Origin of the sequence: Legionella erythra (genome assembly GCF_001467615.1) — a bacterium.
In the GTDB taxonomy this organism is placed as follows: domain Bacteria; phylum Pseudomonadota; class Gammaproteobacteria; order Legionellales; family Legionellaceae; genus Legionella_C; species Legionella_C erythra.
This window is the reverse complement of the sequence record NZ_LNYA01000024.1, coordinates 131,389-181,388: the sequence shown is the minus strand read 5'-3', so window position 1 is coordinate 181,388 and position 50,000 is coordinate 131,389. Positions and strand designations below refer to the sequence as shown.

The window sequence follows — 50,000 nt, the reverse complement described above, 5'->3', positions numbered from 1 at the left end:
CAGCTGTTTTAATAATTGGGCAATGCTGATGGGCTCACTGATGGCCAGTTCCTGCTCCACCAAGTCTTCCGGTATCTCGCCTTTTTGAAACCGCTCAACAAAAGCCTGATGCGCCCGCTCAGCCGCCGCCAGATCATGGAAGCGGGCAATGATTTCTTTTGCCAGTTCAATTTTTACATCGCGGGGGTTGTAGCCTTCTGCAACCGACTTTTTAAGTATCTCTATATCTGAGATGGGTCTGAAACTTAATAAATCAAGGTATCGCCACATTAATTCATCACTGATGGACATGATTTTGCCAAACATGCTGTCCGCACTTTCTGCTATTCCAATGTAATTGTTCAATGATTTAGACATCTTCTTGACGCCATCCAATCCCTCAATCAGTGGCAGCATCATAATAACCTGCGGTTCATGGACGTAATGCTTTTGTAACTCCCGCCCCATGAGTAAGTTAAATTTCTGATCCGTTCCTCCTAATTCCACGTCCGCTTTTAATTCCACCGAGTCATAGCCCTGGATGAGCGGGTAGAGGAATTCATGAATGGCAATAGGCTGTCCGGATGTATAACGTTTATTGAAGTCATCACGCTCCAGCATTCTTGCAACGGTATGGGTCGCGGCCAGACGAATTAGATCCGCTGCGTTTAATTGACCCAGCCACTGCGAATTAAAGGCAATAGTGGTTTTTGCAGGATCGAGAATTTTAAAAACCTGATGCTGATAGGTTTCTGCATTAGCCAATACCTCTTCGCGGGTCAATGGCATACGGGTCACATTTTTACCGGTTGGATCGCCAATCATGGCGGTGAAATCACCAATAAGAAAAATGACTTCATGCCCCAGCTGCTGAAATTGACGCAGCTTATTCAGTAATACCGTATGGCCTAAATGCAAATCGGGTGCGGTCGGGTCAAAGCCCGCTTTAATACGCAAGGGGCGATTTTTGAGTAATTTTTTTTCAAGTTCCTGTTCCGGAAGAATTTCCTCACACCCTCTTTTTAACTCATTGTAGGCGGAATCTGCGATTATCATGCGTGTAAAACCTTTTTTAATGATTGACCTAACTTCTTGCAGCGAGTATCTTAGCCCGGTTATTCTGTTCTCGCTAGAGGACAGTACAAAGAATAAGCAAAAAAGCATGAACGCTTTAGGATGGTAATGACTAGTAACGGCTGATTCGTCAATCACTGGACACGATTGGGATACCTTATTACTTAAGCGGTCAGAGCCAAAGAAGACTGTAACAACGTTTATTTTAATTAACAGATTCTCCTGGGATGACAGTAGTAAAGGCGAAACATGGATCACAGACCCAATGTCTCATTAAATAGTCCGGAAAAACCATCTAAATTGCTGGCGCTGATTGCTTTGGTTATCGCGTTTGCCTTGCCGTTTATTCTGGTCAAGTCATTCCCTCATAAGCAGAAAACACGCTTTACGAATCGCAGTGTCGCACTTCCCCATGCCAAACAGGAAGCCCCTCATCAAACCGCTGTGATCAAGGCCGCTGGCCCCACGTCGGTTGGTACTGTTGCCGTCGCTGCTGCAAAGAAAGCACCTCAACCGGTAAAAACGGCAGCCCCGGTGGTGGCCAAAAAGAAAATAATCCATGGCAAGGAATGGAAAATCATCAAAGCGCGCCCCGGCGACTCGTTAGCCAGTGTGTTTAATCGGGTTGGATTAAGTGCCAAGACGCTAGGCATTATTATTAAAGACAATCCGCATGCCAAAGCATTGTCCAAACTTAAACCCAATGAGGAAATTCAATTTCTGGTCAACGAGCAAGTGCTGGAAAAGATGATCCTGCCGTTTACCAGTACCCAATACATGGTGGTCTACCGTGACGGGGCCCACTATAAAAGTAAAATCAATTCACGGAAAATGAACAGCCACAGCCATTTTCTGACTGCAACCGTCAAGGGGTCACTGTACAGTACGGCCAAACGCAACAACATCCCCTACAAGCTCATTCAACAAATGACAGATATTTTTACCTGGGATATCGATTTTGCTCGCGATGTGAGAGCGGGTGATCGCTTTACCATTATTTACAAAGCCTATTACATTGAAGATAAATTAGTCGGAACGGGTGATATTCTTGCCGTTTCTTACAAAAATGGCGGCCGCACCTTCCAGGCCATACGCCATACCAGCCGCGATGGGCGCACCGACTATTACACTCCCCAGGGCACCAGCCTTAAAAAGGCATTTAATCGCTACCCCATTCGCTTCAGCCATATCAGTTCAACCTTCAGTCTGTCGCGCTATCATCCCATCCTGCATTATCGTCGGGCTCATAAAGGGGTGGATCTGGCGGCACGTATTGGCACACCTATTCAAGCCACGGGTGATGGCCGTATTGAACTTATTGGTCGACAAAGCGGTTATGGGAACATGATTAAAATTAATCATAACAAGCTTTACAGTACCATTTACGGTCACATGCTCAAATTCCAGAAAGGCTTATCCCGCGGTGATTTTGTACGCCGGGGACAGGTTATTGGCTACGTGGGTCAAACCGGTTTAGCATCCGGCCCGCATTGTCATTATGAGTTTCATATCAACGGCCAGCCTAAAAACCCGACTACGGTCACACTCCCCAGAGGAGCGCCCATCTCAGGCCGTGAATTAGCGACATTTAAAGCCAATACCAACACGCTGCTTGCGCAATTGAAACTGTATGAGGAAGGCAATCTGGCCAGCAAGGCAAGAAAGCAGGGTAAAAAAGGCTAACCAACCCAAATGAAAATCAGGATAAAAACCGGACGCGCAGACGCTCGCCCGGTTTTTTTGTCATTAGGAATTAGCTAATTGGTTTTGAACGGCTTGTGCCTGTTTTAAATGCTGAGCCACATTGGCACGGGTCGCTTCCAGGTATTGACGTAATTGCGGATTAGTCGCTTGCGGAATCAAACGTTGATCCAGCAATTGCAGAGCAGCCGCGTGATCTTTTACCATGGCATTGATGTAGGCACGATCAAATGCATGATTTTGCAGACGGTTTAAAGCAGCCAATTCTTGTCGGCCTTTTCGTTGCAGCTGAGCTGCCGTTTGACCTTGTTTGGGAGCAACATCCAGTTTCTGGCTTAAGCGCTCTGCTTCCTGCAGGTTTCTGCTGTGAGCCTTGTTCATGATTTCAGCATAATTTCTAACCGCATGATTGGCTGATTTTTGTTGCGCAGTATTGGCGGCAGCAATTTCGTTTTTATTCAACACAATCAAGCTGCTTAAAATCTTGGCATCTGTTTGCTTTTGTTCAACTGAAACATGCGTCACAGGCTGATTGGTATCATTATAAAAATGAGGGTTGGTATTGCAACCGGAAGCGAACAACACGGCGCTGCAAACCAAAGAAAATAGAAGCTTTGAATTCATGACATTTCCTTATATTTTTGTTCATTAGTGACTTGATTACAGCATGAATAACAACCATGAACGGTCGATTTCCATTTAACATTACCATAGGTTTCGATAAAATGAATACCTGATAATTAAGGATTTTTAATTTTTAACCGCAGAAAACGCCACCGGATACTGATAATCGTCTGGTGAAAATTAACACCGACAGGTATAGGGCCAAAGAAAGGAATCTCATGCATGAATGGATAAACAGCCTACTCGCGATCAGTCTTGTAGCAGTTCTTTCGGGCTGCCAGTTCCCTGATGATCCCAATCAAACCTTAAATAAAATTCGCAAGACTCACCGCTTAAAAGCCGGGGTTTGTTTAAACCATACCGCATCATCAGACGAAATGGCCTTATTGAAGACATTAGCGAAACATTTGAACGCAGAAGTAATCTGGTTTTCAGACCCTCAGGATGTATTATACCGTCGGTTGCAGGACTATAAAATAGATATCGTTGCCTGTGCGATTCATCAGGATTCCCCTTGGTCTGAAATCCTCGCGTTTACTGTGCCTTATGATAAAAACGATCATGCTGCTTATGTGCTGGCGGTACCGCCCGGTGAGAATGCCTGGCTTAAACAGGTGAATGAATTCATTGAAAAGCAGAGGACAATTCAGCATGCTGCACGTGACTAAAACCCTGGAATTTCCAGCAAAATTACAACCCGTTTACGCGCAGGCAATCCGCTATGAATGGATTTCATTTTTTTACATGATTTCCACCAGTTTTTTTTCGTTTTTAGTCATGTCCAATTCGCAAACCATGAAAACAATCTGGCTTGAAGACATGCTCGGTATTATCCCGCCGCTTTCTTTTTTGATAGCCAGCCGCATTGTTAAATGGAAAGCCAATCGCAATTTCCCCTATGGTTTTCATCGCGTCACCACCATGTCTTTTTTTACCAGTTCCCTGGCCTTACTGATTTTAGGCATTTATCTATTGGTCGACGGGGTCATTGTGCTGCTGAAACACGAGCACCCCACCATCCCCAATGTGTTTTTCTTTGGGCATTCCATTTGGTTAGGATTCATCATGATTCCTGCTCTCTTATGGTCAGGCATCCCCTCAACCATTTTAGGCCATGTCAAACTCCCTCTTTCCCGAAAACTCTACGACAAAATACTATTTACTGATTCAAAAATGAACAAAGCCAGCTGGATGAGTGCCTTTGCCAGTATCATCGGCATTCTGGGCATTGGGTTGGGTTACTGGTGGGCGGATGCAGGGGTTGGCCTGTTGATTTCAATCAGTATCATCCACGATGGCTACAAGAATTTTAAACAATCTGTCTTCGATTTGGTGGATGAGATCCCTAAAATGATAGGCAATGAAAAAACCGATCCCCTGATTGCCGACGTCAAGGCCCTGATTAAAAAAGAAGATTGGGTTCAGTCGGTGACGACTCGTTTTCGTGACGAAGGCCATGTCTTTTTCGGCGACATCCTGATTGAACCCAAGGCAGATGATGTCTCTTTGATCAAACTTCATGCCTTGCGCCACAAGCTTGAACAATACAACTGGCGACTGCACGACATTGTCATCATGCCGGTATTACCCGCATCCCGGTTAAATGGGTCATCCACACCAGCGGCTGCGTCTACCACTACAAAAAAAGATAGCGGCAAACCATCACGCTCGCGATGATGCCGGCCAAATCCGCAAGCAGCCCAGCCGGGATGGCATGACGGGTTCGTTTAATCCCCACAGCGCCAAAATAAACCGCAATGACATAAAAGGTAGTCTCGGTACTGCCCATCATGGTGGCTGCTGTTTTTGAAATGAACGAATCCCCGCCGTTTTCATGGATCAATTCAGCCATCACACCCGTAGCAGCACTGCCTGAAAATGGCCTGATTAAAGCCAGGGGTAATAATTCCGGCGGCATGCCGAACCACGCCAGAACAGGAGCCAGGGCTGCATTTAATAATTCAAAAAACCCAGACGCTCTGAGCATACCAATCGCCACCATCATGGCTATCAGGTAAGGAACGATGCTGATACTGGTTTCAAACCCCTGTTTCGCTCCGGTGACGAAGGCGTCAAACACATTGATTTTTTTAAAGGATCCATAAAGCGGAATACCAACAACAAAAAGAAGCAGCACCCAATTGGAAATATAATTGGCAATTTCAATCATTTATCCCAACCTCTCTTAAGCGATAAGCGGGTAATTTGGCTAATTGTTTTACCGCCACGATCGCAACCAAAGTGGATACGCTGGTCGCTATCAGGGAGGTGAAAATCACTGAGCTGGGTTGATGAGCACCGTTTGCTGCCAGAAACGCGATGGCCGTCGCTGGAATTAATTGCACACTCGATGTATTAATAGCTAAAAAAGTACACATGGCATCGCTTGCCTGTTCAGCTTTGCCATTTAACCGTTGCAGCTCATTCATCGCCTTAAGGCCAAAGGGTGTTGCAGCATTAGCCAGACCAAGCATATTGGCGGCAATGTTCATGACCATCGCCCCCATGGCCGGATCATCCACCGGTACATCAGGAAACAATGGCCGCAAAACCGGCTTAAGCCAGCGCGCAAAACGGTTGACCAGGCCTGATTCCGATGCGATGGCCATAATACCCAACCACAAGGCCATGATGCCGCTTAAACCCAAAGCGATTTCAAAACCTAACTTGGCCGAGTCGGTCACGGCATGCACGACATTGTCGAGACGCCCTTCAATGGCCCCGACGACCACTGACAAAACAATCATCCCTAACCATATTGCATTCAGCATTCTTGTACCTCTGTTGCATCAAGGTTAAAATTCACCATCGAATTTGCCGAGAACACCATGAAAAAAAACTGCCAGCCCCTCTTATCCTGCATGCTGACGCTTTCTCTCGGCTTATCCGCTTTTTCAGCGGGCGCGGCGGTTACTGAAGAAAAGCAGGCAACCGCGACGTTAAAGGGACTATATCACAGCATGAATCACATACCGAATTTTGATATGACAGAGCGCCTTGATAAAATCAGCGGCTATTTCCTCGGAAGGCCTTATGTGCTCGGCGCACTGGGTGAAGGCAGTCGCGCACGCTTTGATCAATACCCGCGTTACCGCACGGATGCGTTTGACTGTGAAACCTATGTCACCACGATATTAGCCATTGCGCTGGCCAATAATGAACAAACCTTTAAACACTGCCTGAGAAACCTTCGCTACAGCCAGGGCAAATTGGGCTTTATCCATCGCAATCATTTTACCGGTTTAGACTGGAACCAAAATAATCAGCGTCAAGGTTATGTTAAAGACATCACCACCACCATTGTGGATAAAAACAAACAGCCCGTGTTTAAAACAGCCTCAGCCTTCATTGATAAGCCGTCCTGGTATGCGCATTTTGGCGACGATCATATCCGCTTACTCCATCAGGACCCACACCTGCGCCAGCAACGGCTTCAAGAGTTGCAAGTCCTGGGCAGCAAACTGCCGCGAACGGTATCTAATCTGCCATACCTGCCTTTTACGGCTTTGTTTGATACCAGGGGTAAGGCTAATCAATACCTGTTCAAGCAGATCCCTGAGGCCGCCATTGTTGAAATTGTCAGGCCCAACTGGAATTTACGTAAAGAAATTGGCACCAATCTTAATGTATCGCACTTGGGCTTTGTCTTCTGGAAAAATGGAACGCCTGTTTTCCGCCAGGCCTCTTCACAATACGGCAAAGTGGTTGATGTACCACTGATTGACTACTTGTCAGAAGCGCGTAGCAGCCCGACAATTAAAGGCATTAACATCCAAATTGTTCTTCCGTCCCAACCCTTGTCCAATGGTTGTCATGTCAGGAACCACTAAATCTGGAAATAAGTACCGATAGCCATGGTCCGGTTGTAGGGCAACTTATAGAATTCAATGTTGAGATTGACCGAGTAGTTACGCATCAGGAAGGCGAATAATTTTTCCTGCCAGTAAAAATTAAGCGAGCGCTTCTCTCGCGAGGCCATGATATTAGGGATTTCCACCAGGTAGGTTGCATTATCGACATTGAGTTTAAACGGCAAATCCCCTTTCTCATTTAACAGCATCAGGGCATCAGGGATGGAAATATCATCCATGAACCCATAGTTCAGGGTTAATTCGTAAATGGTGTCATCGAGTTTATTCACCTCAAAACGATGATTGATATAAATGTGCGGGCGATTGCGTACCACATAATTGACAATCAGAATGTTTTGTGGGACCGACAGGCTCAATTTTAAAAAGTGTAGAAAACTGCCGCCACTTCGATCATAGGTATCGGTAATAAATATAGCCGTTAACCCGGGAAGCTTGTTTAAGGTTTTGTAATGCAATTGTTTCACTATCTTGGAGATGTCTTCTTTAGCCATGTAGTAATTGGTTTTTAAGAACTGCAAACCGTTATTCCAGGTAAACATGACGGTGGCGACCAGCAAAGCAAAGCCAATCGGCACCCATCCGCCGGTAATAAATTTGTGCGAATTGGACGCCAGGAACAGTAAATCGACTGAGACAAATAACGAGAAAACCAAAAGCATTTTGACAATTGACCAATGCCAAACCTTCACGGACGCATAAGCCACCATCAGGGTGACCATCAGCATGGTCAAGTTAACAGCGATACCATAGGCATGAGCAAGATTGGCTGAGCTTTGGAAAATAATAATCAGCAACAACGTACCAATCATTAAGAAAAAATTAACCTGAGGGATGTAAATTTGCCCCGCATGCTCTTTGGATGTTTGAATAATCTGCAGCTTAGGATAAAACCCGAGCAAGACGGCTTGCCGCGTCAATGAAAACGTGGCAGTAATCAACGCCTGGGAAGCAATAATGGTGGCGATGGTTGAAATGATGAGCAAGGGAATAAAAAAGCCGTCTGGCGCCAGATTATAAAAGGGGTTGTCAATGTCTTCCGGGTGAGCCAACAGGTTGGCACATTGACCAAAATAATTCAATAACAGACAAGGCAAGGCAATCATAAACCAGCTGGCGCGAATAGGGTTTTTACCAAAATGGCCAATGTCAGCATACATGGCTTCACCACCAGTCACAACCAGGAATACGCCCCCCAGAAGGAAAAACCCTTTCATACCATTTTCGCGAAAAAATTCAAAGGCATAATAAGGATTCACCGCGATAAGCACCTCCGGATTATCCATGATCTTATTCACCCCGAGGACGGCAATGGTCACAAACCAAATCAACAGCAGAGGGCCAAAAGCAAAGCCTATTTTGGCCGTTCCTTTGTGTTGCATGGAAAACAGGGCAACTAAAATGAGGCAGGATAACGGCACGACCCATTTTTCCAGTTGCGGCGATACCGTTTTTAAACCCTCAATGGAACTGGTCACGGAAATCGCCGGTGTCAGCATGCCGTCGCCGATTAATAAACCCGCTCCGAAAATGGCGACTAAATAAAACAGGTGCTCATGCCGGGCACGCTTGCGTTTCAAAAGCGCGAGCAAGGCGAGAATCCCGCCCTCACCATCGTTGTCGGCACGCAGAACCACCGCCAGGTATTTTAAAGAGATGACAATGACAAGCGACCAGAAAACCAGCGACAAAACGCCCATCACGTCGAGCTCATTGATAGGCAGTCCCCACAGTGTCTCACGAATAGCATACAACGGGCTGGTTCCAATATCCCCAAATACTACCCCCAGTGCTGCCAGGGTTAATTTGAATGAAAATTTTTTCTCGGCCATGTGAAACATCCATTAAGACGGTCTTTCACTATAACGAATGATCATGGGCTTGCGTAGTCTGTTTAGCAGGTTTTTTTATCTAAGGCTTTAATTTACAATGAATTAGTCATTCAAACCTGAGCATCTCAGCCTTGTCAGCAGAAAATGAGGGCTTTGATTGCGAAATAGGCAGGGATGCTTAATAATGAGGGATTAGATCTGTAACAGGAGTAGGAATGTCACCCAAACACGCCGCCCGATACCTGGCTTTATCCAGCCTGCTGCTGCCCTTGTCTTTGAGCGGCTGCTATAAACCACCCTACAATAATTTCAAGCCCTATAACTCCATGCCCAAATACACAGCAAAAGGAGCAACGTATGGCCTTATCGCCGGGACCGTGGCCAGTGCAGCCAGTTCAGCCGCCATTCCCGGGGGCATTGTCGTGGGCGGTATTGCGGGAGCGGCCACCAGCCTTTATAAGGAAACCAAACAATCCATCGTTCATGATCTCAACGAACAGGACATTCAATTTGTCGAGTACGGCGATACAATGACCTTAATTGTCCCAACTGACCGGTATTATGTGTTCGATACGCCGGAATTAAATGATATTTGCTACCCCGCATTGGTCAATATTGTGCGGTTGCTTCGTTTATATCCAAATAGTACTATCTATGTAGCCGGATTTACCGATAACATTGGTTCAAGACGGCATAAACAAAAGCTGTCGCAAGCCCGAGCCGAGGCCATGTTGACCTTTTTATGGGCCAATGGCATTCAGGCTCAACGCCTCACGGCAGAAGGGTATGGCGATAAGCATGATGTCTCAGACAATAAAATCATTCACGGCAGCGCTCAGAATCGGCGGGGGGAAATACAATGGTTTAATGCGCCCATCGCGCATCCTGCGCCCATGCCAGCCGTGGCCATGACGAAATAACGGTTCACCGAAAACCCAAAGCCTCAGGGATGCGAAGCTTGTAAGTATTAAGGACAGGATTCTTCATTGGAGGTCATTATGAAATCCCGATTCATTGGCGGCATTCTTCTTGTGGTAGGCACATCCATTGGCGGCGGCATGCTGGCCCTGCCTGTCGCTAATGCCGCAACCGGTTTCTGGCAATCGACCTTTTTTCTTTTTATATGCTGGGCCATCATGACTCTGGGCGCTCTGTTTATTCTCGAAGCCAATCTCTATTTACCACGCGGCAAACACATGGTATCCATGGCAGAAGCCACCTTAGGAAAGGCCGGGTTATTGACCGCCTGGCTGAGTTATATTTTTCTCTTGTACACTCTGCTGTCCGCCTACATCTCAGGCGGTGCAGATATTTTTGCCAGTCTCTTTTCGCGTGTCGGACTCCACCTCAATGAATGGCAGGCCAGCTTACTGTTCACTTTAGCCTTTGGCGCGGTGGTTTATGCCGGTATCCGCAGCGTCGACTTGCTGAACCGCGGGTTGATGTTTGGCAAACTGGGCGTTTATCTTATCCTGGTTGTGCTTATTGCCCCCCATATCCAGTTAAATTATCTTGATGGTGGTGATTACCGCAACATCGCCAGCAGCATCATGCTGCTACTGACTTCATTTGGTTTCGCCATCATTGTACCCAATCTTCGCGAATACTTTAATGACGACATCAAAACCTTGCGGCGGGTAATTTTGATTGGCTCCTTTATTCCCCTGCTCTGCTACCTGGCGTGGGATGCGGTCATCATTGGCACCTTGCCATCAGAGGGCAACGACGGTTTAGCGGCTTTAATGCATAGCGATCGCACCAACAGTGAATTAGCCGCCATGCTGGCAAAGACCGTGCATAGTCCACTCATTACGTCATTGTTTAACTTTTTCACTTCCATTTGCATGCTCACGGCATTTCTGGGGGTTTCTCTCTGCCTCATCAGTTTTTTAGCTGATGGGCTTAAAGTGGAACAAAGAGGCAAGGAAGGCCTGGGTTTATTTCTGTTAACTTTTTTCCCGCCCCTGCTTCTGGTGCTTTATTACCCCGGCGCCTACATTTCTGCACTCAGCTATGCCGGTCTATTTTGTGTGATTTTATTGTTGCTTTTACCGGCGTTGATGGTCATGCTGGGGCGTAAGAAATTTAAAAGCGAATACCAGGTCCCAGGCGGCAGATTAACCCCTGTTTTTGTGATTATGTGTTCATTTTTATTGTTAATTCATGCAGTATTACAACTACTGCATGTGATTTAGCTTGCTTCTTCGTGAGGAGGCTATTGACTATGGGGAATATATTCTTTAATATATTGTATTAAATTTATACATAATGGACTTTAAATTGGCAAACTCTAAATTCATCGGCGGCATTCTTCTTATCGTAGGTACGTCCATTGGTGGCGGGATGCTGGCCTTACCCGTTTCGACAGCGGAAGTTGGTTTTACCAATTCCATTTTTTTCCTGATTTTATGCTGGTTCATCATGACCGTTGGCGCTTTATTGATACTGGAAGTGAATTTGCGCTTACCAGCAGGCAGCAACATGGTTTCGATGGCCAAGTCGACGCTGGGTTTACCCGGACAAATCATTGCCTGGATAACCTACCTTTTCTTGCTCTATACCCTCCTCGCGGCCTACATTTCAGGCGGCAGTGATGTGCTTGGCGGCATTTTGGGACGCGTCAATTTAAGTATGCCAACCTGGATTACCGCCCTGATTTTTACCGGCTTGTTCAGCTTGGTCGTTTATGCCGGCATCCGGGCAGTTGATTATGTCAACCGCGGCCTGATGTTTGGAAAACTCGGTATTTATTTATTACTGGTCGTCATTATCAGTCCCCATATCAATTTCAGCACCTTAAGCGGCGGTTCGATTAAGGCCATCACCGGCAGTTTGATGATATTAGTCACCTCCTTTGGTTTCGCATCCATTGTGCCAAGCCTGCGTGATTATTTTAATGATGATGTGGCTGCATTGCGCAAGGTTATTCTTTTTGGCTCGTTGATTCCCCTGACCTGTTATATAATCTGGGATGCGGTCATCATGGGTGTTATTTCACGTGATGGTGCGGAAGGGTTAATTGCCTTGGCGAGTAACGAACATACCACCAGCGGTTTGACCGATTCATTAAGCAATGCCGTTCATAGCCAATGGATCACCGGCTTTTTTGGCTTTTTCACATCCATCTGCATGGTCACTGCCTTTTTAGGTGTGTCCATTGGTTTATTTGATTTTCTGGCAGATGGTTTATCCCTTAAGAAATCAGGTTTACAGGGTAAATGGACATTGGCCCTGACATTCATCCCGCCTTTGGTGGTCGTTCTGGTTAATCCGGGTATCTACCTGCATGCGTTGGCTTACGCAGGCGTTTGTTGCATCATCCTTTTGCTGCTGCTCCCGGCCATCATGACCTGGCGCGCCCGCAGCGCCAATCCTAATGGGGGTATCGTCCTGGTGCCTGGTGGCAATCTATTATTGGGCACGGTTGCACTGACCGCCATTTTCCTTCTGACGCTGGCGATATAAGCCGATAGTAATACCATAAAGACTGCCAAGGGCAGTCTTTATGGTTTCCGAGTTATTGATAAAATGCTTCAGGCGGGTTATTTTCCAATTCTTGACGTAATTCCTCGCTGAGTAGCGTTTCAACGCGTAGGGGATCGACCCAATAGGTTTGCAAGACCAGCAGGGTTTTATAGGCCAGGTCGACATTTCGGGCAATCAATTCTTCCATCACTTTAAAGAGTTGCGCTTCCTGTGTATCAGGCACGAGGGTTGGCGGGTTAGCCAAGTCTTCAAGAAACTTGGCGAACATCTGGTTAAAATAACCCTGCACCATTTTCGGCACCGGAATGTTGCCATCAAAAATGCGATGATCGGCGCTGATGGACACCGGTAAAATATCCTGAGGCTCAAACGCCTGCGTTTCTTTATTCCACACGGGCTTACGATCGACTTCCAGTAGCGTAAATTTCATGGCTTCATTGCAGCGCAACGGCGATTTGGTTCGCACATAACCACAAAATCCGATATTGCTTAAGGATACCACGGCGTTCCCTGGCAAGGGGTAATCATAGCCATCCGTTGCCAGTTCATACAGCATTTTTTCCAGTTTAACGCTAAGATGCGGGTAGGTTTTTTCCAGGTATTCGCGCTTTTTAAAGCAATAAACCATCATTTTCATGATGTTGCGTACTCGCACAGCAATTTCCTGAAACGGCATGCGATGGCAATTTTCAAACACAATAGTGCCAATGTGATCGCCACAGTCAGGCAATTTAACAATTAACCCCATATAGGCTTCTTTGCTTTGAAACAATTGCCGGTAATTCAAGAACGAACGGAACGAGTCGGTTTCACTTAAGCCCTGACTCACTGCCTGCAGCATCAGGATTGTGACGGTCTCCGGCGGGAATTTTTTATTAAAAAAATCGATGCAACTGATATTGAGATTAAATTCACCGACCATGGTGGGATCAGACGGGTCGCTCCACTGCGTCATAAAGACCTTGCGAATCGGCGTCATCTCCACCGCGTAATGCAATTCAGACATCTGGCGAATTCTTGGGAAAAGTTCTTCACCCACTTTCATGAAAAATTGCCAGTTATCGCTGGGCTTGAGATTAATTTTCTCAAGCTGCTGGACATGCTTTTGATTGAGGGATTGCAGAAAATCAATGGTGCCATCCACACCCAGCAAGGAGCAGACGGAAAACATGTATTTATACTGCAGAAAAATATTGGTCAGCAACTGTTCTTCCAGAAAAGCCATTTTTTGGCGGACCTCATCCATATCCGGTAAGCCAATGTCTTTATACAGATCAGCTTCACACACATGGCGGTGTTCATCTTCAATGATAGTATCAAACACGCGGGGAGCCACACCCTGCTTCTTAAGGCTATAAAAAATTTCCTCAATCCAGCCTTCACCAATGAGATTCAGGAGCATCACCGCTACTTTAGGGCAATCTTCGTTGCGGATAAAATTGCACAATACCTCAATGTGTTCATTGTAGGCCGGCGGTAAAGCATGAGGGGCTGACAGCATGTACACAATTTTAGTAAACACCAGGCCATGGAAAATTTCATCCAGGAATTGAACCCGCATGCGGTGCCTGTGCTCCTCCGTAGACATCTTATCCTGAAATTTTAAAGGCACTTGAATGGCAAGGACTTCGAGTTGAGCGAGCAATGAAAAAGTAAAAACATACAATAACTTATGATTTTTTAATTCAAAAGGCAGCCCGTCTTTGAACAAATCATCCATCCGCTGGCGAATAAGATTTTTTTCCTCTTCTGTTATCTTGTTCCAGCCCTCTAAAATCCATTGTTCAGAACCCCAGGCTGTGCGGAGAAATTCATTAAGCTCACTCACTGTTTAAACCCTCTTTCATTGATGCAGAAGCATCATACCCACAGCGGAGTAATAGCGTCAACCTTAAAGCCCGGCCAGTTTTTTAAAGAAAAAGAAAATTTGCATTCAAGGAAAAACAGGATCACAATCCTGATTGGGCACACTGGGTCACATCCAGTGTTTACATGAAGCGGTTTACATCCTGTTAATCCAGTTATGAACAAAACCAAACCCTTTTTAAAATGGGCAGGCAACAAATTCCACTGCCTGGAATTCATTTTGAAATCCCTCCCTCCTGGCAAGCGCTTGATTGAGCCTTTCGCTGGTTCCGGAGCAGTATTTATCAATTCGGGTTATGCTTCCTACCTTTTGGCAGAGCGCAATCTTGACTTAATCACGCTTTATAATCACCTGCAACAGGAAGGAAGTGCGTTTATCGACTACTGTGAGCAATATTTTATTTCTTTAAACAACTCACCGGAACAATATTACCGCTTGCGTGATCAATTTAATCAAACACAACCCTCGCGTGAACGGGCCGCCCTGTTTCTTTATCTGAATCGCCATGGCTACAATGGCCTTTGCCGCTATAATCTCAAGGGATTTTATAATGTGCCTTTTGGCCGCTACCGCCGCCCTTACTTTCCCCGACGGGAAATGATGCTTTTTCATCACCGCAGTCAACCGGTGCAATTTATCCACGCCGATTTCCGTGAAACCTTCGCGCTGGCTGAAAAAGGAGACATTATCTACTGCGACCCGCCCTATGTTCCTCTGTCAGCCAGTGCCAGCTTCTCGTCCTACATTGACAAACGCTTCAGTGAGGAAGATCAAATTGAATTGGCCAAGCTAGCGATAGCTTCAGCAAATCAAGGAGTCACGGTGGTCATTTCTAACCATGATACGGCGTTTACGCGTCATCACTACCGTGATAGCGACATCATGTCCTTTCCAGTCAAACGCATGATCAGTTGTAAAGCGCATCAGCGGCTACCGGTTCAGGAACTGGTAGCCGTGTTTCGATGAGGAGGCTAGTGTTGAGTGGACGTGGCATCTTTCATGAAAAAAGCAAAGACAGCCACTAACAGTAACGAAATCGGCAACACAGAGAGCGCAACTTGATAATCCACCACTGTGTAAACGTGTTCGCCGTTGACCAGATGACTGTCGCCGAAGGTATCCAGTAATTTACCCACTAACGGTTGGAATATCACCCCGCCCAGCGTCACAATCATGTTTACAGCTGCAAAGACGGTTCCTGACAATTTGGCGCCGCTGTTTTCTTTACCCATGATAAACACAATAATTTCGGTAGCGCTGAACACCCCATAAAAGAATAACAGCACATTGAGCCAGAAATAGGACAAGCCGGGATAATAAAGCACCATACTGATGCAACCTAATCCCAGGATCGCACCCATCACCAGGAATAACACCCGCCGACCGGTTAAATCAGAAAAATAGCCGGCTAAAGGCGCACCGACTGCCCAGCCAAGAAACATGGCTGAAATCGAATGGGCTGCTTCAATTTTACTCAAATGATGCGCCTGCTCCAGGTAAGTCTTACCCCACAATTCGCCAAAAACCGAAAGCGAGGTGTACAGACAGGCCCCTACAAAACCAACGAGCCAGACCTGTGGCGACAACAGCACAAAACGGACATTTTGCCAGAACTCAGGTAAGGGAATCTGGCTGGCCGGCTTTCCTTCCGGGCCATCGCGCACAATCAGAAAAATGATTAACGTCAATACGCCGCCAATGGTCACCATTAAATTCAATACATGCAACCAGCCCATGGTTTCAGCAATATCCGTAATCTTGACTTCGCCATAGACCAAACCCAGCATCCCGAGTGTGGTAATCAAGCCTGCAACGAGAGAAAAATAGCGTCGCGGCAACCATTGCAGAGCCAGCGACAACACGCCGACAAATGCGAACGAGGAGCCGAATCCAACCAAGAACCGGCCGCTGCCGGCAATGATCATGGATGATGTGATGGTAAACATCCACGAGCCCAAAGTACAGCACAGGCAGGCAAAGGTAAGCAGGCGCCGGGGACCAAAACGATCCATCAACATGCCCACCGGCAACTGCATGGGTGAATAGGCAAAATAATAAAATGCCGATAATTCACCAAACGTTGTGGCCGATATATGACCAAATGCAGCACTCAATTCGCTTTGCAAGGCTCCCGGAAGAATGCGTAAGACGAATTCGTAGCAGTAGAAAAAAGCGCCTACTGCACAAATCAGGCTACCCAGGATAGCCTGTCTTTTACTAATTGACTTAATGGTTAGCGTCTGCATGAGTCTCATCTAAAAAGAAGGTTAATATAGCGGCAAGCACAATCCCCAAAGGAATAATGGATAGTGCGAATTGATAATCGCTGGCCGTGTAAAGCTGCGCCAGCTTATCGGTAGACAGGTTCTCCAGACCGGCGGCGTGCGTATGAACCGACAAACTGAAATCCAGTAACCGGCCAACCAGGGGCTGCAGGAACATAGCCCCCAGCATCACAATCATATTGGTCATGGCAATAGCGGTTCCTGCTGCTTCATTCGGGCTCAACTCACGGCCGACGGCAAAGACAATGCACTGCGCGCTGTAAAGCAAGCCTAAGACAAACATCAACACATCAAGCCCGACTTCCGTCAATCCCGGCATGTAAAGCACCATCATCATGACAATAGCCGCCCCCACCGCACCGATGATCATGGGCAGTTTACGCCGTTTTAATTTATCCGAGAGCAGCCCAAATAAAGGTGCACCAATTGTAAAACCTAAGAAAAGTAAGGAATTGGCTAAGTCAGCGGCTTCAAGAGACAATCCATGTGCATTTTTTAAATAGGGAATGCCCCATAGCTCAGCAAATACCGTGGCTGGTAGATAAACCAGGCAACCGTACATGCCATTGATCCAGATTTGTCTGTTACGGGCGATAATGCCTAAGTCAATCATGCTTTGACGAAAATTCTCCACCGTACCGCTTTGACGCTGGTAACGGTGCCGATCACGAATACCATACCACAGGACAAAAATTAAGCCGATACCAAAAATAGCCGTGTAGTTCACCGTTTCACGCCAGCCCAGCTTCATAACCATATATCCTAACAAATTATCGCCGACCATAGCACCAATGGTGCCTAAGGCGGAAGCCATACCGGATACCATCGCCAGTTTGTCTTCCGGTAACCAAATAGTGGCCAGTTTTAACACCCCAACGAATGCGAAAGCCGAGCCGAAACCAACCAGAAAACGACCAACTGCCGCTACCCAGAATACCTGGGTGCCGCAGAAAATGAATGTGCCAATCACACAGACGATACAGGCGAGTGTTAACAGCAAGCGGGGACCGTACCGATCCAGGAGGACGCCCACCGGGATTTGTAAGGGAACGTAAGCGTAATAATAAAAGGCGGATAATAAACCAAAACCCGTAGCAGACAGGTTGAAATGTTCCCTTAGTGCAGGCTCCATCACACTGGGGGATATTCGTAATAAATACTCATAGCTGTAATACAGAGCACCAAGACCACAGATTAACCAGGCCATGACCATGTATTTTTTTTCATTCATAGTACGCAAAACTGACTCCTTAACTTACTCACTGGTTAAGCACAAGAATGGATAAATGCTTCATTAATTCGGTGTGCGCTCAATCCGACTGACACCGCTTGCTATCGCAGCTTTGGCCACCGCCTGAGCGACTTTGTCTTTCAGGCGGGGATCAATCGGCTTGGGAATGATGTAGTGAGGTCCAAAATCCCAGTTATCTACACCGGGATAATTGTCCTTAACGACTTGAGGTACTGGTTCGAGAACCAATTGACGGATGGCTTCAACAGCAGCAATCTGCATTGACTGATTGATGCACGTAGCACGTACATCCAGCGCCCCCCTGAAGATGTATGGAAAACACAAAACATTGTTTACCTGATTGGGATAATCGCTACGCCCCGTGGCAATGATTAAATCATCGCGGTAACGGTGGGCTATCTCGGGCCTGATTTCCGGATCAGGATTGGACAGCGCGAAAATGACAGGATCAGGCGCCATTAATTTCAATAAATCCGCATTTAATAAATCCGGTTTGGCTACACCGATAAACACATCCGCATCAACAAGCGCATCCGCCAAGGTGCGGCGATCGGTTTTACGTGCGAAGGCAAATTTGTAAGAATTAAGATCCTCCCGGCCGGTATGGATGACGCCCTTACTGTCCAGTAACAGCATATTTTCCTTATCAGCGCCCAAGGCGACTAACAGACGCATGGATGCAATACCCGCCGCACCGGCACCAATGCAGACAATGCGGACATCTGACAGTTTTTTCTTTTTCAAATCCAGGGCATTCAGCAAACCGGCAGCAACCACGATCGCTGTACCATGCTGGTCATCATGAAAAACGGGGATATCGAGTTGTTCAATCAGTGCCTGCTCTATTTCAAAGCATTCGGGCGCTTTAATGTCTTCGAGATTAATGCCGCCGAATGTTGGGGCAATGCGTTTGGCCGTAGAAATAAACGCCTGGGGGTTATCGGCATCGATTTCAATGTCAAAGACATCGATGTCAGCGAACCGTTTAAAAAGAACAGCTTTTCCTTCCATAACCGGCTTACTGGCTAAAGGCCCTACGTTTCCAAGCCCGAGCACAGCGGTGCCATTGGTCATCACGGCAACTAAATTTCCTTTACCGGTGTAACGAAACGCATCATTGGGGTTCTCAGCAATAGCAAGCACGGGTTCAGCAACACCCGGAGTATAAGCCAGGGATAAATCATCCTGGGAATTCGTTGGCTTGGTTACATTGACGGCGAGTTTTCCTGCTTTAGGAAACTCATGGTAATGCAGGGCGCGTTGCTTTAACTCATCTTTATCCAAGGTGCTCACTCTCTTCTCACAAAATCCAGCGAAAAATCATATAGAAAAAAAATTAACATGAACAGTCATTTTGCAAAAAAAAGGCGCATTTTTACTGCGCCTCGAATTTTTTATCAATATTATCATGCCATTATAGCGTGGCTAAACAGCGAATTAATCTTTCTTTTTATAACGATCACGGAATTTCTGTACGCGTCCACCCGTATCAACCAGCTTTTGTTTACCCGTATAAAAAGGATGGCATTCAGCACAAACCTCGATAGCCAGATCATGAGCTAACGTTGAACCGGTTTCAAAGCTATGGCCGCAACTGCAGCTCACTTTAATTGTTTTATATTCTGGATGAATTGAAGGTTGCATAATACCACTCTCACTGTTTGTAGATGAATATCGCCATCTGGTCACCTGCCAGACACCATACTCTTTGTAAATGACGGGCAAGGTTACCAGAAATCGGCATTTAAATCAATTTTTTCTATCGGGTAATAACCGTCCTTCCTCAAAGAAGGTGACCTGACCGGTTTTAATATCATGGATACCAGCGACAACACCGACTTGCCCCTGATCAATCAACTCCTTAATAATAGGACTACGTTGGACAATTTGCTGAACAACCTTTAAGGCATTGTTTTTGGCAATGGCATCAATTAATGCAGGATCTGTGCAGCTGTCCAAATGGGTTTCTTTTTTAGTCGGCGAAACAAGCGGACTGATTTTATCCAGAACGCTGTCCAAATGGCCCAGGTGAACACCTTTACAAGCACCAACGACCGCCCCGCAGGAGGTATGGCCAAGCACGACGATCAAGCGAGAACCCACCGCCTTGGTCGCGAATTCCATGCTGCCCAGGATATCATCATTGAGAACATTACCAGCCACCCGCAGAATAAATAAATCAGCCAATCCCTGATCAAAGAACAATTCAGGAACACTGCGTGAATCCATGCAGTTCAATACAACCGCCCAGGGGTATTGACCATAGGAAGCCATCTTGGCTTGTGCCAGGTAATCCCTTTTTTGCAGGTTGCCGCTTAGGAAACGCTGATTTCCCTCTTTCAGTCGCAGCAAAGCTTGCCGAGGCGTAATGCGCATGAGTTTTGACGCGGTAGTCACCTTGGCGATAGGCAGTGAATCATCCACAGTAGCGGCTGTGTCATTGGCTGCGTAAGCAGACGTTGAAAGCAGCAGGGCCAGACTAATTCCTTTTATTATTTTCATTCTCTTTCCTTATGAATCTGGATCAGATATCAAGTTCAACCATTACCGGCGCGTGATCAGAAGGTCGTTCATGTTTACGCGGCTCCTTATCAATGGTAGAGCGAAGACAGCAAGCGGTCAATTCATTGCTTAAAAGCAAGTGGTCAATGCGTAACCCGCGGTTGCGCCGAAACCCCGCTGCGCGATAATCCCACCAGCTAAACAATTTTTCTTCCTGTTCAAATAAACGAAAGCTATCGGTCAGGCCCAGATTAATCATCTCAAAAAAGGCCTGCCGCTCCAGCGGACTGACCAGTACCGAGCCTACCCATTCGGCGGGATCATGCACATCCCTATCGTCCGGTGCAATATTAAAATCCCCTACTACAGCCAATTTGGGATGCAGGGCCAACTGTTGCTCAATATAGAGTTTAACCTTGGCCAACCAGGATAATTTATAATGGTATTTTTCAGAATCCACCATTGAACCATTGGGAATATAGAGATTGATTAAACGCATGCCGGCGACAGTCACCGCCAGAATGCGGCGCTGTGGGTCATCAAGTCCCGGGATATCCCGAGCTATCTCAGTCATGGTGTAACGGCTGATAATGGCCACGCCATTGTAACTTTTTTGACCGGAATACACGACTTCAAAGCCTCGCTCGGAAAAGCATTGGGCAGGAAACTGCTCATCAATGAGTTTGGTTTCCTGCAAAGCTAAAATATCGGTTTGTGTCGCATCAAGCCAGGCCAACACCTGATCCAGCCGAATTTTTAAGGAATTGACATTCCAACTCGCTAACTTAAGCACCAATCCCCCTTGTAATCGATAATTAACGGCGCATGATCGGACCAACGGCCTTCACGATGAATATACACAGTATCCACGCTCTCGGTTAATCCTGGAGTAATGACCTGATAATCGATTCTCCACCCTACATTCTTTTCCCAGGCACGGCTACGATAAGACCACCAGGTGTACTGCTCTTCCTCCTGATTGCGAACACGGAAGGCATCAACAAACCCCATGGCGCCAAATAATTGATCCATCCAGGCACGCTCATCCGGTAAGAAACCGGAGTTCTTCTGGTTGCTACGCCAGTTTTTTAAGTCGACTTTTTTATGAGCAATATTGTAATCGCCGCAAATAATTAATTCCCGCCCTTCCTCTTTGAGATGAAGCAGGTGTTCGGCGAACCGTTTCAGGAAATCGTATTTTACCTCCTGACGCCCGTCGCCACTGGTCCCCGAGGGCATATAGAGTGAAATGACACTTAATTTGGGGTAATCGAATTGAATATAACGCCCTTCCTTGTCGCAATAATCAAAACCCAATCCTTTCACTACGCGTTCTGGTTTGTGTTTGGAAAAAATGGCCACGCCGCTATAACCCTTTTTCTCTGCATCATAAAAATCACAATAATAATCCCGCGGGTAATAAAGTTCTTCCGGCAGTAATTGGTGCACCTGTGATTTGGTTTCCTGAAGACAGACAAAATCGGCATTCTGGGTCAGCAGCCACTCATAAAAACCATTCCTGGCGGCAGCACGAATACCATTAGCATTAAAACTGATAACTTTCACGGCATTTCCAATACTTAAAACAACTGACCTTACTGAGACTGAACACTAATTGCAAGATGTTCTGCTCTTATCAGGTAAATATTAGTACATACTAACCATCGCACTCTACCCATGGATACCGCGGTCAAGCCGTGGTACGTCGAGGGATGTTGGTAGAGGAGATGTTGTGGCACGTAGTCAAGGCTGGTCGGGCCTTGGCCGGCTTGCGATTGCTGTTGTGAAAACCTGGATACCGCGGTACGTCGAGGGGATATTACTCTACGCAGAGGAGATGCCGTTGCATGTCATTGAACTGCGCCTACGTTCCGCACCTTGTGCGCAAAATCCATGCGGTCGCATTCATTACAAAATGACTCACATCGCAGTGCGGTATGGGCCTGTTATCACACTGGCTTAGCATGGGTTCAGAGCGGCTTTGTCCCCACACTGATTTTCAAGGCAAGGCTTGCCAGCCGTTTGCCCAGGCGTTTCGCTAAAACCATTTCATCATCGCTAATGGGTTTATCATTTGCCACACCGGCCACATGGGTCACACCATAAGGGGTTCCCCCGGATTGAGTCGTGTTTAATTGCGGTTCGGTATAAGGAAGACCCACCATGATCATGCCATGGTGGATAAGCGGAATCATCATGCTGGTCAGGGTAGTTTCCTGGCCGCCGTGCATGGAGGCGGAAGAAGAGAACACGCAGGCCGGTTTATCCACCAGATCGCCAGTTAACCACAAGGGCGTGGTATTATCGATAAAATGTTTCAGGGGAGCTGCCATGTTGCCAAAACGGGTGGGACTTCCCAAGGCTAAACCGCTGCATCCCTTTAAATCATCCAGTGTCGCATAAGGAGCCCCTTTATCCGGTACTGGGTTGTCAATCGCCTCGCAAGTGGCCGAGACGGGCGGCACCGTGCGGAGGCGGGCCTCGATACCCTCGACGCTTTCAATGCCGCGGGCAATGTACTGTGCCAATTGCGCCGTTGCGCCACTGCGCGAATAATAAACCACCAATATATACGGTTTAATCATAACTTCATTTCCTTTGGATGGGCTTACAGGTGGACGGTGGACTTGTCTGCTTTTTTCATCGCCGGATGCGGCTGCCTGAAAAACCATAGCAGGGCCGCACTGACACTTAACCCACCAAAAGCCAGCATCATTGGCAACCCGGCTCCCACTTGCGCTATCAAGCCCGTGAATAAAGACGTTAAACCAAAGCAAAGCGCCATAATCGACCCGGTGACACCCATCACCCACCCTTGTTCATTGTCAGTGACCTGATTTGAAAAGATAGTCAGCAGGATAGAATAAGCGACCGATAAACTGATGCCGATGAAAAAGGTAGCGACCCAGGCGACCCATTGTTGCTGGCTGAACAGGACAAAAAGCACATTGACGGCCGTGATTAATAGTCCCGCTACCACGGTCTTGCCATAATCAAAACGGAGCGTACACCAATCAACAATGTAACCACAGCCAATGCTGAAGCCCAAGCCCATGACCGCCAGAAAAAAGGAATTCTGCATGGCCGTGTAATGGTACGTTTGCAGCAGGTAAAGAGGAATAAAGGAAAAATAATTACTCCAGCCAAAAATCATGACCAGCAGCACCAGCGAATAGCGGTTAATGGCCGGATGCTTGAACGCTGAGATAAAAATATGAATGGCATGATGCCAGCGGATGCGGATTTTATCATGTGCCCGGGTAAACGTTTCTTTAAACGTGAATTGCAGCAGGATAGCATTCAACAGGGAAATCAACGAGGCAAAATAAAGCGGGGTCGCAAAATTAAACCAACTGACCAGCCGCGTGTCAGACAGAATACCGCCAAAAACGGGGCCAAAGACAAAGCCCAAGGAAACTGACAGCAGGATAAGACCGATATTGCGGGCCTTGTGCTCTTCCGAACTGACATCGACAATGGCCGCCTGGGCAATCGGCTGGCTGCCAGCTGTAAAGCCGGCAATAATACGTCCGGCGAGCAAGGCCCAGTAGCTCTGAAAAACCACCGCAACAGCCGACAAAAGATAACCCAGAAACGCCCCAATCAGGCAAATCATCAATGATTTCTTGCGACCTACACTGTCCGATAAATCACCCAGGACTGCCGCACCAAAAAACCAGCAGATCATAAAAATGCCGATGGTTAAGCCATAATAAAAATCGCGCATGGCCTCACTGGTTCCCGCCGGTAAAAAACCAGCCGCGGGATCAATCAGTATGGAATTGAGAATAGGGAACAACAGCCCCAACCCCATCCCGTCAATAAAAAGCACCAGAAAAAGGGGCAACATGGAAACCAACGATTTTTCCTGATTCATTACTGCCTAAACTCCGTCAATTATACAGATTACCGCCCGCGCTACTGGCGAGGAAGCCTGAAATTCAGTCCCTGGCGGACCGGCTGCTTCGTACTGCGGTAAGGATTAATGTCCAAACCACCCCGCCGTGTGTAACGGCCATACACCGTCAGCTCGTCCGGCTGACACTGCCGCATAATATCAATGAAAATCCGCTCAATGCATTGTTCATGAAATTCATTGTGGTTGCGAAAAGAAACCAGGTATTTTAACAACCCTTCACGGTTTATTTTTTGCCCTTTGTAACTAATCTGCACGCTGCCCCAATCAGGCTGGTTAGTCACCAGGCAATTGGACTTTAACAAATCGGAGTAAAGGGTTTCTTCAACCGGTTCGCCTGTCGCCGTTAAAAACGACGGTTCGACCGTGTAGGTTGAGCACGCCACGTCGAGATGATCAATGCATTCACCATTAAACCGTTCATAAAGAGGTAGAATGACACCCGAGCCCAAGGGGTGGACAGCCACCCTCACGTCGCCCTGAACACGCTGTTCAAGATCGCTTTTTATGATATTGACTACGTCGGTGAGGGATTTAAACCGGGTATTGTTGAACGAATTAAAGTAAAGTTTCAGTGACTTGGATTCAATCAGCATCGGCGTGCGGCAATCATAATCGATTTCCGCCACAGCGACAATGGGCTTCCCTTTCTCATTCAGCCAGGACACTTCGTAATGATTCCACCCGTCGAAGCCGTAAAAAGGCAACTCGTGAGCAGGATTGATACCAATTTCCCGGCGCTTGCCGGCGCGTGGAATCGGGTAAAGCCTTTGCGGATTGTATGAGGCATCATACTCCGACTTTCTGCCTAACTCGGAATCATCCGCCTGATTATTATATTTATCTACTCCATTATTCATATTGCTTAACTCCAAAATTGCAATGATTTCTGCCGTACTTCGCCAGTTCACAGCCTGCTGCGCTTCCCGTTGTGATGCGATATAAGTCAGCAAAGCCGACGCCTCTTTCAGCTGCCGTGCTTTTTCGGCAAGCAGCCTGGCCTGAACGACCAGGGATTTCTGAATATCAAACTGCGGATCATTCAGCGTTTTCTTAATCTCATTGAGAGAAAAGCCTAAGTATTTCAGTGTGACGATTTGCTGCAATCGCAGTAAATCGGCATCCGAATACAGACGATAACCAGCATCCGAACGCTTGCTGGGCTTAAGCAAGCCCCTCTCATCGTAGTATTGCAAAGAACGCACTGACAATGAGGTAAGGCGGCTGATTTCTTTAATCTGATAATACCGCATGTTTGACTCCTCACGACGCATTGTAATGGATCACGTTACGTGAGGGTCAAGACGGATCATAACGGCATCAGTGACATTTGCTCCCGGTCGTCCTTTTTTGTAATCCGCGGGGAACCTGAGAATAATGAGTCATCATACAACGCTCTTGCGCTGTGCTTTCTTTCTGGCTCAATGCAGGCCTTTGCCGCGGTTTTCCGGGCACGAATGGTACGGACATCATCATCCATGGACGAGTAAATAAACGGTTTTGATGCCTCTTTAAAAAAGATAGGATCCTTGCTTGAGCCATTATTGCATCGAAAATAGTCTGGATTTTTTTTAATAAAGACACCAACGTCCATATCCAGCACGACATTATCACAATAATTATTCATAATCAGCAGTTGTTCTTCCGGCTTAAGATCCGAGAAACCCGGTACACTCTGAAAATAAGTTTTTGTACCCTTTGCATAAACGAAATACATAATGCTTGACAGGCAGGGGAAACGGTACGGGCTCAACAGGAGATACTGGGTGATAAACTCAGAAGCGGTAAACGCAAACGCCTGATTAGGAACGACACGAAACCGGCGTAACTTCTCGGGCAAGCGCTCACGCATCAGGTCAAACAGACAAGTGGCAAATTCTCCTTTTTTTACATCCTTAAGCGACCAGGCCTCCGCTTTCAATAAGTCAAGCGCGGTGATTTTGCCCACGCCCGCCTCGGCGGGCATGTCCAAATGGCCTCCCTCAAGCAATTTTGAATTTAAATATTCCTGCAGGGCATGACCAAAGGGGCCGTGCAGACGGCTAACCGTATGCGGAAATTCCGGCGGCTCTATAAAAATCTGGCCTCTTGACAAGACGGCGCTTGAGGACGCATCGGACACGATGCCAAAAAAGCGTAACCAGCCATCGCTTTCGAGAAAACGCTTCCGGCCCGGCACTCTGGAATGAAAATTAATGCGGTTTTTTTGCAGTTGCTCCAACAACGGAGTGGTTAAAATCGTTTGCGGGTAGTCAACGTCTAAAATTTCCTGTGAAATGACGGGATAGTAAAGGTGCTCCTCCAGCTCCTGCGTCCCCTGCGCATAGGGAAAGCGCTTGGTCTGATAATACCCAGGGCATAATTTCTTTTCCAGGAGGTGATCGACACTTAAGGAGCAGGCATGAAAATTGTCAGCACACGCCTGTTCCAGCTTATCCAGCAGGGAATCAATTAGGACCTTGTCACTGATTAAAAGCGTATAAATCTGAGCCTTAACATAGAGAATGGCTTCAAACCGTTTTTGGGATAGCCCGTTCGGCTTTTGTACCGCGTTGAGCAAGTCTTCAAAAATCACCTGTACGCAATCCAGTTTCTCCGCACGCATCAGGAAGGTGTCCGCTTTTAAGCGCTGGTACCGTTTTTTAAGCTCATCCAACGAGATCAAAGGGAAAATTTTTTCTAGCATGGTTATCAAGTCTTCGTTGCAGGGCCATTATTATATCACAGGATGTATTTTTTTTGAACAGTTACGATGAATTTGATTTCCATGCCCTTATAAATCGAATTGAGCCGTGCTTTTCCCCCCCATTTTGTGTAAACTGGCCTGCGATTTTTAACCCCTACTGGGTACACCATGTCCAAACCTTTGATTAATATTACCCGCAGGCAAGCACTCTGGTTTGCTGCCTTTCTGGTTCTTTACCAATTTCTAACTTACATTGCCAACGACATGATCATGCCCGGCATGATTCATGTGGTGTCCTCGTTCCATGCACCGGAGTCAGCGATTGCCACCTCATTGACGGCCTATATCCTTGGCGGTGCCAGCCTGCAATTGTTTCTCGGCCCTATTTCAGACAGCTACGGCCGCCGCTCCGTTATGCTGGTTGGCGTCGTCATCTTTACGGTGTTTACTTTTTTTATCGCCCACTCCGGCAGTATTGGCCAATTTTTACTGGCTCGTTATTTTGAAGGCCTGGGGCTTTGCTTTACGACGGTGATTGGTTACGCCACCCTGCAAGAAATTTTTGCGGAGATGGACGCTATCCGCATTACCTCGGTATTGACCAATATCGCCTCTTTGGCACCTTTACTCGGTCCTCTTGCAGGCGCGACGTTTATTCTTTATTTCAGTTGGCGAGCCATCTTCGTATTAATCGGTGCGCTGGCGCTGATTTCACTCTGGGGCATGTGGCGGTTTATGCCGGAGCCCATTGGGGCGGTGAAACGCGATGGACAAACCATTCCGCGTATTCCTTTCACCCCCAAAACCGTGTTTAAAAATTATGGCCAGCTCTTAAGCAACCCAACGTTCATGATGGGCGCGTTTGCTTCCGGCTTATTGGGCATTCCCTGCATTGCCTGGATTGCCATTTCACCCATTATTATCGTCACTGACGCGCATTTGACTGTCATTCATTATGCCTTGTGGCAATTGCCGATTTTCACAGCCGGCCTGTTTGGTAACTGGTATTTGCGTAAACTGACCAAACAACGCACTGTCAAGCAGATGATTCTACGCGGCTCCGCCATTACGGTGGCCGGCATGTTTCTGACCTGGCTGCTGCCGATGATGATTAACCCGCATTTTATTTATCTGATGCCCGGATTAACGCTGTATGGGTTCGGTATAGGCGTTGCCTGTGCCCCGCTTAGCCGTTTCATTCTTTTCTCAACGCCGGTTAGTAAAGGAACGGCTTATGCGGTGATCAGCATGATGTGCATGTGTGAGCAGGCCATTGGGGTCGAGGCGGCCAGTGCGGTTTATGCCAAACACAACAATAGCCATTTCGGTTTATATTGTGCGATAGTAGGGGTTATCTATCTCGTTGGTCTGGCTTGGACCTTCTCGCTCGCCCGTAAAAATCTGGCCATTGGGGAGTTGGACGCCGAGCCGGCTTGATACCAGGAATGGGTTCATTCATGGATTGGCTAAAAAATTTAACCCGACAACTTGTTTCCTTCATCCGCTTCGTCATCCTCAATTTTATTCATGACGATTGCACCTACCGCGCCTCGGCGCTGGCCTTTACCAGTCTTCTGGCCGTTGTCCCGCTGATGACCGTGGGACTGGCCATTTTTTCATCTTTTCCGGTTTTTCAGGGGCTTATCCAACCCACCCAGGACTTTATTTTTCAAAATTTTGTCCCAGCTACGGGTAAAATGATTCAAAATTACCTGCAGTTATTTACCGCTCAGGTGACGCGTTTACCCACCTGGGGCATTGTGTTTCTTATCGTCTCGGCTTTATTGGTGATGTTCACCATTGAACGGGCCATGAATAAAATCTGGCATGTCACCACCTCTCGCCATGGGGCGACAGCCTTTTTACTTTATTGGGCGATTTTATCCTTAGCCCCCATATTTTTAGGCTTAAGTCTCGCCGCGAGTTCCTACCTTATTTCCGTACCCTTTATCCGCGACAATTCAGCCCCTTCTTTATTGCTTAATTCAGCACCCTACCTGTTGTCATTAATAGGCTTTACTTTCCTTTACGTGGTTGTCCCTAACCATCCCGTTAAATTAAGTCATGGCTTAATTGGTGGCATGGTTGCCACCGTGCTTTTTGAATCAGCCAAATTAGCCTTCGCCTATTACCTGACCCAATTCAATACTTACCAGCTTCTGTACGGCGCCTTCGCCACCGTACCCATTTTTTTTATCTGGGTCTATTGGGTCTGGTTTATTACGCTTTTGGGCGCTGAAATCTGCTACGCGCTATCAGTGACCTATCGTCGGCGAGAAGGAGAAGCCTTGCGGGGATTTGTTCATGTTTTGCTCTGGCTTAAGCAATTATGGTTAGCGCAGCAACAGGGACAGGGGTTGTGTTTGCAGCACTTGATTGAAAGCAGCGCTCAACCCTATGCGGTGGATGCCGATGAAATCATCGAAGGCTTGATTGCCGCCCATTTAATCCATTGCACCGCCGATGATCAGTTCATGCTCAGCCGGGATCTGGGCAAGCTGTCTGTGTATGAGCTGTCCCAACTGATTCCTTACCCCCTGCCTACCGCCGATGACCTGCAAACCTTGGCCAAACCCTGGCGAGCAGTCTTTAAACAAGCTGATGACTCGCTTAAAGACCGTTTATCCCTTAACCTCGAGGAACTGTTTAGCTTTAAGGAGTAGCCCCCGTGCATTGGTGTAGTGCCTCGGCATAGCTTGCCTTGTTATTTTGCTCGCCAATTAATTGAATGATGCCCGCCTTTTTCAATTTCCCGTAAACGCGTTCATTGGCGCCTGCCAGCATGACACGCACACCGCGCTGATGAAGTTCAATGATCGCTTCTTCCAGGGTCCTGAGCGCCGTCATATCGACGAAAGGAACCCACCCCAGTCGAATAATGAGGACACGCGGATCCGTATGGGTATTAGCCAGCGCCAGCTGGAAATTTTCAACAGCTGCAAAAAAGAATGGTCCTTCCACCGCATAGACCAGCACATCATCCGGCAAATGAGCGACGCCATTTTCTTCGCAGTCATTGCGTAATTGGTCATGGGGGATTTGCTCAACTTCCACACTGGCAGCCATCCGCCTTAGGAAATGCAAGACGGCCAGGATAACGCCGATATTGACAGCGGCAACCAAGTCAACAAATACCGTTAACGAAAAGGTAACCAGCAGGATAACCACATCCGCACGCGGTGCTTTGCGAAGAATGGTTACAAAATGCTTCACCTCACTCATATTCCAGGCCACAATAAATAAAATAGCCGCCAATACAGCCAAAGGAATATGAACAGCCAGCGGCGCCAAGAAAATGAGGATGAGCATCAGGGTTATGACATGGATAATACCTGCTAACGGGCTGTTAGCGCCGTTACGGATATTGGTCGCCGTGCGGGCGATGGCGCCGGTGGCTGCAAACCCGCCAAACAAGGGGGCTGCGATATTGGCTAACCCCTGACCTATTAATTCCTGATTGGAATCATGGCAAGTCCCCGCCATGCCATCGGCCACCACGGCGGAGAGCAGGGATTCAATGGCTCCAAGCATGGCGATGGCGAAAGCTGGCCCTATCAACTCCAAAACCCGATCCAGACTGATATCGGGCCAATGAAATGCCGGCAAGCCTCGGGGGATCCCGCCAAATTGTGAACCAATCGTTGCCACCCCTTTAAAATGAAAAATCGCCTGCAGCAGGGTAATGATCAACAAAGCGACTAAAGGCCCCGGTACCCGCTTCAAACCTGGCAATTTATAGGAAAACATCACCAGCAGAAGGGCCAAGACTGAAAGGCCTGTGGTCGCCCCTTGCATCTGGGGCAAGACTTGAATCAAATGCCAGAATTTTTCATGGAAATGCCCACCGTTGACAGCCGGGAAGCCAAAAAAATCTTTCCACTGCCCTACCCAGATCACCACGGCAATCCCTGAGGTAAAACCGACGATGACTGGATCCGGAATAAACTTAATCACCGTGCCCAGGCGGCTAAAACCCATCAGCAACAGCATGCAACCGGCAATCATGGTGGCAATCTGCAACCCCTCAATACCGTATTTCGCCGTAATACCGACTAAAATGGCAATGAACGCCCCCGTAGGTCCTGCAATCTGCACACGGCTGCCGCCCAAAAGGGTTACAATCAAACCGGCCACAATGGCTGTGTAAAGACCTTGCTCAGGCTTCGCGCCTGAAGCAATGGCAAAGGCCATCGATAAAGGCAGGGCTACGACACCCACAACAATCCCTGCGATTATATTGGACAACCAATGCTTCCTATTTAACAATCCGGCATTGAAAGATTCAAGGATAGCAATCATAATGCACCCACGAGTCGATAAAAATTGTCTCATTATGTTCTTCGCTAACGCAAATGTAAACTTGCTTTACGCAGGATGCCGATTCCGTTCAATGACTTACCAAGAGGGTCTCAATGAAATTAACCACGATTTACCATAAACACACAGGAGCACGTGCCATTATTGACTTTTCAGAAGGCTCCTTTTTAGAGAAAGTGGAGTTTGTTTACGACGCGAAAACCCTGACGTTTACACTCTTCCATCAACGCGGTAAAACAGAAAAAGAGCAATCCATCAATAGCTTTTTTATGGAAGGGCTCATTAGTGTATTGCTCAAATGCGGCGGTCATTCCGATGGCAGTCAGTGCCCCCAATTTTCCTTTGCTCAGAAGTTGCCTCACGCGGAGGTGCTCGATGGCCATGTTTCGCTGTTTGGCGAAGATACTATCCATGCGCATGATCCCAATTTTTATCACAATATGAATGCGCATAATGAGTACCCCCATTTTCATATCGAATATGCTGGCATGGATGACCCCTACCCTGTGATCGAGAAGATTTTGCAACTGCTGGTCCATTTTGACTATCAGTTAAAAAATGCCCCTTCCGAAGCCGCTCTTTTTTGTCGATTTGGTTTTTATCTAGCCTTTGAAAAAATTATCGACCCGTCCTGCTCCCCTCTGGACATTGCCCAGCCACTGCCCACCTGTATAGCGAATTTTACCGCCAATGACACCGGCGCCTCCCAGAAAATGATTGAGAACGCTAAAAAGCAGGCCCCGGAGGTTTTCGCAACCATGACAAAAATTGCGAATCAACCGATGCTCGATATGGATAATATTCCGACCCTGGTCAACACCATGAAAAAGGACATATCAGAACTCATGATCCAGGAAAAAAACAAAGAGGAACACGAACGGAAACAGCAGTTGGAACAACAGAGACGAAACAGGAATTGTTCCCTTTTATTCTTTGGCACCGCCGCACTGACGGCAGCGGCGATTGCCGTGAAGTACATGGCCGACTCAAGCGATCCCTCGTCGACCTGTCAATTATAATTGAAAACGCTTCCGCATCACGCGGAAGCATTTATAAAATATAACGCGCCAAGTCATCATCGGCGACCAGTTTGCCGAGATGCTCATTGACATAAGCCAAATCGACATGTACCGATTCACCCGCTTTATCCGTCGCTTCGAAGGATACAACTTCCAGCAAACGTTCCATGACCGTGTAAAGACGGCGCGCACCAATGTTTTCCGTACGCTCGTTCACTTGCCAGGCCACTTCAGCAATGCGTTTAATGCCTGAGGTATCAAACGTTAAAGTCAGACCCTCCGTTGCCATAAGCGATGTGTATTGCTGCGTTAATGAACAACTGGGCTCCGTCAGAATGCGGACAAAATCATCAACACTGAGTGCAGCCAGTTCGACACGGATAGGCAAACGACCCTGTAACTCGGCAATTAAATCAGAGGGCTTGGCAACATGAAACGCACCGGAGGCAATAAACAGGATATGATCCGATTTAATCATGCCGTATTTTGTCGATACGGTTGTTCCTTCCACCAGCGGCAGTAAATCGCGCTGCACACCTTCGCGCGACACATCCCCGCCGCCACCATGTTCCGCGCGCCGGGCGACTTTATCCAGCTCATCGATGAACACAATACCGTGTTGTTCAACCTTTTCGATTGCACGTGTTTTAATGTCTTCTTCATTGATGAGTTTTGCCGCTTCTTCCTCACGAATGAGTTTCATCGCTTTGGCAATGGTCATTTTACGTGTTTTGGTGCGGCCGCTACCCACTTGCTGAAACATGGCTTGTAATTGGCTGGTCATTTCTTCCATGCCTGGAGGCGCCATAATTTCTACACCCACCGGCGAAGCAGCCACTTCAATTTCAATTTCATTGTCATTTAAAGTGCCTTCGCGCAATTGCTTGCGGAATATCTGGCGGGTTGAGCTTTCTTTTTCACTTGGCACCAAACTACCGCGGGCTGGCGGCAGCAGCGCATCGAGGACCCGCTCTTCCGCGGCCTCTTCGGCTAAATTTTCGACCTTTTTCATGGCCAATTCACGTTCTTGCTTGATGGCAATATCCGCCAAATCCCGAATGATGGAGTCCACATCGCGGCCAACGTACCCGACTTCAGTAAATTTGGTGGCTTCAACCTTGATAAAAGGCGCTTGCGCTAATTTGGCCAGACGGCGGGCAATTTCGGTTTTACCCACACCTGTCGGTCCTATCATTAAAATATTTTTCGGCATGATCTCATTGCGTAAGGCATCGTCTACAATTTGCATGCGCCGCCAGCGATTACGCAGGGCAATGGCCACCGCCCGTTTCGCCTGATCCTGCCCAATAATGTGCTTATCCAACTCTTGCACAATCTCCCGAGGAGTCATCATTGCATTATTCACTGTCGCTATCCAATTCTTCGATGGTTAAATTATGGTTGGTGTAGATACAAATATCACCGGCAATTGCCAGGGCTTTGCGCACAATGTCCACTGCCGGCAATTTGGTGTTTTCTATCAGTGCCCGTGCCGCTGATTGGGCAAAGGGGCCGCCGGAACCAATGGCAATCAAACCGCCTTCGGGTTCAATGACATCGCCATTACCGGTAATAATGAGCGAAGCCTTGCTGTCAGCCACCGCGAGCAGGGCTTCGAGACGCCGCAGGATTTTATCGGTACGCCAATCTTTAGCCAATTCCACAGCTGCACGCACCAAATGCCCCTGGTGCATTTCCAGTTTGCGTTCAAACCGCTCAAACAGGGTGAACGCATCCGCGGTACCGCCGGCAAAACCGGCAATGACTTTGTCTTTATAAAGGCGTCTGACCTTTTTGGCATTGCCTTTCATGACAGTATTGCCCATCGTGACCTGACCGTCTCCGCCAATCACGACCTGATTACCCCGCCTCACCGACAGGATGGTTGTTCCACGGTATTGTTCCAAAATAATTCCTCATGCATACTGAAAAAGCTTATGTGGGGGCATTAAGCTGGAAATTCAATAGGCGTGGGTGATTTTTTATACCTTTTTTGAACGCTGGGTTCGATGCTGTGCCTGGCATGATTCACACAGGCCCTTGATTTCAATGCTGCTTTCCTGCAAGGCAAACCGCTGCGTTTGGCCTAATTGTTTTATCAAGGCATGCAAATTCGAATCATACACCTCAACCACCGCATGGCAGTGATGGCATACCATGAGTAGCTCACAATGGTATTTTTTTTCATGCTCCTGGCACAAGGAGTAGGATTGAATGGATTCAATCTTGTGGACTAGCCCTAAAGCGACAAAATAATCCAGCACCCGGTACACGGCAGGCGGCTTGGCATTGGCGTTAAATTGCAACAATTGCTCCAGGATGTCATAGGCTTTAAGCGGTTTGTCGCTGCGCCATAAAATGTAGAGAACATTTTTACGTAACGACGTAGGCTTGTGTGCTACCGTCGCGCAGAAATCGAGAAAAGCAACCGGGTAGGCCATCAGAGAAAGGAAACGCCGTGAAGTAAGGGCTCGATGTCAAGGTATTGGGCAAGGCTCTGCCCTACATCCGCAAAACTGTCACGCCGTCCGATAAAACGGCTTGGCGTTTTAGGGCCAAACACGAGAACCGGGATATGTTCCCGGGTATGATCAGACCCTGGGAAAGTTGGATCACAGCCATGATCAGCGGCAATGACAATGACGTCGTCATCTTTAAGCAGGGCCTTTAATTCGGGCAGCCGGGCATCAAATTGCTCCAGCGCATGCGCATAACCCGCGGTGTCGCGGCGATGACCATAGGAGGAATCGAAATCGACAAAATTGGTAAACACCAAACTACCAGGCGATGCCGTTTGCATGGCCTCAAGGGTGGCGTCAAACAGAGCCATGTTACCATCCGCCTTAATGGTGTGCGTTATGCCCTGATGGGCAAATATATCAGCCGTTTTGCCGATGGCAATGACGTCCCGTCCCCGTTTTTTCAATTCATCAAGCAACGTGGGCGCGGGAGGTAAGGTAGCATAATCGCGGCGGTTGCCCGTACGGGAAAAATGCCCTGGTTGACCAATAAAAGGACGCGCAATCACCCGTCCGATTTGATAATCATCGACCAGACTTCGGGCAATTTCGCATAGCTCATACAAACGCTCAAGGCCAAAATGAGCTTCGTGGGCGGCAATCTGAAACACACTGTCTGCTGACGTGTAAACAATGGGCTTTCCTGTTTTGATGTGTTCTTCACCCAATTCATCAATAATGACCGTACCGGAAGCATGCTTCTGTCCTAACACACCCGGCAGTTTGGCTTCGCGGATAAAATCAGCAATAAGCTTTTCAGGAAAGCAAGGGAAGGTGTCGGGGAAATACCCCCATTCAAACGTGACCGGAACACCCGCCAGTTCCCAGTGACCACTGGGGGTGTCTTTGCCTAAACTTTGTTCCACCGCATAGCCGTAATAGCCTATGGGCTCGGCAAGGTTTTCAAGTGAGAAGCTCGTAGGGGCGGAACTGGCCATGGCGGCATGGTAAAGCCCCGCCGCGGTTAGATTAGGAAGCGTCAGCGGTCCCTGACGCATCCCGGGCTTGTCCGCCTGCCCCTGTTCACAGGCTTCGTGGATATGCGCAAAGGTATTGGCTCCCTCATCGCCGTAACGGTGAGCATCCAGGCTTGCGCCAATGCCTAAGGAATCCAATAAAAGTATACATACACGTCCTGGCATTCGGCTTATCCCTCCATGTGGCGGCCATGTGTTTCACGCAAACCGGTTAAAGCCAATAAGGCAATAATTAATCCGACTGGCAACATCAGGGCAGCGTATTGGTAATCACCCAACGAATATACAGGCACGCCCTGCACCATGTGCATTTCACCGTGATGGATGAGCAGTTGGCTAAAGACATTTTGATACACGATGTAGCCGCCCTGAGTCAGGATGGAAATAACACTCACCGCCGTCGCAGTCATGAGCGGCGAGCTGCTTTCTGCCACTAGGGCATAACTAATCACTTGAGCCGCAGTAAAAAAGCCAAGCAGGAAAAACAGCACCTTCATTAAGGGTAAAGACACCGGAGCAAACAAAATGGCTAATACCGTAACCAATGAGGCGAGGACGCCGATTTTCATTGGCATGATGCGAAGACCCAGTTTATCCGAGATCCAGCCTATCACCGGGCCACCGAAAATGGCCCCCAGAAACAGCATGGTGTTGACCAGCGAGGCATCTTCCTTACTGATATCGAGACGCTGCATCAGATACAACGAGCCCATCATGGCGCCAAAAACAGCAATGGCCATGTTCATGAGGCTGGTGTATAAGGCGGCACGCAGATTCTGGGCGTTAAGGTATGCTTTGCGGATGATGGTTTTAATCTCGATTTTTTTAGACTCGCCAGCCACCAACTGCTTTTTATCGACAATACCGAAACACATGACAATCAGCATCGCGGTACCAAGCCAACCCACCTGGGTTAAGGCGTCGCGCCAGCCGACTTGTGCAACCAGTTTGGTGAGCGGGTATTGCGCCAGCATGCCGCCCGTCATGGCCATAGTCACTACCGCACCAGTAATCATCGCCATGCGACGTGGAGGAAACCAGCGTGAGGCAATGCGGATGGGACCGAGAAAGCAGAACGCGCTGCCAATGCCGGTAATAAAACGGCAAAGCAGGGCTAAATAAAACGACTGGGCATGGGCCAAGATAAAGGTGCTGACCACACACAGAAACATGGCAAACAGGATGGTTTTTTTATTGGAGTATTTATCAAGGACCATTCCTGCAACAAAGAGAAACAGAACATTGGAAAGATAATAGATGCTGGAAAGATAAGCCATTTTATCAGCCTGAATCTGAAAATCGTGCATGATGTTGTCGGCAATGGAAGCAAACATATTGCCTTGAATAAATTCATAAAAGAAAAAAAGCGATGCGCTAAAACAAACCACCCAGGGCAACATGCCCAGCGACGCCCTGGTTTCTTCCCTATACTCACCGACCATCTGCATAAAAAGCTCCTCTGTCCTAACGTTTGCAGTAAGTTTCACGGATTAACAATACCGCTACCAGCGCGGCGACCACCGTCAAGGGGAACATCCACATTGCGAATTGAAAATCAGCCACTGTATACTGTTGTGCCGTGGTGCCGGCGTGGTGCTGCATTAACCAGCCAAACAATACCTGGCCTACACCGCCTCCCCCCATAATCAGGGTAGACGCGACACCCGTTGCCGACCCGGTATTGTCCGGGTCATTGCTTTCCGCAATCAGAGGATAGGTAATGACCTGCGTACTGGTGAACAAACCCAGGGCAAAAAACAGAAGGCCTAACTGGGTTTGCGAAAGCGTGACATCAAGGAACAAAGGAACGACTGTAATTAAGGTCGTTAATGCCCCAAAAATCATCAAGGGCTTACGGCGGCCCTGGCTGTCTGACAACCAGCCCACCAGAGGACAACCAATAATGCTGCCGATAAAAATCAGACTGACCACGTTACTCGCGGCCATTTCCGGCAGGTGATGGACAACCTGCAGGTAGCTTGCACCCCATAAGGCACACAACACCATGATAGGGAGATTTAAAAGGGAGGTGTATAAACCGGAAAGCCAGTTTTGGCGATTACGGAGGGCCTTAAGAAAGCCCGGAAGCACGGCCTGGGTTTGAATATTGCGCACAAGCCGCCTGGAATCAGGGCTGTCTTTCACAATCGCGTAAATCCAAACCAGCAACAAGGCGCCAGCCGCCCCATCAATGAGCAGTGAATTACGCCAGCCGTAAGTTTCATTGAGATGGGCAAATGGCGTATGGGCCATCATGCCACCAATAAAAGCCATGGTGACCAGACTACCGATAACCAGAGCCTGACGACGAGGCGGAAACCATTGCGACACCAGAACGACACAGGAAAGGAAACAGAACGCGTTGCCGATGCCCGATAAAAAATGAAAAAACGAGGCCAGTAAGAAAGAATCGGTCATGGCAAAACCAACCGTGCCAATCACACAAATGAACATGGCGGTCAGGATAACGCGGCGGATAGAATAACGATCAAGGATAATACCGGCTGGCAGCAGGAAAAGAATATCGGCCCAAAGGTAGGAGCTTGACATCCAGCTAAGCTCTGTCGCATCGAGATGAAAATCATCGCGCAACGGCTGATTAATGACATCAAAAATGTTGAGTTGAAAAAACTCATAAAAGAAAAACAAACCGGCTGACAGGCACACAAGCCAGGCCATCAGGCCACCACGAGGCAAAACGACCCCCGAATTCACCGTCGCTGAATCAGACAATGTTACTCCTTAATACGGCGCGCGAAAGTTGCGCGCTATTGTATCAAAAAATAAAGGGGAAAGGTATCTTTATTGAACAATTTTATGGCACAGATTGAATATCAGGGACCGTTTGCCGGCTTTTAAAGTGACGTCGACAGGTGGACACATAGCTTTCGTTGCCGCCGATAAACAACTGCTCGCCTTCCGCAACCACGTCACCCGCTGCATTAATGCGTCGATTCATTGTCGCTTTACGCCCGCAATGGCAGATGGTTTTTATTTCCACCAATTCATCGGCCCAGGCAAGCAGGTATTGGCTGCCTGTAAATAACTCGCCGCGAAAATCCGTACGTAAACCATAGGTCAGAACAGGAATAGCCAGGCCATCAGCAATCTCGGTCAGCTGATAGACCTGTTCCCGCGTTAAAAATTGCGCCTCGTCAATCAGCACGCAGGCATACGGCTTGTCTGCCAGGCTTTTAAGCACATGCTCATACAAATTGTCATCGGAATGAAACGCATAGGCCGGTTCGCTTAGGCCGATACGCGAGGTAATTGTCCCGTACTGGAACCGGTTATCAAGAGCTGGCATCATCAACAGGGTCTGCATACCCCGCTCCTGATAATTATGGCTTGACTGCAGTAGCACGGTGCTCTTGCCGGCGTTCATTGCCGAATAATAGAAATACAATTTTGCCATGAAATGCCCCTTCACTTACGTGGCGATATTAAACGTCTAAAGCCGGTATTAATCAATCGCCACGAACTTTCTCGAAAGGAATGCGACCCAATAAAAAATAACTGATTGATTAATCTATTTTTTTTAGGATTTGTCTATAATTAAAACATAGGAACTAATGGAGAATAACATGGAGAATCTCAATGGCCTTAAAGTGGCTATTCTGGTCGCCAATGGCTTTGAACAGGTTGAAATGGTTAAACCACGTCAGGCCCTTCGGGATGCCGGTGCGGAAACGTTTTTAATCTCGCCTGAAAAGGATGGCCTGCAAGGATTCAATCACCTGGAAAAAGGGGACACGTTTTCAGTCGATATTCCCTTAAATGAAGCCAGGGCAGACGAATTTGATGCCTTGTTGTTGCCAGGCGGCGTAGTTAATCCTGACAGGCTGCGTCTTTATCCTGAAGCGGCTTCTTTTGTCAGTGCCATGCACAAACAACATAAACCCATTGCCGCCATTTGCCACGGCCCCTGGTTATTGATTAATGCGGACGTAGTCAAAGGCCATCAAGTGACATCCTGGCCATCCATTAAAGCCGACTTGATCAATGCCGGAGCCCATTGGGTCGATAAGGCGGTGGTTTGTGACGACCAGATCCTGACCAGCAGGAAGCCAGATGATATTCCTCAATTTAATGAAGCCATGATTAAATTGTTCAATCATCGATAAGCCATCAAGAGGGGTTTTCTTCAAGGCAACGCTGATGAAAGGGCGGAATCTGTGCCAGGGCATACTCCGCCCCCCGAGTTTGTACGCCACTGCGGTTGCCTTCGAACTGTCGGGTTTGGGTATAGATAATCCTCGTCTTATTCACAATAAACCCCCAGGCAAAGCAAATGGTGCCTTCGGGAATGCCATCCATAGTGCCGGGACCCGCCACTCCGGTCGTGGCGACCACCACGTTTGCCGTACTTTTCTTTAATGCGCCCAAGGCCATCTCATGAGCGACCTCTTCGCTGGTTAAGCCGTAGCTGTCAATCGTCTTTTGTTTAACTGCCAATAACCGCTTTTTGGCTGCCACAGAATAAACCACATAGCCCACATCGAGGCATTCGCCGCTACCTGAAATGTTGGAAAGCAAATGAATGATTCTTCCCGCTGTACAGGATTCCGCTGTGGTTAAAACCAGGTCATGCTGTTTAAGATAGGCCAGGACATCCTTAATCAGGTTCATAACGACCTATCCCTGTAAAATAATGGCTGAATGATTAAGATCATTTTAGCTTCGTTACGATGAAAAGCCAGTCAATGAAAAATCTGGTGGTTTTTATAAATGTTTGACAAGGAAAAAATTTCAGAAATGTATCCTTCAAGGTGTTTTTCTGATCTAATTAACGCGAATATTAAGGAATTGCCAGGGATCGCTTTGATCTATTTTTTCAGCATACAGCTGTTGTCGGTCTTTCAGCGGATTCCAGTTGGTGTAATAGCCGGATACTATGCCAAGATAAGGCAGCGCGATTTTTAAAATGTATTGGTAGTCGAGATCATCTGGCTCGACAATGCCGCAGACCGGGTTCTCCATCGCCCACAACATGGCCGAGAGCACGCCGGCGGCCACTTGCAGACTGGTGGCATTATTAAAGGGAACCTGTTTTCTGGCATCGTGGATGGATAATTGCGATCCAAACCAGTAAGCCCCTTTTTTATTTCCCATCAACAATACACCTAATTCATCCATCCCATCAATGATGTCGTCGACTATCAAACGACTATTATCCTCGTCGTTCATGCCATTCTGCCACTCCATACCATTGTATTCATGCAATGACAAGGTGGCATCAGGGCAGGGGAAATAGGCATAATGAACCGTAGGACGGTAAATGACATGACCATTGCACCGGATACTCAGGTAATCCGCAATGGAAATCGATTCGGCATGTGTTATTAAAAAACCATGAAAAGGCCCAAGTGCAGGCGTCCAGGTGCGTACCTGCGTCGTAGCGCCTGGTCTATCAAGATAAATGGAGCAATTCGATCCAAAATCATAATGATGAGCGTCTTTTGGCCAATGGCGCTCATGCGTTCCCCAACTTAATTCTGCCGGCTGCCGGGCTTCGGCAATAAAGCCTGGCACCGACCAGGTATTGACAAATTCGCCCGGCATTTTAGGCTTAGAGGTAATCTGGGGTATCCCGCTCGGCAATATGAATGGCCTTAATCGTTAATTGCTGCGCCAAATGAGCCCAATCCTGCGCGGAATGAAGGGGGCTGATGGGTAAATTATTGTCACGAGCCATATTCCATAACGCCTGTTTGACAAAATGAGAAACCAGACCTGGGTTAGCGCCGTGGGTTATGACAGCAGTAGGCCCTGCTATTCCTTTCATGGCGAGCATTTCCTCCCGCAGGGCATAATTAGTGCGGTGCGAGGGAGATAATGATTCATCGGTATAATACCCCTCCCAGGGTTCCGTGCTGGCATCCAGGTACAGTACTTTCTTTTCCTGACAAAAGCGGATTAAATCAGCGCTGGAAATCCCAGTCGATAGATTAACCAAAAAATCACCAGAAGCGAGCTCTTCATTCATCATGCGCTGATAATTCTCACGCGTAACCTCAAGCAATCTAAAATTTACCCCCAGTTCCCGGGCAATTTTTTCTTCCTCGGCTAATTTGGAGATCACCCGTACCTGTTGCGGCTCAAGAATCAGATGCCTGGTAAGCAGCGGGCATATCGCCTGACCAATGCTGCCAAAGCCAAGGATAACAATTTTGCCTGCAAATTTTCGGTATTTTTTATAGCGATTCATAGCCATTTTATTTCTTTCTCCTGCTCCGAAACGCTGCGGCTGATAATCGATTGTCAGAACGACCCCGGTTTTAAGAATAAATCGCGTGGGCATACCTAATTATATCAGGGTTATGATTTGAAATTATAAATTTTGATAAAATTTCACACTAATGGTGCTCAGCGCGCTTTTCTGAGTACCAGGCTTAAGGTAATGGCCCCAGCCAAGATAAGAATGATAAAACCCAGGGTCATGAGCACCGGAATGTCGATGTAGGCATGGATGAGCATTTTAATGCCGATAAAAATCAAAATGACGGCCAGACCATGACTTAAGTAAGCAAACTGTTCTTTCATGTTGCTGATGAGGAAATACAAAGTCCTCAAGCCCAAAATGGCAAACACATTGGAGGTAAAAACAATAAAGGGATCACGAGTAATTGCAAAAACCGCAGGAATACTGTCAATAGCAAAAATCAAGTCGCTGAATTCAATGAATAATAAGGCAATAAACATCGGCGTCACATACCATTTGTTATGATGAAGGATAAAAAATCGGCCATCAATTTTTTCATGAGACAGGGGAAAAATTTTAGAAAAAAATCGGATTAACAGGTTGGTCTCAAGGCTTTGTTCCTCCTGACTCAAAAACAGAATACGGCAGGCAGAAATCAGCAACAAAACACCAAAAACATAAAATATCCAGTCAAAACGGTTTATCAACCAGATACCGAATAAAATAATAATTAATCGCATGAAGATAGCGCTGATAACACCATACTGCAGCAGCCTTCTCTGGTGATGGGCGGGAATGGAAAAATATTGAAAAATCAAAATAAAAACAAACAGATTATCGACTGACAGCGATTTTTCAACCAGATAACTGGCTAAAAATTCAAGTGATTTTTCATACGCAATCGCAGCGCCAAATGCATGATAAAGATAAACCCAAAGCACCAGGTTAAAACTTAAAGCCAAACTCACCCACACCGCAGTCCATAACAAGGCCTCGCGCGTTGAAACACGATGACTTTTTTGCCCTCTGAGTAACCACAGATCAATACTTAACACAATCGTGATTAAGAAGAAAAAGAGACACCATAACCATGTTTCATTGATTGCTGGCATGGGAATTTTTATTTTTTATCCTTTGCTTAACTTAAATAGTAGCGCGTATCGATGCAATTGCCAGGCATTGCCCACATATGAACAATTAATGTACAATTATGCACCCCATTTAACCAGAGCGGTTTTTGTATGTTCATCAATTGTTAAAACGATGCGGCTGGGTAGCCTGTTTGTATTTTTTCCAAAGCCTGCCTTATATGGTGGTCGCCACCATGGCGGCACTGTGTTACCAGCAATACGGCGTAGGTAATGCAGCGGTTACCCTGTTGACCAGCCTGTTCATGCTGCCCTGGTGTATTAAGCCAGTATTCACACCGATTCTGGAAAAGCAAAACAACAAAAAAGCTTGCCTGCTCGCCATCCAAGGCAGCCTGCTATGCGTGGTTTTTCTGCTTGCCGTAACGGCCGACTCATCCGTTTTCCTGCCGATAACCATCCCTGCTTTCTTAGCCATTGCCCTGCTTTCGTCCATGAATGATATCCTGTCTGACGGGCTTTACCTGCTGCATTTATCCGAAATTGAGCAAAAACGGTATGTTGGCCTTCGCAGTTGCTGCTACCAACTCGGCCGCCTGACTGTGAAAGGCGGGTTGCTGGCTTTAGCTTTCCTTCTCGCCTCCCGCACTCAGCTCGCGGTCTGGCCCTTGTTTTTCAGCCTGCTCACCCTGCTTCTCCTGGTGTTAATCCTGTTTCACGCCCTCTTTATCCCCAAATCCCATCATCCCACGCCGGCGACAAATGAGAAATACCTGTGCATCATCAAGACGCTGTTTGTGGAGAAGCAATGGCATGCCCCGCTGCTTTTTATTTTTATTTACAATCTGACCGATGCCCAGATTCAAAAAATACTGCCGCTTTATTTGGTCGATCCTCAGGGTTTGGCTTTGTCTTTGCCGCAATTTGGCGCGCTCTATGGGGTGGGTGGCAGTCTGGCGCTGATATCCGGGATTTCTTTAGCCGGCTACCTGTCGAGCCGGTGGGGTACTGCTTCCTGTCTTAAAAAATGCACCGGACTGATGATCCCAAGCCATTTATTTTTTTTCTTAATGACTCAATTCCACGTCCTCTCATTCGTCTGGTTGTCCGTCCTGCCAGGTCAATTCATCGCGGGACTCCTGAATGGTGCCTACATGGCCTACCTGCTTCGGATCGCCAACCAAAGCCCTTACCCCATGTCCATGTACACGCTGTGCACGTCGATTATGGCGCTAAGCGTCATTGTTTTTGGCGCAGGAAGCGGCCTGATTCAACATGTTCTTGGTTACTCCGGGTTTTTCCTGGTCATGCTCCTGGCGAGCGGTCTTATCCTGTTGATAACCTGTAAAATGCTTAATCAATCTGACCCGGTACGTCTCGATAAAACTGAAGAGAACCTGCGACAAAATCCCCCATTTTTGCTAGACTGACTGTTTATGTTCTACAGCTAACGTCATTCAAGGAGATCAACATGATCCCGGTCAAAGGATATGCGGCCCAGACGGCCAAGGCCCCCCTCGCCCCCTATGCGTTTGAGCGTCGCGATGTGGGTGAACAGGATGTACTGATTGATATTCAATTTTGTGGCATTTGCCATTCCGATATCCACCAGGCCCGCGAAGAATGGGGCGGCGGCCTGTTCCCCATGGTGCCGGGTCATGAAATCATTGGGGTAGTCAGCCAAACAGGAATGAAAGTCACCCGGTTTAAGGTTGGCGACCGGGTGGGGGTCGGCTGTTTTGTTGACTCCTGCCGGCGATGCGTCAACTGCCAGGATGGGTTGGAGCAATTTTGCAGCGAAGGCATGACCACCACCTACAATAACATGGAACGCGACGGCAGCCGCTTGACGCAGGGCGGTTATTCGTCACGCATTGTTGTGGATGAACATTATGTCCTGCGGATACCGGACAACCTGGCCCCAGACGCAGCAGCTCCCCTGCTTTGCGCCGGCATTACGCTTTATTCGCCACTAAAACACTGGGCAGCCGGCCCTGGCAAAAAAGTCGCTATTCTTGGCCTGGGCGGCTTAGGCCATATTGGCGTTAAAATTGCGCACGCGCTTGGCGCCGAGGTCAGTGTTTTAAGCCATTCCCTGAGTAAGGCGAACGATGCCAAACGCTTGGGTGCCGATGCGTTTTATGCCACGGCCGATGCCAACACCTTCAGTAAACTGGCCGGCACCTTTGATTTAATGATCAATACCGTCTCGGCCAAAATAAACTGGAATGATTATTTAAAACTGCTCAAACGTGACGGCATTATGGTTATTGTCGGCATTCCGAAACACGATATCCCGGTCAAAGCTCTGTCCCTTATTGGCGGTAGAAAACGGTTGGCCGGCTCCCTCATTGGCGGCATTCAGGAAACACAAGAAATGCTTGATTTTTGTGGCCAGCACAACATTGTCTGCGACATCGAGCGCATCCCTATCCAGCAAGTCAACGAAGCCTATGAACGAGTCATTAAAAGCGATGTACGCTATCGTTTCGTGATTGACATGGCGAGTTTGTAATCCTCTAATTGCATTGTTTTTCAACAACTCGGTGGTTATACTAGGCCGTTTCCACTGATTAGGGGTATATGCATGAAACCTGATATTCTGGTCGTCGGGGCCGGGCCGATTGGATTGTTAAGTGCTATTGAAGCCAAACTACACAATCCGAAGGCTAACATCGTTCTTTTTGAACGCAACAAAGAATACACCCGTCATCATACCCTGCTGGTCGACCCCACCGCCTTTAAAGGATCTCATCCCGATGAGCGGCTACAGGCTATTTTAAGTGATTTCCATGGCCCGGTGCCGACCTCCACCATCGAAGCAAAACTCAAACAGTTTGCGGATGAGTTAGGCATTAAGATTGAATACGAAAAAATCGAGGATCCTCAGGTTCTCCTCGATCGTTACCCTTCTGCCCATACTCTAATCGGGGCAGATGGCGCGCACAGCACCGTCAGGAAAAAATTCTTCAATGATGAAAAATCAGTGGATAAGAATCTGCAATACATTGTCGAAGTCAAATACCATGTCCGCGGCAAAACCACACCCACCCCTCTCACCACCTATGCCCCCGCCTTAAGCCAGACTGAACATTTTGTTTCTGAGCAGATAGGGCGTAAGAAAAACGGCAAAACACCCGTTTCGCTGTTCTTTTTTGTCGATAAGGAGACGTATCAGGAAGTATACGCCAGGAAGAAGTTAAAATTGACGGATTTGGTTAAGCCAGAAACCCGCAACATGACCCAGTTGGCTAACAGCATTCGTCCCTGGCTGGCGCTGCGGCGTGCACAACTCAAGGACCAGTTGGTAGCAGACAGCGAAACCATTGCCGGGGTGGAACTGTCGACCTATTGCACCGCCACCTTTGCCAAGACCCTACCCGGCAACCGGCGAGTCATTCTTTTAGGGGACGCAGGCTCCGGTGTGCCATTTAACCGTGCGTTTAATGCCGGCGTGGAACGCACGATTCTGGCTGCGAAACAAGTGGCCTTTCCGCCTGGACAAGACGAAGCAGAACGCCTCAAAGCCATCAATACCGAACTGCATGAACAGGTACGCAAAGAAATTGCACGCGCCAAAAGAACCAATCACAAGGTGCAATTTGGCCGGTTCATAGGCGAGGTAAAACGTGGCCCATCCTATTCTGTCGCAGCCCCCTTGCTGGATGAGCAATTACTTGAAGCCATGCAGGATGCACGGGTTGAACAACTGTCCTTCACCAGCCGCCATCCACGTGCCATGACGACTTTTGCCGCCTGGCTTGTTCTCACCGTGGTAGCATTGGTGGTATTCCCGTTTCTTTTTGCATCGATTTATACGGCAATCGCTGCAGCTATTCTATTGCCCCTGGCTGTCATTGCAATTGGTGTAGCACTGTACAAAGGCATCGCTTACTGCCTTAAACCCAATGAGATGGACGAAGCTCAACCCGAGCCCGTGCCTTTCCCCTGGGAAGAAACCCTGTCAGACGAACAGGCAGAACTCCTTCAGGAAGAGCGCCTGCAAGACAAGGCCAAGTCAGAATTAATGCAAGAACCGGCTTATTTGGACATTAAGAAAAAAATTCATGACGAAAAGGAAGCCTTAAGCCGCTTAAGGGATCATCGTGAACACGTGGCAATTAAGGAAAGGCCTCATGGGCCTTTGGTCGCGACGTCGCTTCCCCTGTTATTTCCAGACGCTCACGTGCATTTTCCGTCCACGATCATGGAAGAGCAACCGCCGTCATCAGAACAATTGCAAGTACATGCTAAACGATTGGAGCGAATTGATGATGAGATTGAAAAGCATCAGCGTGCATTAGCTTCTTATAAATTAAAAAAATTTGGTCTTTTAAAAGAGAAGCTGAATCCTTCAAACAACAAACAGGAAGAATCACTGGGTATGGAATTGAAGTCCTGATTTCCCTTTGGCTTAAAGCCTAAATACCTTCTTAACTGTTGTTTTTCCTGGGTGCTGTGCGTGATGCACAGCACAGATTTCATCTGAGTTAAGAGCCCCTTGAATGGTGCGCATAAGCCCCGGAGCGGGTTCATTTGATGACGTAACGAACGGCTAGAGGCATTCGCCGTGTACCTGCAACACACCCCCACATAAGTGACAAATTAATCAACACACAGTCAAAATACAAAACTTTTTGCAAAGCAATTGCAAATTTTGTGTTAATCCTGTTTCACTTAAGACTCTGTTAAGACAGCAAGGCTTACGATGAGCTTACTGATTCATTTTTTACTTAACGAGAGTAGTACCATGAACACAAAGCACGGCAAAAGCAAACAATTTGATACAGAACCTCAGCAATCCACTGCGGATAGCAAAGCAAGCTTTTTAAGAGAAGTGAGCCAAGCCGTCATCTCAAATTTTACTCAAGCCTTTGAAGTAAGGAATTTGAAGAAAGAAACCGGAGCCGATTACCCCGGTTACCATTGCCCACAACGCAACGATTTAAATAGCAAACTAAAAGAATTTGGTCCCGATCATCATCAATCCATTGCCGACGTCAATGATGGTCATGACCTGGCTAAAACACCCCTGGATCCTTTAGCTAAAGAATCCTTGTTAAATCAGGTTAAACAAAACCATAAAGAAGGTTTATCGCCTTTTCAATCGCATGTCTACAGCCAAAAGCAGGAAAGCCATAATGCCTTTGCTTTCTTCCAAGCCAGTAAGAAATCGCATCGCGCAGAAAATTTGGCGGGCGCCATTATTCATTTTGGCAAAGGCTTATCAGATGGCATCAGCCAGGAACTTCTGCCTTCTGACGAATTTAAAATTAAATTCGGCAATAAATAACGACCATAGAGCCCCTCTCATTTAAGAGCGGCTTTTTTTATAGCTGATAATGCATTTTTACCACGGCGCCAGGTTGAGAAACCTTGGATTCATTGACTGCCGGGAAAAAATTTAAGCTTCGCGCGACAATAATCTGTTTTGGCGGGCGGGATGGATCAGGCTGACTGGCCACGCTTTTTTTGAATGCATCAAACAATACCTGGCAATCTCCCTTTTTTTCCCCGTATTTTTCTTCCGCATCAAATTTAACGCAGCCCTGTGGTTGACGTCTGAAATAAATTTGATGGTAAGGATCCTCCCCTTTGACTTGACCTTCAACGGGAAAGGTAATCAGATTATGTTCACCCAGCTCAGGAAGCGTTAATTTATCGAGATCCTTCGCGGGGATCTTATCCACTTCAAATGGCGTTTTGGTATCTACAAAGGCAGAATGCTTGCCATTGCTTCGATCCGTTTGCCGAATGATATCCTGATGATGTTCTACGTCAACCGCTTGATAGTAAACGACTTCATTCGTTTTCGAAAACAAAGTCGTTTGTTCTGCACCCTGAAGATGCTCTTCGGCCACCATGTTGGTCAGAGGACCGCATAACCCGCTTTCGTCGTCTTTCTTCAATGCCTGCAGCATATCACCCTGAGAGACAAAGAGCTGTTGCGCAGGTCCGGGATTATTTATTTTCTTTTTTCGCTTAAACCAGGGAAACATGTACTTCCTTACCCAATTAAATTATAGAACCGCAGCATTTTAACCTGATTGCTGTTTTTGGTCTAATCGTATGCAAAATAATCATAACTCATCGCAAATGAGTATAGAATTCAGCGAAACGTATTGCATCCTTTTTAGACATGCGCTGAATGGCATAACGGGCTTTCCAGATTTGCCGAATAGCCTCATCAACGCGACGGTGTGTGGCTTTCATGGCAATAGCCCACAAATGAGCAATAAAGGCAGAACCGCGTGTCCTTGTGTCTACATCCAGCCAATCAAGCGCCTGCTTGAATCGTTTCAATTCGTCTTTTGTCAGTAGAAACGCCATGCGCGAATCCCGGGTCAGTAAGCCTCGGCGCTTTAACAAGCCTCTGATTAAATAATGAAAGCGTCCTGAATCCCGCCGATGACCACCATAATGCACGTTAATGGATTTAAAATGCACTTGTAAGGGGTGTTGCTCTGAAGAAAACGTCCTCATGTCATCGAGGATACCCACGAGGGTTTGCTGGATATTAACCACAGGGATTTGCCGCGGAGAAATTAAATACTCCAGTTTTTCATCGAGCAGCATGTATTGTATCAGCGGCGGCTTTTCCCTGCCTTGGGGCAGCCAGCGAATGGCCCCCCGATAATTGCTTTTTTTATCCATAGGGTCAAAATAACAACAGCTCTACCTATAGTATAGCGCTGCAAAAAGGGTGTCTCTTCTTCACTGCGTTCATGGGGAAAGGTTAGGCAACGTCCCTGAAGTTTTTTTAAACAAGATTTAATTATGAATTGAGCACAGATTTTTCAATTTC

The 50,000-nt window shown here is 47.4% G+C and carries 48 protein-coding genes and 1 pseudogene (1 of these 49 running past the window's edge); 17 read left to right on the top strand and 32 right to left on the bottom strand.

Annotated features, from left to right (window positions below; genetic code table 11):
• Nucleotides 1-1,035, bottom strand: partial view of a tyrosine--tRNA ligase gene (tyrS, locus tag Lery_RS07670; protein WP_058526671.1) — the 5' portion only. The gene continues 162 nt to the left of window position 1, outside the view; only the first 1,035 of its 1,197 coding nucleotides appear in the window; the start codon lies at nucleotides 1,033-1,035; its stop codon lies beyond the left edge, outside the window.
• A 267-nt stretch (nucleotides 1,036-1,302) separates the two neighbouring features.
• On the opposite strand from tyrS, the gene Lery_RS07665 reads away from it, so the two are divergent.
• A complete protein-coding gene (locus tag Lery_RS07665) occupies nucleotides 1,303-2,736 on the top strand; it encodes a peptidoglycan DD-metalloendopeptidase family protein (protein ID WP_058526670.1) in 1,434 nt (477 codons plus the stop codon).
• A gap of 63 nt (nucleotides 2,737-2,799) precedes the next feature.
• Here Lery_RS07665 and Lery_RS07660 read toward each other — a convergent pair whose 3' ends face one another.
• Nucleotides 2,800-3,378 (bottom strand): DUF4142 domain-containing protein, encoded by a 579-nt coding sequence (locus Lery_RS07660; RefSeq protein WP_058526669.1) that lies wholly within the window; start codon nucleotides 3,376-3,378, stop codon nucleotides 2,800-2,802.
• 218 nt (nucleotides 3,379-3,596) lie between these two features.
• On the opposite strand from Lery_RS07660, the gene Lery_RS07655 reads away from it, so the two are divergent.
• Entirely contained in the window at nucleotides 3,597-4,046 is a 450-nt protein-coding gene (locus Lery_RS07655) for a transglycosylase SLT domain-containing protein (RefSeq protein ID WP_058526668.1), read from the top strand.
• On the top strand, nucleotides 3,997-5,055 hold the full coding sequence (locus tag Lery_RS07650; protein WP_082657154.1) for a cation efflux transmembrane domain-containing protein: 1,059 nt from the start codon (nucleotides 3,997-3,999) through the stop codon (nucleotides 5,053-5,055). Before Lery_RS07655 ends, Lery_RS07650 begins: the two co-directional genes overlap by 50 nt.
• On the opposite strand, the gene Lery_RS07645 is transcribed toward Lery_RS07650, so the two are convergent.
• Nucleotides 5,015-5,548: a spore maturation protein gene (locus Lery_RS07645; protein WP_058526666.1), complete on the bottom strand. Its 534-nt coding sequence runs from the start codon at nucleotides 5,546-5,548 to the stop codon at nucleotides 5,015-5,017. The genes Lery_RS07650 and Lery_RS07645 overlap by 41 nt on opposite strands.
• Complete coding sequence (locus Lery_RS07640; protein ID WP_058526665.1) at nucleotides 5,541-6,149, bottom strand: nucleoside recognition domain-containing protein; 609 nt, start codon at nucleotides 6,147-6,149, stop codon at nucleotides 5,541-5,543. Before Lery_RS07640 ends, Lery_RS07645 begins: the two co-directional genes overlap by 8 nt.
• A gap of 57 nt (nucleotides 6,150-6,206) precedes the next feature.
• Between Lery_RS07640 and Lery_RS07635 the strand changes: the two genes are divergently transcribed.
• On the top strand, nucleotides 6,207-7,208 hold the full coding sequence (locus Lery_RS07635; RefSeq protein ID WP_058526664.1) for an N-acetylmuramoyl-L-alanine amidase-like domain-containing protein: 1,002 nt from the start codon (nucleotides 6,207-6,209) through the stop codon (nucleotides 7,206-7,208).
• Here Lery_RS07635 and Lery_RS07630 read toward each other — a convergent pair.
• Nucleotides 7,205-9,079 carry a potassium transporter Kup gene (locus tag Lery_RS07630; RefSeq protein ID WP_058526663.1) on the bottom strand — a complete coding sequence of 625 codons (1,875 nt, stop codon included), beginning with the start codon at nucleotides 9,077-9,079 and terminating at the stop codon, nucleotides 7,205-7,207. The two genes, Lery_RS07635 and Lery_RS07630, sit on opposite strands and share 4 nt — an antisense overlap.
• A 215-nt stretch (nucleotides 9,080-9,294) precedes the next feature.
• Between Lery_RS07630 and cmpA the strand changes: the two genes are divergently transcribed.
• The 3 genes from cmpA (at nucleotide 9,295) to Lery_RS07615 (ending at nucleotide 12,544) form a co-directional block, all read left to right on the top strand.
• Nucleotides 9,295-9,999 (top strand): C-OmpA-like family protein CmpA, encoded by a 705-nt coding sequence (gene cmpA / locus Lery_RS07625; protein WP_058526662.1) that lies wholly within the window; start codon nucleotides 9,295-9,297, stop codon nucleotides 9,997-9,999.
• Between the two features lie 78 nt (nucleotides 10,000-10,077).
• On the top strand, nucleotides 10,078-11,274 hold the full coding sequence (locus Lery_RS07620) for an amino acid permease (RefSeq protein WP_058526847.1): 1,197 nt from the start codon (nucleotides 10,078-10,080) through the stop codon (nucleotides 11,272-11,274).
• Nucleotides 11,275-11,359: 85 nt separating this feature from the next.
• Nucleotides 11,360-12,544 carry an amino acid permease gene (locus Lery_RS07615; protein WP_058526846.1) on the top strand — a complete coding sequence of 395 codons (1,185 nt, stop codon included), beginning with the start codon at nucleotides 11,360-11,362 and terminating at the stop codon, nucleotides 12,542-12,544.
• 52 nt (nucleotides 12,545-12,596) lie between these two features.
• Here Lery_RS07615 and Lery_RS07610 read toward each other — a convergent pair whose 3' ends face one another.
• A complete protein-coding gene (locus tag Lery_RS07610; RefSeq protein WP_058526661.1) occupies nucleotides 12,597-14,393 on the bottom strand; it encodes a 2-oxo acid dehydrogenase subunit E2 in 1,797 nt (598 codons plus the stop codon).
• Nucleotides 14,394-14,588: 195 nt separating this feature from the next.
• Between Lery_RS07610 and Lery_RS07605 the strand changes: the two genes are divergently transcribed.
• Nucleotides 14,589-15,398 carry a DNA adenine methylase gene (locus Lery_RS07605; protein WP_058526660.1) on the top strand — a complete coding sequence of 270 codons (810 nt, stop codon included), beginning with the start codon at nucleotides 14,589-14,591 and terminating at the stop codon, nucleotides 15,396-15,398.
• 5 nt (nucleotides 15,399-15,403) lie between these two features.
• On the opposite strand, the gene Lery_RS07600 is transcribed toward Lery_RS07605, so the two are convergent.
• The 7 genes from Lery_RS07600 to Lery_RS07570 all read right to left on the bottom strand — a co-directional run bounded on the left by Lery_RS07600 (nucleotide 15,404) and on the right by Lery_RS07570 (nucleotide 22,037).
• Nucleotides 15,404-16,678, bottom strand: a complete 1,275-nt coding sequence (locus Lery_RS07600; RefSeq protein WP_131751096.1) for an MFS transporter — start codon at nucleotides 16,676-16,678, stop codon at nucleotides 15,404-15,406.
• Complete coding sequence (locus Lery_RS07595) at nucleotides 16,659-17,948, bottom strand: MFS transporter (RefSeq protein WP_131751101.1); 1,290 nt, start codon at nucleotides 17,946-17,948, stop codon at nucleotides 16,659-16,661. The genes Lery_RS07600 and Lery_RS07595 overlap by 20 nt, the downstream gene beginning before the upstream one ends.
• 63 nt (nucleotides 17,949-18,011) lie before the next feature.
• Nucleotides 18,012-19,253, bottom strand: a complete 1,242-nt coding sequence (locus tag Lery_RS07590; protein WP_058526845.1) for a malic enzyme-like NAD(P)-binding protein — start codon at nucleotides 19,251-19,253, stop codon at nucleotides 18,012-18,014.
• 153 nt (nucleotides 19,254-19,406) lie between these two features.
• Nucleotides 19,407-19,613: a 50S ribosomal protein L31 gene (gene rpmE / locus Lery_RS07585; protein ID WP_058526657.1), complete on the bottom strand. Its 207-nt coding sequence runs from the start codon at nucleotides 19,611-19,613 to the stop codon at nucleotides 19,407-19,409.
• A 105-nt stretch (nucleotides 19,614-19,718) separates the two neighbouring features.
• The gene (locus Lery_RS07580; protein WP_420324153.1) at nucleotides 19,719-20,465 is read right to left on the bottom strand and encodes a carbonic anhydrase; all 747 of its coding nucleotides are present in this window, start codon (nucleotides 20,463-20,465) and stop codon (nucleotides 19,719-19,721) included.
• A 28-nt stretch (nucleotides 20,466-20,493) separates the two neighbouring features.
• A complete protein-coding gene (gene xth / locus Lery_RS07575; RefSeq protein ID WP_058526656.1) occupies nucleotides 20,494-21,264 on the bottom strand; it encodes an exodeoxyribonuclease III in 771 nt (256 codons plus the stop codon).
• Nucleotides 21,252-22,037, bottom strand: a complete 786-nt coding sequence (locus Lery_RS07570; protein WP_058526655.1) for an exodeoxyribonuclease III — start codon at nucleotides 22,035-22,037, stop codon at nucleotides 21,252-21,254. The genes xth and Lery_RS07570 overlap by 13 nt, the downstream gene beginning before the upstream one ends.
• 166 nt (nucleotides 22,038-22,203) lie before the next feature.
• On the opposite strand from Lery_RS07570, the gene Lery_RS15270 reads away from it, so the two are divergent.
• A complete protein-coding gene (locus tag Lery_RS15270) occupies nucleotides 22,204-22,434 on the top strand; it encodes a hypothetical protein (RefSeq protein ID WP_131751097.1) in 231 nt (76 codons plus the stop codon).
• Nucleotides 22,435-22,441: 7 nt separating this feature from the next.
• Here Lery_RS15270 and wrbA read toward each other — a convergent pair whose 3' ends face one another.
• The 5 genes and pseudogenes from wrbA to Lery_RS07550 form a co-directional block, all read right to left on the bottom strand.
• A complete protein-coding gene (wrbA, locus tag Lery_RS07565; protein WP_058526654.1) occupies nucleotides 22,442-23,056 on the bottom strand; it encodes an NAD(P)H:quinone oxidoreductase in 615 nt (204 codons plus the stop codon).
• 23 nt (nucleotides 23,057-23,079) lie between these two features.
• Nucleotides 23,080-24,348: an MFS transporter gene (locus Lery_RS07560; protein ID WP_058526653.1), complete on the bottom strand. Its 1,269-nt coding sequence runs from the start codon at nucleotides 24,346-24,348 to the stop codon at nucleotides 23,080-23,082.
• A 41-nt stretch (nucleotides 24,349-24,389) separates the two neighbouring features.
• Nucleotides 24,390-25,247, bottom strand: a complete 858-nt coding sequence (queF, locus tag Lery_RS07555) for an NADPH-dependent 7-cyano-7-deazaguanine reductase QueF (protein ID WP_058526843.1) — start codon at nucleotides 25,245-25,247, stop codon at nucleotides 24,390-24,392.
• A 240-nt stretch (nucleotides 25,248-25,487) separates the two neighbouring features.
• Nucleotides 25,488-25,640 (bottom strand): annotated as a pseudogene (locus Lery_RS15825) (MerR family transcriptional regulator); the annotation flags it as partial.
• Nucleotides 25,641-25,696: 56 nt separating this feature from the next.
• Complete coding sequence (locus tag Lery_RS07550) at nucleotides 25,697-27,073, bottom strand: hypothetical protein (RefSeq protein WP_058526652.1); 1,377 nt, start codon at nucleotides 27,071-27,073, stop codon at nucleotides 25,697-25,699.
• Between the two features lie 168 nt (nucleotides 27,074-27,241).
• Between Lery_RS07550 and Lery_RS07545 the strand changes: the two genes are divergently transcribed.
• Together Lery_RS07545 and Lery_RS07540 are read left to right on the top strand one after the other, a co-directional pair.
• Nucleotides 27,242-28,510, top strand: a complete 1,269-nt coding sequence (locus tag Lery_RS07545) for an MdfA family multidrug efflux MFS transporter (RefSeq protein WP_058526651.1) — start codon at nucleotides 27,242-27,244, stop codon at nucleotides 28,508-28,510.
• Nucleotides 28,511-28,530: 20 nt separating this feature from the next.
• The gene (locus tag Lery_RS07540; protein ID WP_058526650.1) at nucleotides 28,531-29,736 is read left to right on the top strand and encodes a YihY family inner membrane protein; all 1,206 of its coding nucleotides are present in this window, start codon (nucleotides 28,531-28,533) and stop codon (nucleotides 29,734-29,736) included.
• Here Lery_RS07540 and Lery_RS07535 read toward each other — a convergent pair.
• Complete coding sequence (locus Lery_RS07535; protein ID WP_058526649.1) at nucleotides 29,726-31,372, bottom strand: SulP family inorganic anion transporter; 1,647 nt, start codon at nucleotides 31,370-31,372, stop codon at nucleotides 29,726-29,728. The genes Lery_RS07540 and Lery_RS07535 overlap by 11 nt on opposite strands.
• A gap of 113 nt (nucleotides 31,373-31,485) precedes the next feature.
• Between Lery_RS07535 and Lery_RS07530 the strand changes: the two genes are divergently transcribed.
• Nucleotides 31,486-32,409 carry a hypothetical protein gene (locus tag Lery_RS07530; RefSeq protein ID WP_058526648.1) on the top strand — a complete coding sequence of 308 codons (924 nt, stop codon included), beginning with the start codon at nucleotides 31,486-31,488 and terminating at the stop codon, nucleotides 32,407-32,409.
• Between the two features lie 31 nt (nucleotides 32,410-32,440).
• Here Lery_RS07530 and hslU read toward each other — a convergent pair whose 3' ends face one another.
• The 7 genes from hslU to Lery_RS07495 all read right to left on the bottom strand — a co-directional run bounded on the left by hslU (nucleotide 32,441) and on the right by Lery_RS07495 (nucleotide 39,320).
• Nucleotides 32,441-33,763 carry an ATP-dependent protease ATPase subunit HslU gene (hslU, locus tag Lery_RS07525; RefSeq protein ID WP_237759176.1) on the bottom strand — a complete coding sequence of 441 codons (1,323 nt, stop codon included), beginning with the start codon at nucleotides 33,761-33,763 and terminating at the stop codon, nucleotides 32,441-32,443.
• 4 nt (nucleotides 33,764-33,767) lie between these two features.
• A complete protein-coding gene (gene hslV / locus Lery_RS07520) occupies nucleotides 33,768-34,316 on the bottom strand; it encodes an ATP-dependent protease subunit HslV (protein ID WP_058526647.1) in 549 nt (182 codons plus the stop codon).
• Between the two features lie 75 nt (nucleotides 34,317-34,391).
• Nucleotides 34,392-34,850, bottom strand: coding sequence for a Fur family transcriptional regulator (locus Lery_RS07515; protein WP_058526646.1), 459 nt, complete (start codon nucleotides 34,848-34,850; stop codon nucleotides 34,392-34,394).
• Nucleotides 34,850-36,070, bottom strand: coding sequence for a phosphopentomutase (locus Lery_RS07510; protein WP_058526645.1), 1,221 nt, complete (start codon nucleotides 36,068-36,070; stop codon nucleotides 34,850-34,852). Before Lery_RS07510 ends, Lery_RS07515 begins: the two co-directional genes overlap by 1 nt.
• Nucleotides 36,071-36,075: 5 nt before the next feature.
• Nucleotides 36,076-37,353, bottom strand: a complete 1,278-nt coding sequence (locus Lery_RS07505) for an MFS transporter (RefSeq protein ID WP_058526644.1) — start codon at nucleotides 37,351-37,353, stop codon at nucleotides 36,076-36,078.
• Nucleotides 37,354-37,369: 16 nt separating this feature from the next.
• Nucleotides 37,370-38,638, bottom strand: a complete 1,269-nt coding sequence (locus Lery_RS07500; RefSeq protein WP_058526643.1) for an MFS transporter — start codon at nucleotides 38,636-38,638, stop codon at nucleotides 37,370-37,372.
• A gap of 82 nt (nucleotides 38,639-38,720) precedes the next feature.
• Nucleotides 38,721-39,320, bottom strand: coding sequence for a thymidine kinase (locus Lery_RS07495; RefSeq protein WP_058526642.1), 600 nt, complete (start codon nucleotides 39,318-39,320; stop codon nucleotides 38,721-38,723).
• Nucleotides 39,321-39,489: 169 nt separating this feature from the next.
• On the opposite strand from Lery_RS07495, the gene Lery_RS07490 reads away from it, so the two are divergent.
• A complete protein-coding gene (locus Lery_RS07490) occupies nucleotides 39,490-40,029 on the top strand; it encodes a type 1 glutamine amidotransferase domain-containing protein (protein WP_058526641.1) in 540 nt (179 codons plus the stop codon).
• Between the two features lie 4 nt (nucleotides 40,030-40,033).
• Here Lery_RS07490 and Lery_RS07485 read toward each other — a convergent pair whose 3' ends face one another.
• From Lery_RS07485 to Lery_RS07475, 4 genes are all read right to left on the bottom strand, one after another.
• Nucleotides 40,034-40,534 (bottom strand): CinA family protein, encoded by a 501-nt coding sequence (locus Lery_RS07485; protein WP_058526640.1) that lies wholly within the window; start codon nucleotides 40,532-40,534, stop codon nucleotides 40,034-40,036.
• A gap of 153 nt (nucleotides 40,535-40,687) precedes the next feature.
• Entirely contained in the window at nucleotides 40,688-41,467 is a 780-nt protein-coding gene (locus tag Lery_RS15650) for a saccharopine dehydrogenase C-terminal domain-containing protein (protein ID WP_237759175.1), read from the bottom strand.
• A 7-nt stretch (nucleotides 41,468-41,474) separates the two neighbouring features.
• Nucleotides 41,475-42,206, bottom strand: a complete 732-nt coding sequence (locus Lery_RS15645) for a saccharopine dehydrogenase NADP-binding domain-containing protein (protein WP_237759174.1) — start codon at nucleotides 42,204-42,206, stop codon at nucleotides 41,475-41,477.
• 65 nt (nucleotides 42,207-42,271) lie between these two features.
• Nucleotides 42,272-43,219: a TerC/Alx family metal homeostasis membrane protein gene (locus Lery_RS07475; RefSeq protein ID WP_058526639.1), complete on the bottom strand. Its 948-nt coding sequence runs from the start codon at nucleotides 43,217-43,219 to the stop codon at nucleotides 42,272-42,274.
• Between the two features lie 140 nt (nucleotides 43,220-43,359).
• Between Lery_RS07475 and Lery_RS07470 the strand changes: the two genes are divergently transcribed.
• The 4 genes from Lery_RS07470 to Lery_RS07455 all read left to right on the top strand — a co-directional run bounded on the left by Lery_RS07470 (nucleotide 43,360) and on the right by Lery_RS07455 (nucleotide 48,488).
• On the top strand, nucleotides 43,360-44,625 hold the full coding sequence (locus tag Lery_RS07470) for an MFS transporter (RefSeq protein ID WP_131751099.1): 1,266 nt from the start codon (nucleotides 43,360-43,362) through the stop codon (nucleotides 44,623-44,625).
• 41 nt (nucleotides 44,626-44,666) lie between these two features.
• Nucleotides 44,667-45,710 (top strand): NAD(P)-dependent alcohol dehydrogenase, encoded by a 1,044-nt coding sequence (locus Lery_RS07465; protein ID WP_058526637.1) that lies wholly within the window; start codon nucleotides 44,667-44,669, stop codon nucleotides 45,708-45,710.
• A gap of 72 nt (nucleotides 45,711-45,782) precedes the next feature.
• A complete protein-coding gene (locus Lery_RS07460; RefSeq protein WP_058526636.1) occupies nucleotides 45,783-47,597 on the top strand; it encodes an FAD-dependent oxidoreductase in 1,815 nt (604 codons plus the stop codon).
• Between the two features lie 348 nt (nucleotides 47,598-47,945).
• Nucleotides 47,946-48,488 carry a hypothetical protein gene (locus Lery_RS07455; RefSeq protein ID WP_131751100.1) on the top strand — a complete coding sequence of 181 codons (543 nt, stop codon included), beginning with the start codon at nucleotides 47,946-47,948 and terminating at the stop codon, nucleotides 48,486-48,488.
• Between the two features lie 37 nt (nucleotides 48,489-48,525).
• On the opposite strand, the gene Lery_RS07450 is transcribed toward Lery_RS07455, so the two are convergent.
• Both Lery_RS07450 and Lery_RS07445 read right to left on the bottom strand, forming a co-directional pair.
• Nucleotides 48,526-49,194 carry a hypothetical protein gene (locus Lery_RS07450; RefSeq protein WP_058526634.1) on the bottom strand — a complete coding sequence of 223 codons (669 nt, stop codon included), beginning with the start codon at nucleotides 49,192-49,194 and terminating at the stop codon, nucleotides 48,526-48,528.
• 88 nt (nucleotides 49,195-49,282) lie between these two features.
• Complete coding sequence (locus Lery_RS07445; RefSeq protein ID WP_237759173.1) at nucleotides 49,283-49,849, bottom strand: hypothetical protein; 567 nt, start codon at nucleotides 49,847-49,849, stop codon at nucleotides 49,283-49,285.
• Nucleotides 49,850-50,000 lie beyond the last annotated feature (151 nt).

Excerpts from the sequence above, each read along its gene's own strand:
- Lery_RS07460 (WP_058526636.1), top strand. The coding sequence starts at position 45,783 with ATGAAACCTGATATTCTGGTCGTCGGGGCCGGGCCGATTGGATTGTTA.
- Lery_RS15645 (WP_237759174.1), bottom strand. The coding sequence starts at position 42,206 with ATGCCCACGCGATTTATTCTTAAAACCGGGGTCGTTCTGACAATCGAT.
- Lery_RS07655 (WP_058526668.1), top strand. The coding sequence starts at position 3,597 with ATGCATGAATGGATAAACAGCCTACTCGCGATCAGTCTTGTAGCAGTT.
- Lery_RS07505 (WP_058526644.1), bottom strand. The coding sequence starts at position 37,353 with ATGCAGATGGTCGGTGAGTATAGGGAAGAAACCAGGGCGTCGCTGGGC.
- Lery_RS07645 (WP_058526666.1), bottom strand. The coding sequence starts at position 5,548 with ATGATTGAAATTGCCAATTATATTTCCAATTGGGTGCTGCTTCTTTTT.
- hslU (WP_237759176.1), bottom strand. The coding sequence starts at position 33,763 with ATGATGACTCCTCGGGAGATTGTGCAAGAGTTGGATAAGCACATTATT.
- Lery_RS07490 (WP_058526641.1), top strand. The coding sequence starts at position 39,490 with ATGGAGAATCTCAATGGCCTTAAAGTGGCTATTCTGGTCGCCAATGGC.
- Lery_RS07560 (WP_058526653.1), bottom strand. The coding sequence starts at position 24,348 with ATGAATCAGGAAAAATCGTTGGTTTCCATGTTGCCCCTTTTTCTGGTG.
- Lery_RS07630 (WP_058526663.1), bottom strand. The coding sequence starts at position 9,079 with ATGGCCGAGAAAAAATTTTCATTCAAATTAACCCTGGCAGCACTGGGG.
- Lery_RS07450 (WP_058526634.1), bottom strand. The coding sequence starts at position 49,194 with ATGTTTCCCTGGTTTAAGCGAAAAAAGAAAATAAATAATCCCGGACCT.
- Lery_RS07495 (WP_058526642.1), bottom strand. The coding sequence starts at position 39,320 with ATGGCAAAATTGTATTTCTATTATTCGGCAATGAACGCCGGCAAGAGC.
- wrbA (WP_058526654.1), bottom strand. The coding sequence starts at position 23,056 with ATGATTAAACCGTATATATTGGTGGTTTATTATTCGCGCAGTGGCGCA.
- Lery_RS07600 (WP_131751096.1), bottom strand. The coding sequence starts at position 16,678 with ATGCAGACGCTAACCATTAAGTCAATTAGTAAAAGACAGGCTATCCTG.
- Lery_RS07550 (WP_058526652.1), bottom strand. The coding sequence starts at position 27,073 with ATGCTAGAAAAAATTTTCCCTTTGATCTCGTTGGATGAGCTTAAAAAA.
- Lery_RS07640 (WP_058526665.1), bottom strand. The coding sequence starts at position 6,149 with ATGCTGAATGCAATATGGTTAGGGATGATTGTTTTGTCAGTGGTCGTC.
- Lery_RS07530 (WP_058526648.1), top strand. The coding sequence starts at position 31,486 with ATGAAATTAACCACGATTTACCATAAACACACAGGAGCACGTGCCATT.
- cmpA (WP_058526662.1), top strand. The coding sequence starts at position 9,295 with ATGTCACCCAAACACGCCGCCCGATACCTGGCTTTATCCAGCCTGCTG.
- Lery_RS07545 (WP_058526651.1), top strand. The coding sequence starts at position 27,242 with ATGTCCAAACCTTTGATTAATATTACCCGCAGGCAAGCACTCTGGTTT.
- Lery_RS07510 (WP_058526645.1), bottom strand. The coding sequence starts at position 36,070 with ATGCCAGGACGTGTATGTATACTTTTATTGGATTCCTTAGGCATTGGC.
- Lery_RS07595 (WP_131751101.1), bottom strand. The coding sequence starts at position 17,948 with ATGAATGAAAAAAAATACATGGTCATGGCCTGGTTAATCTGTGGTCTT.
- Lery_RS07650 (WP_082657154.1), top strand. The coding sequence starts at position 3,997 with ATGAATTCATTGAAAAGCAGAGGACAATTCAGCATGCTGCACGTGACT.
- Lery_RS07535 (WP_058526649.1), bottom strand. The coding sequence starts at position 31,372 with ATGATTGCTATCCTTGAATCTTTCAATGCCGGATTGTTAAATAGGAAG.
- Lery_RS07605 (WP_058526660.1), top strand. The coding sequence starts at position 14,589 with ATGAACAAAACCAAACCCTTTTTAAAATGGGCAGGCAACAAATTCCAC.
- Lery_RS07665 (WP_058526670.1), top strand. The coding sequence starts at position 1,303 with ATGGATCACAGACCCAATGTCTCATTAAATAGTCCGGAAAAACCATCT.
- Lery_RS07485 (WP_058526640.1), bottom strand. The coding sequence starts at position 40,534 with ATGAACCTGATTAAGGATGTCCTGGCCTATCTTAAACAGCATGACCTG.
- Lery_RS15650 (WP_237759175.1), bottom strand. The coding sequence starts at position 41,467 with ATGCCGGGCGAATTTGTCAATACCTGGTCGGTGCCAGGCTTTATTGCC.
- Lery_RS07475 (WP_058526639.1), bottom strand. The coding sequence starts at position 43,219 with ATGCCAGCAATCAATGAAACATGGTTATGGTGTCTCTTTTTCTTCTTA.
- Lery_RS07445 (WP_237759173.1), bottom strand. The coding sequence starts at position 49,849 with ATGGATAAAAAAAGCAATTATCGGGGGGCCATTCGCTGGCTGCCCCAA.
- Lery_RS07515 (WP_058526646.1), bottom strand. The coding sequence starts at position 34,850 with ATGGCCTACCCGGTTGCTTTTCTCGATTTCTGCGCGACGGTAGCACAC.
- rpmE (WP_058526657.1), bottom strand. The coding sequence starts at position 19,613 with ATGCAACCTTCAATTCATCCAGAATATAAAACAATTAAAGTGAGCTGC.
- Lery_RS07455 (WP_131751100.1), top strand. The coding sequence starts at position 47,946 with ATGAACACAAAGCACGGCAAAAGCAAACAATTTGATACAGAACCTCAG.
- Lery_RS07465 (WP_058526637.1), top strand. The coding sequence starts at position 44,667 with ATGATCCCGGTCAAAGGATATGCGGCCCAGACGGCCAAGGCCCCCCTC.
- Lery_RS07620 (WP_058526847.1), top strand. The coding sequence starts at position 10,078 with ATGAAATCCCGATTCATTGGCGGCATTCTTCTTGTGGTAGGCACATCC.
- Lery_RS07635 (WP_058526664.1), top strand. The coding sequence starts at position 6,207 with ATGAAAAAAAACTGCCAGCCCCTCTTATCCTGCATGCTGACGCTTTCT.
- Lery_RS07540 (WP_058526650.1), top strand. The coding sequence starts at position 28,531 with ATGGATTGGCTAAAAAATTTAACCCGACAACTTGTTTCCTTCATCCGC.
- queF (WP_058526843.1), bottom strand. The coding sequence starts at position 25,247 with ATGAATAATGGAGTAGATAAATATAATAATCAGGCGGATGATTCCGAG.
- Lery_RS07660 (WP_058526669.1), bottom strand. The coding sequence starts at position 3,378 with ATGAATTCAAAGCTTCTATTTTCTTTGGTTTGCAGCGCCGTGTTGTTC.